Origin of the sequence: Amycolatopsis sp. NPDC005961 (assembly GCF_040629235.1) — a bacterium.
Classification (GTDB): domain Bacteria; phylum Actinomycetota; class Actinomycetes; order Mycobacteriales; family Pseudonocardiaceae; genus Amycolatopsis; species Amycolatopsis camponoti.
Map to the genome: position 1 here is coordinate 54,554 of NZ_JBEXVF010000026.1, position 56,260 is coordinate 110,813.

At 71.3% G+C, this 56,260-nt stretch carries 47 protein-coding genes and 1 tRNA gene (1 of these 48 only partly in view); 16 read left to right on the top strand and 32 right to left on the bottom strand.

Annotation, left to right across the window (positions count from 1 at the left end):
• From selA to nrfD, 5 genes are all read left to right on the top strand, one after another.
• On the top strand, positions 1 to 540 hold the end of the coding sequence (gene selA / locus ABZ342_RS23760; RefSeq protein WP_360476736.1) for an L-seryl-tRNA(Sec) selenium transferase. It extends 744 nt beyond the left edge of the window; only the last 540 of its 1,284 coding nucleotides appear in the window; its start codon lies beyond the left edge, outside the window; it ends in the stop codon at positions 538 to 540.
• Complete coding sequence (selB, locus tag ABZ342_RS23765; RefSeq protein ID WP_360476739.1) at positions 531 to 2,243, top strand: selenocysteine-specific translation elongation factor; 1,713 nt, start codon at positions 531 to 533, stop codon at positions 2,241 to 2,243. The genes selA and selB overlap by 10 nt, the downstream gene beginning before the upstream one ends.
• Before the next feature lie 101 nt (positions 2,244 to 2,344).
• Positions 2,345 to 5,569 carry a formate dehydrogenase gene (fdh, locus tag ABZ342_RS23770; RefSeq protein WP_360476742.1) on the top strand — a complete coding sequence of 1,075 codons (3,225 nt, stop codon included), beginning with the start codon at positions 2,345 to 2,347 and terminating at the stop codon, positions 5,567 to 5,569.
• Positions 5,562 to 6,392, top strand: a complete 831-nt coding sequence (locus tag ABZ342_RS23775; protein WP_360476745.1) for a 4Fe-4S dicluster domain-containing protein — start codon at positions 5,562 to 5,564, stop codon at positions 6,390 to 6,392. The genes fdh and ABZ342_RS23775 overlap by 8 nt, the downstream gene beginning before the upstream one ends.
• Positions 6,389 to 7,315 (top strand): NrfD/PsrC family molybdoenzyme membrane anchor subunit, encoded by a 927-nt coding sequence (gene nrfD, locus ABZ342_RS23780; RefSeq protein WP_360476748.1) that lies wholly within the window; start codon positions 6,389 to 6,391, stop codon positions 7,313 to 7,315. Before ABZ342_RS23775 ends, nrfD begins: the two co-directional genes overlap by 4 nt.
• A gap of 55 nt (positions 7,316 to 7,370) precedes the next feature.
• On the opposite strand, the gene ABZ342_RS23785 is transcribed toward nrfD, so the two are convergent.
• From ABZ342_RS23785 to ABZ342_RS23825, 9 genes are all read right to left on the bottom strand, one after another.
• Positions 7,371 to 7,553, bottom strand: a complete 183-nt coding sequence (locus ABZ342_RS23785; RefSeq protein ID WP_086675473.1) for a CsbD family protein — start codon at positions 7,551 to 7,553, stop codon at positions 7,371 to 7,373.
• 96 nt (positions 7,554 to 7,649) lie between these two features.
• A complete protein-coding gene (locus tag ABZ342_RS23790) occupies positions 7,650 to 9,449 on the bottom strand; it encodes a complex I subunit 5 family protein (RefSeq protein WP_360476751.1) in 1,800 nt (599 codons plus the stop codon).
• A gap of 4 nt (positions 9,450 to 9,453) precedes the next feature.
• On the bottom strand, positions 9,454 to 9,807 hold the full coding sequence (locus tag ABZ342_RS23795; protein ID WP_360476754.1) for a cation:proton antiporter subunit C: 354 nt from the start codon (positions 9,805 to 9,807) through the stop codon (positions 9,454 to 9,456).
• On the bottom strand, positions 9,804 to 10,538 hold the full coding sequence (locus ABZ342_RS23800; protein ID WP_360476757.1) for an MnhB domain-containing protein: 735 nt from the start codon (positions 10,536 to 10,538) through the stop codon (positions 9,804 to 9,806). The genes ABZ342_RS23795 and ABZ342_RS23800 overlap by 4 nt, the downstream gene beginning before the upstream one ends.
• The gene (locus ABZ342_RS23805; protein WP_155549802.1) at positions 10,535 to 10,771 is read right to left on the bottom strand and encodes a hydrogenase subunit MbhD domain-containing protein; all 237 of its coding nucleotides are present in this window, start codon (positions 10,769 to 10,771) and stop codon (positions 10,535 to 10,537) included. The genes ABZ342_RS23800 and ABZ342_RS23805 overlap by 4 nt, the downstream gene beginning before the upstream one ends.
• Positions 10,768 to 11,067, bottom strand: a complete 300-nt coding sequence (locus ABZ342_RS23810) for a monovalent cation/H(+) antiporter subunit G (RefSeq protein WP_360476761.1) — start codon at positions 11,065 to 11,067, stop codon at positions 10,768 to 10,770. The genes ABZ342_RS23805 and ABZ342_RS23810 overlap by 4 nt, the downstream gene beginning before the upstream one ends.
• Positions 11,064 to 11,318 carry a hypothetical protein gene (locus ABZ342_RS23815; protein WP_155549804.1) on the bottom strand — a complete coding sequence of 85 codons (255 nt, stop codon included), beginning with the start codon at positions 11,316 to 11,318 and terminating at the stop codon, positions 11,064 to 11,066. The genes ABZ342_RS23810 and ABZ342_RS23815 overlap by 4 nt, the downstream gene beginning before the upstream one ends.
• Complete coding sequence (locus ABZ342_RS23820) at positions 11,315 to 11,776, bottom strand: Na+/H+ antiporter subunit E (RefSeq protein WP_360476765.1); 462 nt, start codon at positions 11,774 to 11,776, stop codon at positions 11,315 to 11,317. Before ABZ342_RS23820 ends, ABZ342_RS23815 begins: the two co-directional genes overlap by 4 nt.
• Positions 11,777 to 11,815: 39 nt before the next feature.
• Positions 11,816 to 13,075, bottom strand: coding sequence for a cation:proton antiporter (locus ABZ342_RS23825; protein WP_360476768.1), 1,260 nt, complete (start codon positions 13,073 to 13,075; stop codon positions 11,816 to 11,818).
• 183 nt (positions 13,076 to 13,258) lie between these two features.
• Between ABZ342_RS23825 and ABZ342_RS23830 the strand changes: the two genes are divergently transcribed.
• Positions 13,259 to 13,603, top strand: a complete 345-nt coding sequence (locus tag ABZ342_RS23830; RefSeq protein ID WP_360476771.1) for a hypothetical protein — start codon at positions 13,259 to 13,261, stop codon at positions 13,601 to 13,603.
• 54 nt (positions 13,604 to 13,657) lie between these two features.
• Here ABZ342_RS23830 and ABZ342_RS23835 read toward each other — a convergent pair whose 3' ends face one another.
• The gene (locus ABZ342_RS23835; RefSeq protein ID WP_360476774.1) at positions 13,658 to 17,305 is read right to left on the bottom strand and encodes a family 78 glycoside hydrolase catalytic domain; all 3,648 of its coding nucleotides are present in this window, start codon (positions 17,303 to 17,305) and stop codon (positions 13,658 to 13,660) included.
• A 333-nt stretch (positions 17,306 to 17,638) separates the two neighbouring features.
• Here ABZ342_RS23835 and ABZ342_RS23840 point away from each other — a divergent pair, with 333 nt between their 5' ends.
• Complete coding sequence (locus tag ABZ342_RS23840) at positions 17,639 to 19,135, top strand: alpha-L-arabinofuranosidase B (protein ID WP_360476777.1); 1,497 nt, start codon at positions 17,639 to 17,641, stop codon at positions 19,133 to 19,135.
• On the opposite strand, the gene ABZ342_RS23845 is transcribed toward ABZ342_RS23840, so the two are convergent.
• From ABZ342_RS23845 to ABZ342_RS23860, 4 genes are all read right to left on the bottom strand, one after another.
• Positions 19,101 to 20,411 (bottom strand): DJ-1/PfpI family protein, encoded by a 1,311-nt coding sequence (locus tag ABZ342_RS23845; RefSeq protein WP_360476780.1) that lies wholly within the window; start codon positions 20,409 to 20,411, stop codon positions 19,101 to 19,103. The two genes, ABZ342_RS23840 and ABZ342_RS23845, sit on opposite strands and share 35 nt — an antisense overlap.
• Before the next feature lies 1 nt (position 20,412).
• Positions 20,413 to 20,802, bottom strand: coding sequence for a hypothetical protein (locus ABZ342_RS23850; RefSeq protein WP_360476783.1), 390 nt, complete (start codon positions 20,800 to 20,802; stop codon positions 20,413 to 20,415).
• Between the two features lie 93 nt (positions 20,803 to 20,895).
• Positions 20,896 to 21,540, bottom strand: a complete 645-nt coding sequence (locus ABZ342_RS23855; RefSeq protein ID WP_360476786.1) for a response regulator transcription factor — start codon at positions 21,538 to 21,540, stop codon at positions 20,896 to 20,898.
• Positions 21,537 to 22,619 (bottom strand): sensor histidine kinase, encoded by a 1,083-nt coding sequence (locus ABZ342_RS23860; RefSeq protein WP_360476789.1) that lies wholly within the window; start codon positions 22,617 to 22,619, stop codon positions 21,537 to 21,539. Before ABZ342_RS23860 ends, ABZ342_RS23855 begins: the two co-directional genes overlap by 4 nt.
• A gap of 115 nt (positions 22,620 to 22,734) precedes the next feature.
• Here ABZ342_RS23860 and ABZ342_RS23865 point away from each other — a divergent pair, with 115 nt between their 5' ends.
• The 3 genes from ABZ342_RS23865 to ABZ342_RS23875 all read left to right on the top strand — a co-directional run bounded on the left by ABZ342_RS23865 (position 22,735) and on the right by ABZ342_RS23875 (position 27,702).
• Entirely contained in the window at positions 22,735 to 25,314 is a 2,580-nt protein-coding gene (locus ABZ342_RS23865) for a glycosyltransferase (protein ID WP_360476792.1), read from the top strand.
• Positions 25,314 to 26,762 carry a radical SAM protein gene (locus ABZ342_RS23870; RefSeq protein WP_360476795.1) on the top strand — a complete coding sequence of 483 codons (1,449 nt, stop codon included), beginning with the start codon at positions 25,314 to 25,316 and terminating at the stop codon, positions 26,760 to 26,762. The genes ABZ342_RS23865 and ABZ342_RS23870 overlap by 1 nt, the downstream gene beginning before the upstream one ends.
• 91 nt (positions 26,763 to 26,853) lie before the next feature.
• The gene (locus tag ABZ342_RS23875) at positions 26,854 to 27,702 is read left to right on the top strand and encodes a GH25 family lysozyme (RefSeq protein ID WP_360476798.1); all 849 of its coding nucleotides are present in this window, start codon (positions 26,854 to 26,856) and stop codon (positions 27,700 to 27,702) included.
• Here the strand turns inward: ABZ342_RS23875 and ABZ342_RS23880 are convergent.
• The gene (locus ABZ342_RS23880) at positions 27,699 to 27,974 is read right to left on the bottom strand and encodes a hypothetical protein (protein WP_155549816.1); all 276 of its coding nucleotides are present in this window, start codon (positions 27,972 to 27,974) and stop codon (positions 27,699 to 27,701) included. The two genes, ABZ342_RS23875 and ABZ342_RS23880, sit on opposite strands and share 4 nt — an antisense overlap.
• Positions 27,975 to 28,063: 89 nt before the next feature.
• Between ABZ342_RS23880 and ABZ342_RS23885 the strand changes: the two genes are divergently transcribed.
• The 3 genes from ABZ342_RS23885 (at position 28,064) to ABZ342_RS23895 (ending at position 30,176) form a co-directional block, all read left to right on the top strand.
• Positions 28,064 to 29,308 (top strand): GDSL-type esterase/lipase family protein, encoded by a 1,245-nt coding sequence (locus ABZ342_RS23885; protein WP_360476801.1) that lies wholly within the window; start codon positions 28,064 to 28,066, stop codon positions 29,306 to 29,308.
• Between the two features lie 91 nt (positions 29,309 to 29,399).
• The gene (locus tag ABZ342_RS23890; RefSeq protein WP_360476853.1) at positions 29,400 to 29,789 is read left to right on the top strand and encodes a hypothetical protein; all 390 of its coding nucleotides are present in this window, start codon (positions 29,400 to 29,402) and stop codon (positions 29,787 to 29,789) included.
• A gap of 27 nt (positions 29,790 to 29,816) precedes the next feature.
• Complete coding sequence (locus ABZ342_RS23895; protein ID WP_155549819.1) at positions 29,817 to 30,176, top strand: ClpX C4-type zinc finger protein; 360 nt, start codon at positions 29,817 to 29,819, stop codon at positions 30,174 to 30,176.
• Here the strand turns inward: ABZ342_RS23895 and ABZ342_RS23900 are convergent.
• The 8 genes from ABZ342_RS23900 to ABZ342_RS23935 form a co-directional block, all read right to left on the bottom strand.
• Positions 30,166 to 30,969, bottom strand: a complete 804-nt coding sequence (locus tag ABZ342_RS23900; protein WP_360476805.1) for an SAM-dependent methyltransferase — start codon at positions 30,967 to 30,969, stop codon at positions 30,166 to 30,168. The two genes, ABZ342_RS23895 and ABZ342_RS23900, sit on opposite strands and share 11 nt — an antisense overlap.
• Positions 30,970 to 31,017: 48 nt before the next feature.
• Positions 31,018 to 32,136: a pentapeptide repeat-containing protein gene (locus ABZ342_RS23905; protein ID WP_360476856.1), complete on the bottom strand. Its 1,119-nt coding sequence runs from the start codon at positions 32,134 to 32,136 to the stop codon at positions 31,018 to 31,020.
• 73 nt (positions 32,137 to 32,209) lie between these two features.
• Complete coding sequence (locus ABZ342_RS23910) at positions 32,210 to 32,704, bottom strand: hypothetical protein (RefSeq protein ID WP_360476808.1); 495 nt, start codon at positions 32,702 to 32,704, stop codon at positions 32,210 to 32,212.
• A gap of 246 nt (positions 32,705 to 32,950) precedes the next feature.
• Positions 32,951 to 33,024: transfer RNA gene (locus tag ABZ342_RS23915), tRNA-Pro, on the bottom strand.
• A 114-nt stretch (positions 33,025 to 33,138) separates the two neighbouring features.
• The gene (locus tag ABZ342_RS23920) at positions 33,139 to 34,311 is read right to left on the bottom strand and encodes an alginate lyase family protein (RefSeq protein ID WP_360476811.1); all 1,173 of its coding nucleotides are present in this window, start codon (positions 34,309 to 34,311) and stop codon (positions 33,139 to 33,141) included.
• 195 nt (positions 34,312 to 34,506) lie between these two features.
• Positions 34,507 to 36,762, bottom strand: coding sequence for a glycosyl hydrolase family 18 protein (locus tag ABZ342_RS23925; protein WP_360476814.1), 2,256 nt, complete (start codon positions 36,760 to 36,762; stop codon positions 34,507 to 34,509).
• A 145-nt stretch (positions 36,763 to 36,907) separates the two neighbouring features.
• Entirely contained in the window at positions 36,908 to 37,687 is a 780-nt protein-coding gene (locus ABZ342_RS23930; RefSeq protein ID WP_360476817.1) for an enoyl-CoA hydratase/isomerase family protein, read from the bottom strand.
• Positions 37,688 to 37,689: 2 nt separating this feature from the next.
• Positions 37,690 to 38,601, bottom strand: coding sequence for a PaaX family transcriptional regulator C-terminal domain-containing protein (locus ABZ342_RS23935; RefSeq protein WP_155549829.1), 912 nt, complete (start codon positions 38,599 to 38,601; stop codon positions 37,690 to 37,692).
• Positions 38,602 to 38,748: 147 nt separating this feature from the next.
• Between ABZ342_RS23935 and ABZ342_RS23940 the strand changes: the two genes are divergently transcribed.
• Positions 38,749 to 40,386, top strand: coding sequence for an ABC-F family ATP-binding cassette domain-containing protein (locus ABZ342_RS23940; protein ID WP_360476820.1), 1,638 nt, complete (start codon positions 38,749 to 38,751; stop codon positions 40,384 to 40,386).
• 100 nt (positions 40,387 to 40,486) lie between these two features.
• Here the strand turns inward: ABZ342_RS23940 and ABZ342_RS23945 are convergent, their stop codons facing one another.
• The 5 genes from ABZ342_RS23945 to ABZ342_RS23965 all read right to left on the bottom strand — a co-directional run bounded on the left by ABZ342_RS23945 (position 40,487) and on the right by ABZ342_RS23965 (position 46,748).
• Positions 40,487 to 41,308, bottom strand: coding sequence for a carbohydrate ABC transporter permease (locus ABZ342_RS23945; RefSeq protein ID WP_360476822.1), 822 nt, complete (start codon positions 41,306 to 41,308; stop codon positions 40,487 to 40,489).
• Positions 41,305 to 42,255 (bottom strand): sugar ABC transporter permease, encoded by a 951-nt coding sequence (locus ABZ342_RS23950; protein WP_360476824.1) that lies wholly within the window; start codon positions 42,253 to 42,255, stop codon positions 41,305 to 41,307. The genes ABZ342_RS23945 and ABZ342_RS23950 overlap by 4 nt, the downstream gene beginning before the upstream one ends.
• Position 42,256: 1 nt before the next feature.
• Positions 42,257 to 43,528: an extracellular solute-binding protein gene (locus ABZ342_RS23955; RefSeq protein WP_360476827.1), complete on the bottom strand. Its 1,272-nt coding sequence runs from the start codon at positions 43,526 to 43,528 to the stop codon at positions 42,257 to 42,259.
• A 112-nt stretch (positions 43,529 to 43,640) separates the two neighbouring features.
• Positions 43,641 to 45,728 carry an alpha-galactosidase gene (locus ABZ342_RS23960; protein WP_360476830.1) on the bottom strand — a complete coding sequence of 696 codons (2,088 nt, stop codon included), beginning with the start codon at positions 45,726 to 45,728 and terminating at the stop codon, positions 43,641 to 43,643.
• A gap of 75 nt (positions 45,729 to 45,803) precedes the next feature.
• Positions 45,804 to 46,748, bottom strand: a complete 945-nt coding sequence (locus ABZ342_RS23965) for a methionyl-tRNA formyltransferase (protein WP_360476833.1) — start codon at positions 46,746 to 46,748, stop codon at positions 45,804 to 45,806.
• 114 nt (positions 46,749 to 46,862) lie between these two features.
• Between ABZ342_RS23965 and ABZ342_RS23970 the strand changes: the two genes are divergently transcribed.
• Positions 46,863 to 48,161: a lysine N(6)-hydroxylase/L-ornithine N(5)-oxygenase family protein gene (locus tag ABZ342_RS23970; RefSeq protein ID WP_360476836.1), complete on the top strand. Its 1,299-nt coding sequence runs from the start codon at positions 46,863 to 46,865 to the stop codon at positions 48,159 to 48,161.
• Here ABZ342_RS23970 and ABZ342_RS23975 read toward each other — a convergent pair.
• Genes ABZ342_RS23975 through ABZ342_RS23990 form a run of 4 tightly spaced genes read right to left on the bottom strand, consistent with a single transcriptional unit; the run spans position 48,148 to position 51,593 of the window.
• A complete protein-coding gene (locus ABZ342_RS23975) occupies positions 48,148 to 48,633 on the bottom strand; it encodes a DinB family protein (protein WP_360476859.1) in 486 nt (161 codons plus the stop codon). The genes ABZ342_RS23970 and ABZ342_RS23975 overlap by 14 nt on opposite strands.
• Before the next feature lie 60 nt (positions 48,634 to 48,693).
• Entirely contained in the window at positions 48,694 to 49,497 is an 804-nt protein-coding gene (locus ABZ342_RS23980; protein WP_360476839.1) for an ABC transporter ATP-binding protein, read from the bottom strand.
• Between the two features lie 4 nt (positions 49,498 to 49,501).
• Positions 49,502 to 50,554, bottom strand: a complete 1,053-nt coding sequence (locus ABZ342_RS23985) for an iron chelate uptake ABC transporter family permease subunit (RefSeq protein ID WP_360476842.1) — start codon at positions 50,552 to 50,554, stop codon at positions 49,502 to 49,504.
• 1 nt (position 50,555) lies between these two features.
• Positions 50,556 to 51,593: an iron chelate uptake ABC transporter family permease subunit gene (locus ABZ342_RS23990; protein ID WP_360476845.1), complete on the bottom strand. Its 1,038-nt coding sequence runs from the start codon at positions 51,591 to 51,593 to the stop codon at positions 50,556 to 50,558.
• 153 nt (positions 51,594 to 51,746) lie between these two features.
• On the opposite strand from ABZ342_RS23990, the gene ABZ342_RS23995 reads away from it, so the two are divergent.
• A partial coding sequence (locus ABZ342_RS23995; RefSeq protein WP_360476848.1) for an amino acid adenylation domain-containing protein occupies positions 51,747 to 56,260 on the top strand: 4,514 nt, incomplete at its 3' end.

Genomic DNA, 56,260 nt, shown 5'->3' on the forward strand with positions numbered 1-56,260 from the left:
ACCCCGCACCCGCTCCTGCCGGACGAGCCGGACGCCGCGAGCGCGCTGCGGGCGGGTGCCACCGTCGTCACCGCCAGCGGCGACAAGCTGCTCGGCGGTCCGCAGGCCGGCCTCCTGTTCGGTGCCGCCGACGTCGTCGAACGGCTGCGGCGGCACCCCGCCGCGCGGGCGCTGCGCGTCGACAAGCTCACGCTGGCCGCGCTCGAAGCGACCCTCCGCGGGCCCGAACCGCCGGTACGGGCGGCCCTCGGCGCGTCCGTCGAGACCCTCCGGCAGCGGGCCGAAAGCCTGGTCAGGGCCCTGGACGGCGGCGACGCCCGGGTGGTCTCGACGCGTTCGGCGGTCGGTGGCGGGGGAGCACCCGGCGTCGAACTGCCCAGCGTCGCGGTGAGCCTGCCCGCCCGGTACGCGGCCGCGCTGCGGACGGGCGATCCCGCGGTCGTCGGCCGGGTCGAGCGGGACCGGTGCCTGCTCGACCTGCGGACCGTGCGGCCGGAAGAGGACGCGAAGCTCCTGGAAGCCGTCCGCCGATGCGGGTGATCGTCACCGCCGGGCACGTCGACCACGGCAAGTCGACGCTGGTGCGGCGGCTGACCGGGATGGAACCGGACCGGTGGGCCGAGGAACGCCGCCGCGGGCTGACCATCGACCTCGGGTTCGCCTGGACGCGGATCGGCGCCGAGGACGTCGCGTTCGTCGACGTGCCGGGCCACGAACGGTTCGTGCCGAACATGCTGGCGGGCGCCGGGCCCGCGCCGGCGGTGCTGTTCGTCGTCGCGGCCGACGAGGGCTGGATGCCGCAGTCGGCCGAGCACCTCGCCGCGCTGGACGCGTTCGGCGTCCGACGTGGGCTGCTGGTCGTCACGAAGGCCGACCGGGCCGACCCGGCGGTCGCGACCGAAGCCGCGCTCAGCGAGATCGCCGCGACGTCGCTGGGCGCGGTGCCGAGCGTGGCCGTCAGCGGGAAGACCGATGCGGGTTTCGACGAGCTGCGTACGGCGATCGCTGCGCTCGCCGACGGACTGCCCACGCCCGATCCGACCGCCGATGTCCGGCTGTGGATCGACCGGGCGTTCACCGTTTCGGGTGCGGGCACGGTCGTCACGGGCACTCTCGCCGCTGGGACCATCGCCGTCGGCGACGAGCTGCTGCTCGGGGACGCGCGGGTGAAGGTCCGCGGCCTGCAGGCGCTCGGCGAAGCACACGACCGGGTTACGGCCGTGGCCCGGGTGGCGGTGAACCTGCGCGGCACGGCGCGCGCCGACGTCGGCCGCGGCGACGTCCTGCTCACGCCGGGCCGGTGGCACGAGACGGCGGAGTTCGACGTCCGGCTGAACGCGACCGACCTCCACCGGAACCTGGTGCTGCACTTCGGCACGGCGGCGGTGCCGGTGCGCGTCCGTCCACTGGGGACGGACACCGCCCGGCTCACGACGACGTCCGCGCTGCCGCTGCGTGTCGGCGACCGCGGGCTGCTGCGCGACCCCGGCGAGCACCGGATCGCCGCCGGGTTCGACGTCCTCGACGTCCGGCCGCCTTCCCTGGCGCGCCGGGGCGCGGCTCGCGCGCGCGGCGAGGAGCTGGCTTCGTCCGATCTCGCCGCGAGCTACCTGCGCCGGAACGGTTTCGTCCGCACCGCGGACTTCGCGGCGATGGGGTTGCCCGAAACGGGTGACCAGGTCGGTGACTGGCGCGTGGACCCGGTGCGGTTCGCCGGGCTGCGTGCCGAGGCCACGGCGATCGTGCGTGCCTGGGACGCCCTCGCCGCGGGCATGCCGGTGGAGGCCCTGCGGCAGCGTCTCGGCCTGCCCGCGCCGGAGCTGGTCGCCCCGCTGCTGGCCGGAACCGGCCTGGACGTGACGGGTGGGCTCGTGCGCCGGCCGGGTGGCCTCGCACCGGCGGTCGAGAAGGCCCTGGAAACGGTCGTGAAGCGGCTCGCCGAGCACCCGTTCCGCGCGCCGGAGGCGGACGAGCTGCGGGAGCTGGGCCTGGGCCGCCGCGAGCTGGCGGCGGCGGTCCGCCTCGGCCGGCTGACGGCGGTGGCGGAGGGGGTCGTGCTCGGGCCGGACGCCGAGGAGCGCGCGGCCACGGAACTGCGCGCGCTGCCGCAGCCGTTCACGGTTTCGGAGGCCCGGCGGGCCTTGGACAGCACCCGCCGGGTGATGATCCCGCTGCTGGAGCGGCTCGACGCGGCAGGCCGGACGGAGTCCCTCGGCGACGGCACCCGCCGCACGGTGAGCTGAGCCGCGGCATTTCGTGGCGGGTGAAAAATCGGGCGCGGCAAAACCCGCCGGACGGATGATTGAACCTGCGTTCCGCGGGTATCGCTATTACCGTGACCGGTATGAGCGTGCGTCGGTGGATCGAAGGCTGGCCGGTTTACCGGCAGCTGACCGGTTCCGATCCGACAGCGCGCGCGGCGGCGGCCAAATCGGACGGTTCGGAGAAATGGCACGCCCGCACCGAAGACGCCGACAAAGTGGTCAAATCCGTCTGCCCGTTCTGCGCCGTCGGCTGTGGCCAGAAGGTCTACGTCAAGGACGGCCGCGTCACGCAGATCGAGGGTGACCCGGACTCGCCCATCTCCCGCGGCCGGCTGTGCCCGAAGGGGTCGGCCAGCAAGCAGCTCGTGACCAGCCCGAGCCGCGTCACCGAGGTCCTCTACCGGCGCCCGCACGGCACCGACTGGGAGCGCCTGCCCCTCGACACGGCGATGGACATGATCGCCGACCGGGTCCTCAAGACCCGCGCCGAGACGTGGCAGGACGCCGATGACCAGGGTCGCAAGCTCAACCGCACGCTCGGCTTCGCCAGCCTGGGCGGCGCGACGCTGGACAACGAAGAGAACTACCTGATGAAGAAGCTGTACACCGCGCTCGGCGCGATCCAGATCGAAAACCAGGCGCGTATTTGACACTCCGCCACGGTTCCCGGTCTGGGGACCTCCTTCGGTCGTGGAGGCGCCACGACGTTCCAGCAAGACCTCGCCAACGCCGACTGCATCGTCATCCAGGGCTCGAACATGGCCGAGTGTCACCCGGTCGGATTCCAGTGGGTGATGGAGGCGAAGGCCCGCGGCGCGAAGATCATCCACGTCGACCCGCGGTTCACCCGCACCAGCGCGGTTTCGCACGTCCACGCGGCGTTGCGCGCCGGGACGGACATCGCGTTCCTCGGCGGCCTGATCAACCACGTCCTGAGCAACGACAAGGACTTCCGGGAGTACGTGCTCGCCTACACGAACGCGGCCGCCATCCTGCGTGAGGACTTCGCCGACACCGAAGACCTCGACGGCGTCTTCTCGGGCTACGACCCCGAGAAGCGCAAGTACGACATGTCGTCGTGGGAGTACGAGGGCTCGCCGACGCTGCCCGCGACCGGGTCCGCCGACCCCGAGCAGGCGGGGGAGCCGGGTTCCGAGCAGCACGGCGGTGAGGCGCACCAGCAGTCGGCCCGCGCCGACACCTACGGCAGCGGTGGGGCCGCGATCGGCGGCAAGCCGAAGACCGACGAGACGCTGCAGCATCCGCGGTGCGTGTTCCAGGTGCTCAAACGCCACTTCGCGCGCTACACGCCCGAGATGGTCGCCGACGTCTGCGGCCTGCCGGTCGAGCAGTTCCTGGAGATCGCCGAGGCCGTCACCGCGAACTCCGGTCGTGACCGCACGACGGCCTGGGTGTACTCGGTCGGCTGGACGCACCACACGGTCGGCGCGCAGTACATCCGCACGGCGTCGATCCTGCAGACGCTGCTCGGCAACATCGGCCGTCCCGGCGGTGGCATCCTCGCGTTGCGCGGCCACGCCAGCATCCAGGGCTCGACCGACATCCCGACGCTGTTCAACCTCCTGCCCGGCTACATCCCGATGCCGCACGCGCACCAGCACCAGAGTCTCGACGAGTTCGTCGCGGCCGACGCGGGCAAGACCGGCTTCTGGGGCAACATGCGCTCCTACACCGTGAGCCTGCTCAAGTCGTACTGGGGCGATTCGGCGCAGCCGCACAACGACTTCCGCTTCGGCTACCTGCCGCGCCTGACCGGCGACCACGGGACGTACGCGACCGTGCAGAAGCAGATCGAGGGGGAGTGCAAGGGGTACTTCCTGGTCGGGGAGAACCCGGCGGTCGGCTCGGCCAACGGCAAGTTCCAGCGGCTCGGCCTGGCCAACCTCGACTGGCTCGTCGTCCGCGATCTGCAGATGATCGAGAGCGCGACCTTCTGGAAGGACGGCCCGGAGATCGAGACGGGCGAGCTGAAGTCCGACGAGATCGGCACCGAGGTCTTCTTCCTGCCCGCCGCCGCGCACACCGAGAAGGACGGCAGCTTCACCAACACCCAGCGCCTGCTGCAGTGGCACCACAAGGCCGTCGAGCCACCCGGTGACGCCCGCAGCGACCTGTGGTTCTACTACCACCTCGGCCGGATCATCCGGGAACGCATCGGCGACGACCCGCGCGACGCGCCGATCCGCGACCTGACCTGGAGCTACCCGGTCGAGGGACCGACGGACGACCCGAGCGCGGAGTCCGTGCTCGCCGAGATCAACGGGCACGGCCCGGACGGCCCGCTCTCGGCGTACACCGAACTGAAGGACGACGGCTCGACGGCGTGCGGCTGCTGGATCTACTGCGGCGTCCGGGCCGGGGGGAAGAACCAGGCCGCGAACCGGCAGCCGGGCCAGGAACAGGACTGGGTCGCGAAGGGCTGGGCGTGGGCGTGGCCGGCGAACCGGCGGATCCTCTACAACCGCGCGTCGGCCGACCCGGACGGGAAGCCGTGGAGCGAGCGGAAGAAGCTGCTCAGCTGGGACGCCGAGCAGGGCAAGTGGGTCGGCCCGGACGTGCCGGACTTCGAGCCGACGAAGGCGCCGGACCACGTGCCGCCCGAGGGCGCCAAGGCGCAGGACGCGCTCGGCGGGCGTGACCCGTTCATCATGCAGACCGACGGCAAGGCCTGGCTCTACGTCCCGGCCGGCCTGGCCGACGGCCCGCTGCCCGCGCACTACGAGCCGTTCGAGAGCCCGGTGGAAAACGCCCTCTACGGCCAGCAGGAGTCACCGACGCGCCAGACCTTGGACAGCCCGTCGAACCCGTACAACCCGGCGCGCAGCACGGTCTACCCGTACGTGTTCACCACCTACCGGCTCACCGAGCACCACACGGCCGGCGGCATGAGCCGGACGCTGCCCTACCTTTCCGAACTGCAGCCGGAGTTCTTCTGCGAGGTGTCGCCCGCCCTCGCGGCCGAACGCGGCCTCGAGAACGGCGGCTGGGCGACGATCATCTCGGCGCGGACGGCGATCGAGGCCCGCGTGCTCGTCACCGACCGCGTGAAGCCGCTCAAGGTCCGCGGCCGGACGATCCACCAGATCGGCCTGCCGTACCACTGGGGCCCGAACGGGCTCTCGCGCGGGGACGCGGCCAACGACCTGCTCTCCATCGTGATGGACCCGAACGTGCACATCCAGGAATCCAAGGCGGCCACCTGCGACATCCGGCCGGGACGGCGCCCGCGCGGCGCCGCGCTGCCGGAGTTCGTGGCCGAGTACCGGAAGCGAGCGGATGGCTGACTACGGCACCCAGCCCCGGATGGGGTTCTTCACCGACACGTCGGTGTGCATCGGCTGCAAGGCCTGCGAAGTCGCGTGCAAGGAGTGGAACGGCGTGCCCGAATCGGGCGGGCTCGACCTCCTGGGCATGTCCTACGACAACACCGGTGCACTGGGCTCGAACACGTGGCGGCACGTGGCCTTCGTCGAGCAGCCGAAGAAACCCGCCGTGGACCTCGGGATGCCGGACGTCGGCGCGCCGGCGCAGGACGACCCGGGCGTGCGGTGGCTGATGTCGAGCGACGTCTGCAAGCACTGCACGCACGCCGCCTGTCTCGACGTCTGCCCGACCGGGTCGCTGTTCCGCACCGAGTTCGGGACCGTCGTCGTGCAGCAGGACATCTGCAACGGCTGCGGCTACTGCGTCCCGGCGTGCCCGTACGGCGTCATCGAAAAGCGCGAGAGCGACGGCCGCGCGTTCAAGTGCACCCTCTGCTACGACCGGCTCGGCGCGGGCATGGAACCGGCGTGCGCCAAGGCGTGCCCGACCGACTCCATCCAGTTCGGCGAGCTGGAGGAACTGCGCGAACGCGCCGACGAGCGCGTGCGGACGCTGCACGACTCGGGCGTGCCGGAGGCTCGGCTCTACGGCCGGGACCCCGAGGACGGCGTCGGCGGCGACGGCGCGTTCTTCCTGCTGCTGGACGAACCCGAGGTCTACGGCCTGCCGCCGGACCCGGTCGTCACGACGCGGGACCTGCCGGCGATGTGGAAGCGGGCCGCGGTGACGGCGGCCGGTGTCGCCGTGGCCGTCGCGGCGTCGTTCCTGGGAGGCCGGCGATGAGCCCGCGCCGCGAACCGACGATGGTCGAGCCCGCCGAGTTCGAGTCCTACTACGGCCGGCCGATCCTCAAGCAACCGGCCTGGAAGCAGCCGGACGTGCCGCTGTACCTGTTCCTCGGCGGTGCGGCGGGCGCCTCGGCGACGATGGCCGTCCTCGCCGAGGTCACCGGCCGCCCGGCCTTGGCCCGCGTCGGCAAGCTGGTCGCGTCCGGCGGGTCGCTGGCCAGCGTCGTCGCGCTGATCCACGACCTGGGGAAGCCGACGCGGTTCCTGCACATGCTGCGGGTGCTGAAGCCGACGTCGCCGCTTTCGGTGGGGTCGTGGATCCTGTCGCCGTTCTCCGGGCTGGCCGCGGTGTCGGCGGCGTCCGAGGTCACCGGGCGGCTGCCGCGGATCGGCAGGCTGGCGGGCCTCGGTGCCGGGGTGCTCGGCCCGGCGATGTGCACGTACACGGCGGTGCTGCTGGCGGACACCGCGACGCCGTCGTGGCACGAGGCCCACGGCACGCTCCCGGTGCTGTTCGCGGGCAGCGCGCTGACGAGCGGCGCCGGCGCGGCCCTGGTGGCCGCCCCGCCGGGCGAAGCCGGCCCGGCGATCCGGGCCGGTCTGGTGGGCGCGGTCGCGGAACTGGTGGCGGAGCACCACCTGGAGACCGGGCTGGGCCTGATGTCGGAGCCGTACCGGACGGGCCGCGCGGGCAAGCTCCTGAAGGCGGCGAAGGCGCTGACGGCGGCGGGCGCGGGACTTTCCCTGCTGGCGAAGCGGAACCGGGCGGCGGGCGTGCTGGCCGGAGCGGCCTACCTGGCTTCGGGACTGTGCACGCGGTTCGGCGTCTACGCCGCGGGCGTAGAATCCACAAAGGACCCGAAGTACGTCGTGATCCCGCAGCGCGAGCGGCTCGAGCGCCGGTCCGCGGAAGGCTGAACGCAGAACTGCCGCACCCCGGAAGCCGGGGTGCGGCAGCGGAAAGAACTACGGATCAGTCCTTATCCTTGACGCCCTTGACGGCGTCCTTGATCTTCTCGCCGGCCTGCTTGAGGGAGCCCTTGGCCTGGTCGGCCTTGCCTTCGGCCTGCCACTGCTCGTTGCCCGTGGCGTCGCCGACCGCTTCCTTGGCCCGGCCCTTGAGCTCTTCGCCCTTGTTCTCGAACTTGTCGTTCATGGGATGCACCTTCCGTCGCGGCGACATTTCCGGATCGGCCAGTCGCCAAAAGGGCCTTGTCCATCGATTACCCACTCGCCCGGCGCCTACACATCCTCATGCCCAGACGAGCGCCGTGAGGACCGTCACGCCCACGAGGAGCCAGGCGACGTAGTCCCCGACGTGGCCCGAATGGCCGCGGTGCAGCACTTCCAGGGCCGTCCGGACCGGCCGCGGCCACGGCGGGAGCCGGTGGGGCCACAGCGCCACCGCGGTGACACCGAGCGCCAGCAGCACCGTGAGCGCGGCGGACAGCAGGCCGGCCGACGTCCACTCGGCCGACACCGGCGGCAGGGACCCGGGTGACCCGACGGCGGGCAGGACGTCGTGCAGGTAGCCGTCGCGGTCGGCGTCCTGCCGCCCGGCCGTCACGGCGGCGTCGCGCAGCCACGGGACCGTGCCCGCGGCGAGGGCGGCCGCCAGCACCGCGACGATCGCGCCGGTCATCGTCGCCGGGGTGCGCTCGATGCGGCCGCCCGTCTCGGGCTCCTCGTCCGTCCCGGCGGTCCGGTCGCCGTCGTCGCGCCGCGGCGGCCGGCCCAGTCCGAAGTAGACACCCAGGCCGGCGCGCAGCACCGCGGCCGCCGTCACCGCGGTGACGGCCACGGACACCGCCACCAGCCAGCCGTACCCGGTGTGCTCCAGCGCGTGGTCCGCGACGTCGTTGCCGAACGCGACGCCGAACGGCGGCAGCCCGGCCAGCACCAGCGCCGCGAGCACGAACAGCCCGCCCTCGAGCCGGGAATGCCGGCACCTGCCGAACAGCTCGTCCTCGTCGACGCTGCCGTAGCGGTCCTTGAGCACCCCGACGAGCAGGAACAGCGCGGCCTTGGCACCGGCGTGCCCGGCCACCGCCAGCACGAACCCCGTGCTCGCCCCGCCGTCGGCCGCGGACAGTCCACAGAGGAACAACCCGGTGTGCGCGATGGTCGAGTAGGCCAGCAGCCGTTTCAGGTGGCGCTGGGTGAAGCACAGGACGGCGCCGAGCAGCGCACTGGCGATCCCCAGCACCAGCAGCACCCGGGCGAACGCGCCGTCGTCGAGCACGCCGCCGAAGACCGTGCGCCGGACCCGCAGCACGCCGTAGACGCCCAGCTCGACCATGACGCCGGAGAAGAGCACGCACACCGGCGTCGGCGCGACCGCGTGCGCGTCGGCGAGCCAGAAGTGGAACGGCACCGCGGCCGCCTTGACCAGCAGGCCGGTGCAGACGAGGACGAACGCGGCCAGCACGAGCGCGTCCGCGGGTTTCCCGTCGAGGGCGACGCCGAGCTGCGCCAGCCCGAGCTGCCCGCCGCGCGCGTAGAGCAGGCCGATGCCCATCAGCGTGAAGTACGCGCCGAGGGAGTTCACCACGCCGAAGTTGAGCGCGCCCTGGACCGAGTCGGCTTCCTCGACGCGGTACCCGGTCAGCGCGTAGGCGACGCCGCTCATCAGCTCGAAGAAGACGAACAGGGTGAACAGGTCTCCGGTGAGCAGGAAGCCGAGCATGCCGGTCAGGAACAGCAGCATCATCGCGTGGTAGCGGGCCTCGACCGCCTCGAAGTACCGCCAGCTGTAGACGAGCGCGCACGTCGTCAGGAACGACGCCAGCAGGGCCAGGGTGGTGTTGAGGCCGTCGGCGGCCAGCACGATGCCGAGCGAGCGCGCACCGTCCGGCCGGTGCCCGCCGAGCCAGCTCACGACGCGGCCGTGCTGCACGCCCACGAGCAGCACCGCCGTCAGGACGGTGACGGTCAGGGCCGCGACGGTCGCGACGGCGTCGGCCACCACGCGCGGCAGCTTCACGCCCAGGCCGAGCAGCACGCACGCGGCCAGCAGCGGCAGGGCGACGACGAGGATCGGGAGCGCGGTCATCGGCTCAGCCGCGCAGCGCGCGCAGTTCGTCGGGATCCACTGTCCCGTGGCGCTTCGAGATCTGGATGGTCAGGCCGAGCAGCAGCGCGGTGATCGTCGCCGAGACGACGATGTCGGTCAGCGTCATCGCCTGCACCATCGGGTCGACGACGGGCTGGCGCTGGTCCTGGACGACGATCGGCGCGCCGGCCTGATCCTGGTAGCCGATGCCGAGCAGCAGCACGTACGTCCCGGCCTGCGACACCGAGAGCGAGACGACGGTGTGCACGAGGTGCCGGCTGCGCACGATGCCGATCGCGCCGATCAGCAGCAACCACCCGGCCACGCCGAAGCAGGCCAGGCCCACGACGCCGTTCATGACTTCTCCTCGCGGATCAGGCCCTGGCCGAGGAACTGGGCCAGCAGCACGACGAGCCCGGCGGCGACCTCGATCCCGACCAGGACGCTCAGCACCGGCACCGTGCCCGCCGACAGCAGCGAGCCGAACTCGCCCTTCGGCAGCACGTTGGCCAGGAACGCGCCGCCGGCGACCAGCCCGGTCAGCCCGGCGACGACGTACAGGCCCGTCGCCGCCGCCTCGGCGTACTCGCACCAGTCGATCGGGCGCAGCCGCGCGAGCGCCGGGTAGCTGCCGGAGATGTAGAGCAGGTGCCAGCCGGTGGCCAGCACGACCCCGCCCTGGAAGCCGCCGCCCGGGGTGAGGTGGCCGTGCACGACGACGTCGATGCCGAGCAGGAGCGTCACCGGGAGCATGAGGTACCCGGCAAGCTTGACCACCGGCAGGACGTACCCGCGCTGGGGTTCGATCCGCTGTCGTTCCTCCGGGGACGGTTGCAGCAGCGACAACGTGCCCACGACCGCGGCGGCGACGATCGTCTCCTCGCCGAGGGTGTCCAGCGCGCGCAGGTCGAAGTTGACCGACGACACGAGGTTCGGCGTCGCGCGGGCGATCGCGGCGGGCAGGGCGAGGTCGCGGTAGGCGTGCAGGGTGCCGCCGAACTCGGGCATCCGCAGGAAGGCCGTCACGAGCAGGACGGCCACGCCGAGCGCGCCGGCCGCGCACAGCCACGTCCGGGCCCGCAGCGTCATCGTCCGCCGACCTTCCGGATGGTGAGCAGCACGAGCAGCGGCACCACGGCCGCGCCGACGGTCAGTTCCGAGAACGCGACGTCGGGTGCCTGGAGCGCGACGAACAACAGGGCCAGGGAGAGGCTGAACAGCGACAGCGTGATCGCCTGCCGCCGCGGGTCCGGCGTGGCGACCACCGCGAACCCCGCGACGGCGACGAACGCGAGGGCGACGAGCAGCACGACCGTCGTCACGACGGCAGGTCCTCGTCGATCGCGCCCTGCCGCTGCGCTTCGACGCGCCCGGCGGCGGACTGCAGCACCGGGCCGGTCACGGCGAGCAGCACGACGGTGAGCAGGATGGCGCCCGAGCCGAGGGTCCAGCCGTTGGCCAGCGCCAGCCCGAGCCCGACCAGCGGCCCGCCCAGCGTGGTCACCGGGGCGAGCAGGTGCAGCCGGGTGAGCAGGGTCCGGGCCCGCAGCATCGCCAGCGCCGAGACCACGACGACGGCGACCCCGGCGAACACGAGGACCTGCGCGGCGACCGTCATTCCGTCGTCCCCAGCAGCCGGATGAACAGCAGCGTGCCGGCGAAGGCCAGCACGGTCAGCGTGAGCGGCAGGATCACCGCGCTCGACGGGCCGTAGGCCTGCACGAGCAGCAGCAGCGTCAGGACGGTGACCGGGCCGGCGAGCTGGAGCCCGGCGAGGCGCCCGATGGCGTCCCCGCGCGCGGCGAGCCACAGAGCCGGGCCGAGGCCGCCCACCATGAGCAGCACGGCGGCGACCAGCCAGCCGGTCACCGGCGCACCTCGTCGAGCACGCGCGAGCCGCCGTCGAGCAGCCGGTGGACGACCAGTTCGCGGCCGGCTGAGGGGTTTTCGGGCGTGGCGACGACCATCGTCCCCGGCGTGCTGCCGACGACGAGGGCCGCGCAGGCCGCCCGGGCCTCGTGGACCGCGTCGGGTTCACGCGGTAAGCCCACGGTGTCGAACCGGCCCGCACGCGGGTGCCGGACCACCTCGACCAGGACTCGGAAGGACTCGCGCACCGCCGCGCCGGGGACCGCGAGCAGCCAGCGGAACCAGCGTGCCCGGGGCCGCCACGCACCGCCGACGGCCCGGCGCGCCGCACGGGCGGCGAACGCGCACGGCACCGCCGCGACCGCCGCGGCCACGATCTCCGGCAGCGACGGCGTTGGGAGCGTCAGGACCCACAGGGCGGTCAGACCGAGCCACCAGGGCAGCACCTCGCGCGTCACGTCGGCCGGGTACCCCGCGGCCGGGCCCGCCAACCGGGCTCAGTGAGCAGGCAGGTGGCCGCCCATCTTCTCGATCCGCTGGATCGCCGGCTCCGCGAGGATGCCGTGGACCAGCACCGACACGGCGACGGCGAGCGCGCCGACCCGCCACAGCACGTCCTGGTGCGCCACCGGCAGCCGGTCGATCGCGTAGGCGAGGTAGAAGAGCGTGCCGATGCCGCGGACGCCGAAGAACGCGATCGCCAGCGTGGCGGGCCGGCCGGCGGAGGACCCGAGCAGCGACACCCAGCCGACCACGGGCCGCACCACGAGCACCGCGACGACCGCGATCACCACCTCCAGCGGGCGGAGGCCGAGCAGGAGGCCGTCCCCGATGGCCAGCCCCAGCCCGAGCAGGGCGAGCGGGACGAAGAGCCGTTCCAGCTGGTGGCCGAAGGCGTGCAGGACACCGTGGTAGTCGTGCTCCCGTTCCTGCTTCCGCACGCAGACGGCGGCGGTGAACACCGCGACGAACCCGTTGCCGTGGGCGAACTCCGCCAGCGCGTACGGCAGGAAGGCCAGCGCGAGCAGGACCAGGCCGTCGCCGTACTCCGCGAGCCGCAGCCGGTCCGACGAGGTGCGGAAGATCGCCCAGCCGAGCCCGCGGCCGGCGACCAGGCCGACCACCACGCCGGTCGCGACGGGCAGCAGCAGGTCGACGAGCACCCAGGAGACGTCCAGGTTCGGCCTGCTGCCCGCCATCGCCAGCCCGAGCAGGACGAACGGCATGGCCAGCCCGTCGTTGAGCCCGGCCTCCGTGGTCAGGGTGAAGCGGATTTCGTTGTCCCGGGCCAGTTCCGGCTCGACGTCGGGGTGCGGCACGCCGATGTCGCCCGCCAGCACCGGGTCGGTCGGTGCGAGCGCCGCGGCCAGCAGCAGCGCCACGCCCGGCGCCAGCGCGAGCCACCAGTACCCGAGCGCGGCGATCACCAGGATCGACAGCGGCATGGTCAGCGCGAGCAGCCGCCACGTCGAGCCCCAGCGCTTCAGCCCGAACGGCCGGTCGACGGACAGGCCGGCCCCGGCGAGCGCGACGAGAATACCCAGCTGGGTGAAGGACTCGACGCCGTGCAGGTGCTGGGCGGGGTCGCTCCAGCCGTTGCCGTAGGGCGCGGGCAGCGGCAGCAGGCCCAGGGCGATCCCGGCGATCAGCATCACGAGCGGGACCGAGAACGGCCGGTCGGCCACGAGTTTCGGCACGATCGCCGCGGCCAGGGCGAGCAGGCCGGCCACGCCGAACAGCACCGTCAACGACGACAAAACGTCCTCCTGCCCGCTCGAGCCGTGCCACCCGGGCGGGAGGTCCGTGCGCGGGGTCCCGGCCGAGCGTGAGCCGGTTCCGCCGACGCCGCCGCCCGGTGCGGATGCGGGTAGCGTGACCGGGAGGTGGCGTCGCGCCCGGGGTTCCCGGTGTGCGCGCGGCGAAACCGGTGAGGAGGCGCCGTGACGGCGGCGAACGGGGCCGGGCGGCCCTGCCGGTTCTGCGGCACGGTGCGTGGCCCCCGGGTCCCGGGCAGGGCCGGGCCGATCTGCGTGGACTGCGTACGAGCCGGCCTGCGGGTGGTCCACGACGGCGCCGACCGCGAAACCCCGGGCGGCGACGTGCTGGCGGCGGTGACCTCACCGCTGGCCGCGGTCTGCGAGTTCTGCGGCCGCCGAGAGCGCCGCACATTCCTCGGCCTGCGGCGCCCGCTGCTGCGGGTGACCTGCGCCCAGCGCGACGCGGTGATCTGCGTCGACTGTCTCGATCACGCCGGGGACGTGCTGAACCTCGCCCTGCGTCACTGATGGCGTGACAGAGCCGGTATCGCCGCGGCCAAGCGGCGATACCGGCTCGTCAGGTCACGCGGTCGCGGTGAAGACGTACGAACCCGCAGGCACGAAGTACGACCCCGACGACGACGGCACCGCTTCCGGCGGCGCCACCACCGACCCGGGCTGCGACGTCGGCACCTGCACCGTCGCCGACGACCCCGCCGGGACCGTCACCCGCAGCGTCAGCTTCCCGGCCGAGACCGACCAGTCGCTGACCGCGCCGCCGTACGGGGTCTCGTACGCCGACTTCGCCGACGTCACCCCGCCGCCCGGACGCGGTGCCACCAGCAGTGACGCGTAGCCCGGGGACGCCGGCGACAGGCCGCCGACCGAGCGGTACAGGAAGTCGCCGACCGAGCCGAGGCCGTAGTGGTTGAACGAGTTCATCCCCGGGTCGTTGAACGACCCGTCCGGCTTGATCCCGTCCCAGCGCTCCCAGATCGTCGTCGCGCCGTGGCCGATCATGTAGCCCCAGCCGGGGAAGTCCGGCTGCAGCAGCACCTGGTACGCCACGTCCGCGTGACCGTGCGCGGCCAGCACCGGCAGCAGGTTCTCGACGCCGAGGAACCCGACGCTGAGGTGACCACCCGCCGCCGCGACGCGCGCCGCCAGCTTGTCCGCCGCCGGCTGCACCCGGGAGGCCGGCAGCAGTCCGAACGCCAGCGCCAGGACGTACCCGGTCTGCGTGTTCGCGCCCACCGTGCCGTCCGCCTGCACGAACCGGTTGGTGAACGCCGCGCCGATCTGGTCGGCCAGCGTCCCGTACTTCGTCGCCTCCGCGGTGTGCCCGGTGGCCGCGGCCATCCGCGACACCAGCCGCGACGACCACGCGAAGAACGCCGTCGAGATCAGGTCCTGCGCGGTGTTGTCGTTGACGTTGAGCCAGTCGCCGAACGTCTGGTGGTCACGGATCAGGTCGGCACCCGAGGTCGACCGCAGGTACTCCACCCACTTGACCATCGCGGCGAAGTGCTCGTCGATCACGCCGGTGTCGCCGTAGCGCTGCCACAGGGTGTAGGGCACGATGACGCCCGCGTCGCCCCAGCCCGCCGTGCCCGAACCGCTCAGCACGCCCGGCGCGACGTCGGTGAACGACCCGTCGTCGTGCTGCGCGTCGACCAGGTCGTCGCTGAACTTGCCGAGGAAGTTCGCGACGTCGAGGTTGAACGTCGAGGTGCCGGCGAAGATCCCGATGTCGCCGGTCCAGCCGAGCCGCTCGTCGCGCTGCGGGCAGTCGCTCGGCACGGACAGCATGTTCGAGCGCTCACCCCACAGGATGTTGTGCTGCAGCTGGTTCACCAGCGTGTTCGACGACGTGAACGTGCCGGTCTGCGCGCCGGAGGTCCACATCGCCCGGCCGGTCAGCGTCGACGCCGTCGGCGCGGACGGCAGCCCGGTCAGCTCGACGTACCGGTAGCCGTGCACGGTGAACCGCGGCTCGTACGTCTCCGCGCCGCCGGTGCCCGCCAGGGTGAACCGGTCGGTCGCCTGGGCCGCGCGCAGGTTCGTCGTGTAGATCGTCCCGTCCGGGTTGAGCACCTCGGCGTGTCGCATGGTGACCGTGGTGCCGGCCGGGCCGGTCACCGAAAGCCGGTTCCAGCCGCTGAAGTTCTGACCGAGGTCGGCCACCCAGACCCCCGGCTTCGGCTGGGTCCACGCGACGGGCTTGAACTCCTGCTGCACCGTGACGCCGTTGTCCGCCTGCGGCACCAGGTTCGGCTTCGCGCCGGTCTTCACGCGGGGCACGGCCCACGTCCGGTCGTCGAAGCCGGGCCGGTCCCAGCCGGTCGCCAGCCGCGCGTCGTAGGTCTCGCCCTGGTAGAGGTCGTCGGCGCGGATCGCGCCGTCGCCGGACTTCCAGGTGCCGTCGGTCGCGACCGTGGTGGACGTGCCGTCGGTGAACGTCAGCTTCAGCTGCGCCGAGTACCACGGCTCGGTGCCGTACTTCTGGCTGCCGGCGATGCCGATGCTGCCGGAGTACCAGCCGTTGCCGACCAGCGCGCCGAGCACGTTCTCGCCCGACTTGATCTGCTTGGTGACGTCGGAAACGCGGTACTGCAGGCGTTTCGCGTAGTCCGTCCACCCGGGGGCGAGGACCTCGCCGCCGACCTTGACGCCGTTGAGGTGGGTCTCCTGCAGGCCGAGCGCGGTGGTGAGCAGCCGCGCGCTCGCGACCGGCTTCGAGACCGTGAAGCTCTTGCGCAGCAGGGGAGCGGGGGCGCTGACGGCGACGTTCGCACCCCACGGCCCGGTGCCGTACGCGGTCAATGCCCTCGCCGCGGTCCAGGAGCTGTCGTCGAACCCGCGCTGCTGCCAGCCGTCCGGACCGGTCTGGTTCGCCTTCCACGTGCCGTCGGTGCCGACCGTGGGTCCACCTTGGACGGTCAGCTTGGCGATCATCCCGGCCGGGCTCTGCGTGGTGTTCTCCGCGCTGATCGCGATGGTGTTCGTCCCGGCGGTCAGCAGGCTGCCGACGTCGACGACGGCCGCGGTCTTCCACGAGTCGGCGACGCGCGGGGAGTCGCTGACCCGGGTGCCGTTGACCCACACCGTCGCGGTGTCGTCGCCGGTCACGACCAGGGTGGCCTTCGACGGCGCCGCGGTCAGGTCGAAGGACTTGCGGAAGAACCGGGTGGCCGGCGGGACTCCGCCGATCGGGTCGCCTTCGGGGTACCAGACCCAGCTCGCGCCGGCGAGGTCCGGGCCGGCCGTGGCGCGGCCGAGGAAGGCGCCGGTCCATTCGGCCGCCGGGTCGCGCAACGCCGTTTCGAAGCGCTGCACCGCACTCCAGTCGCTCATCCGGCCTTGGCCGTCCCAGACGCGGACCTTCCAGGTGTAGGCGGTCAGCGACGTCAGCGCGGGACCGCCGTAGGCGACGTCGGCCTGCTGCGCGGACGTGACGCGGCCGCTGTCCCAGACGTCCTTGCCCCCGGCGGACACCACGAGCTGGTACGCCGATTGCCGTTGCTGCGCGGCCGAAGACGCCAGCTTCCAGCCGAACCGCGGCTGGTCGACGCCGATCGGGTTCGGGCGCTGCCCGACCGTCGCGCTCGCGACGGACAGCGGCGTCTTGGCCGACGCGCCCGGCGTGCCGACGCGCGTGCCCCACGGGCCGCTGCCGTAGGTGCCGAGATCCCGGGCGGCGGCCCAGGTCCCGTCGGCGAAGCCGGGCTGTTCCCAGCCGTCGGGCGCGGTCGTCGCGCTCTTCCAGCCGGCTCCGGTGGTGAGGTCGGTGGTCCCGGACGCGGTCGTCACGCGCACCCGCCCGAGCAGGCCGGCCGCGCCGCCGGAGTTGCGGACGGCGACGGCGAGCGTGTTGCCGCCGGGGGTCAGCGCGGGCCGCAGGTCCACCGACAACGCGGACTTCCAGGAATCGGTGGTGCGGGCCGACGAAGCCAGGGGCTTGCCGTTGAGCCAGACGTCGACGGTGTCGTCGCCGGTGACGACGAACCGGGCGTCGCCGACCGCGGCGGCGGGGACGGTGAAGGTGGTGCGGAAGTAGCGGGTCGCGGCGGGTGCGGTCACCCGGGCGTCGCCTTCCGGGTACCAGATCCAGTGGGCGCCGGCCAAGTCGACCGGGGGAGCGGCGCCGGCCGGGGGAACCGACGCGGCGGAGAGGACCAGGATCGCGGCGAGCGTGGTGGTGGTCGCGCGCCAGAGCTTCGAGGGCAGCATGCGGGCTCCCTTACGGCGGGGATGGAGCGGCCAGGTTTAAAACGTTTCAATAGAGCCTGATACGTGACTGTAATCACGAACTCACACGTTGGCAATACTCCACCGGGACGTAGGGCAGTGAATCGCTTCGACGATAGCGGGGATTCCCTAAATCGTTTTAGGTCGCGCGGGCGTCCGTTTCGCGGCGAATCGGAGCGTTGACGAAAGCGGGCCGGGAGCTGCATAGTGCTCGCTGGTAACGCTCACATCATTCGGTCCCCTCTGGAGGCTTTTGTGTCTCAACGTCGAGACGACAAGAATGTTAGCGCTAACAATAGGACGCGGATCTGGCGCGTGCTGGTGGGCATCGTCGCGCTGGTGGCCGCGAGCCTGACGACCGCGTCGACGGCGTCGGCCGCCGCGTCCCTGCCGTGCGACATCTACGGCGCCGCGGGCACGGCCTGCGTCGCCGCGCACAGCACCACGCGAGCCCTCTACGGCACCTACAACGGGCCGCTGTACCAGGTCCAGCGCGCGAAGGACGGTGCGAAGACCGACATCGGCCTCCTGGCGGTCGGCGGCTACGCCAACGCGGCGGCCCAGGACTCCTTCTGCGCCGGGACGACGTGTCTCATCACCGAGATCTACGACCAGTCCCCGCGTCACAACGACCTCACGATCGAGGGCCCCGGCGGCGCGGGCGGCCAGGACACCGGCGTCCCCGCGGACGCCCTGCCGGTGGCCGCCGGCGGCCACCAGGTCTACGGCGCCTCGTTCTCCGGCCGGATGGGCTACCGCGACAACACGACGACCGGCGTCGCCAAGAACGGCCGGCCCGAGGGCATGTACATGATCACCTCCGGCACGCACGTCAACGGCGCCTGCTGCTTCGACTACGGCAACGCCGAGACGAACAACCAGGACACCGGCAACGGCCACATGGACGCGCTCAACTTCGGCACCGAATGCTGGTTCCAGCCGTGCCACGGCGCGGGTCCCTGGGTGCAGGCCGACCTGGAGAACGGGCTGTTCCAGTCCAGCGCCGGCGGGAGCCAGAACACCGCGAACACCGGCATCACGGCGCCGTTCGTCACCGCGCTGCTGAAGAACAACGGGCAGAACTTCTTCGCGCTCAAGGACGGCAACGCCCAGTCCGGCGGCCTCCGGACGACCTACTCCGGCCCCGAGCCGACCGCGGCCGGGTACTCGCCGATGCACCAGGAAGGCGCGATCGTCCTGGGCACCGGCGGCGACAACAGCAACGGCTCGATCGGCTCGTTCTTCGAAGGCGTGATGACCGCCGGGCTGCCGACCGACGCGGCGGACAACGCGGTCCAGGCGAACGTCGTCTCCGTCGGTTACGGGGGCCCGACCGGGTCCACCGGCACCCTGAACCCCGGCTCGGAGATCTCCGTGCGCGCGACCACCGCGTGCTGCACGAGCGACTACCTCCGCCACCGGAACGACAACGCGGTGATCTCGCCGGTCAGCTCCACTTTGGACAAGAGTGACGCCACGTGGATCGTCCGGAAGGGACTCGCCGACGCGTCCTGCGTGTCGTTCGAGTCCCGGAACTACCCCGGGGACTTCCTGCGCCACTTCGACTTCCAGGTGTACCGCCAGCCGATGGACGGCAGCGCGGCGTTCCGCGCCGACGCGACGTTCTGCCCGGTGGCCGGGAAGAACGGGCAGGGCTCGTCGTTCCGCTCGTACAACTACTCCGGGAAGTACCTGCGGCACTACAACAACACCGTCTACATCGCCGACACCAGCGGCGCCCACGCCTGGGACGCCGCCGGTGCGTACGACGACGACGTCAGCTGGGTGATCGCGCAGCCCTGGGCGCCCTGAGCCGGCGGACGACGACCACGGCCGCCGCGCCCAGCAGCACCAGGGCGATCGGCAGTGCCGTGGGCAGCCACGGCCAGGCCCGGCCTTCGAAGCCGACGCCGTCGGTGGGCAGCTCCAGGACCTTCGCGGTCCAGCGCGCGGTCGCGACGTCCGTGCGCCGCGAGAGCGCGCTCACCGCGGTGTCGTAGGCGAAGCCGGGCCGGTCGTGGACGTACTCCGGAGCCGGACCGCCGGGCGGGGGCGTGACCCCGCGCGTCGCGCCCGGCACGACCAGCCGGTCGAGGTCCGCCGCGGCGAGGGACGCTCGCGGCACGAAGGTCAGGCCGTGGCGGGACCGGATCGGGGCGCCGTCGGCACTCACGGCGAGCGTCCGCGAAGACAGCGACTGGCCTTCGGTGTCGAACACCGACGCCAGCTCGATCTCGCCGACGCCGTCGGCGAGCAGCACCCCGATCTCGTCCGGGTCCCACCGGAAGGCGGCGTTGACGATCGCGGCCGCGTCCGGCATCGACGCCGGCTCGTGCACCGGAACGGTGGTGCCGTAATGCGTCCAGCCGACCGCCTTCGCGGCGTCGGCCGCCACGTCGCGACCGGCGAGCCGCTCGACCCAGTGCAGTGTCCCGTCGATGCCCGAGAGGATCCCGGCGGTGGTGACGACGTCGCCGTCGTCGACGAACCGCTGTCCGCGCACCCAGCGCACGGCCGGGTAGTCGCCGGCGAAGGCCTCGAGCTTGAGCCAGTGGGCGGTGGCTGGACGGCCGTCGAGCAGCCCGGTCGAGGCGAGGACGCCACCACCGTTGCAGACGCTCAGCAGCTTCGCGCCGTGGGCGGCCTGGGCGCGCAGCCAGTTCTTGACCGGCTCGGTGCTCGGCTCGCCGACGTCCGGGAGCGCGGGCACGACGACAAGGTCCGGTGCCTTCGGGCCGAGCCGGGCGGCGAGGTCGTCGAAGCTCAGGTCGGGGACGAGGTCGAGGCCGCCGGTCAGCGGCTTCGGCTCGCGCTTCGGCGCGGCGGTGTAGACGTTGAACCGGCCGGTCGCGGCGAGGATCTCGTACGGCGCCAGCGTGTCGGAGACGACGGCCCCGCGGTCGCCGACGACGACCACCGCGGTCGGCTTGGCCGGGTCGTGCACCGGTGGCGCGGCGGCGGGCAGGGGCCGGTCCGGGCCGGGGGAGTACAGCGCGTCGAACGCGGACAGCGCGGAGACGGCGGCGCCGATGCCGGGGACCGCCAGCACGGCGACGACCAGGGCGAACCACTTCAGGACGGTCTTCATGTCAGTGCCAGTACTCGGCGCGGCGCCACGCCATGACGGCCAGCATGAGCGGGACCATGATCACGTGCCCGGCGACCATCAGGGTCCCGCCGCCGATCGCCGCGAACCAGAACGGCACCAGCAGCACGACGAACGGCAGGTACATCGCGGCGGCCATCTCGGCGATCCGCGGCCAGGAGTGCCGGCGCAGCAGCATGGCCGCGGTCATGGCGACCGTCATGTTCGTGGCCATGACGAGCGCGGCGGCGTCCGGGCGTTCGAGCCAGGCGACGGGCCAGAGCGGGTGCAGCACGACCATGCCGATGAGCATGGCGGCGACCATCTCGACGTAGTGCGCGGCGAACCGCGCGAGCTTGCGGGTGGTGGTCCGGGGCGGTGCGGCGGTGATCATCTCGGTTCCCTCCAGGTTGGCTCCTGGACGAGAATCCCGGGTGCCGGCCCCGCTGCCAGGTGCCGGAAGTCATGACCCGGGTCATGTGACCGCTCAGAGCAGGCCGAGGTCCCGGGCCCGCAGGGCGGCCTGGGTGCGGTCGCGGGCGCCGAGCTTCCCCAGCAGGTTCGTCACGTGGTTCTTCACCGTGCCCTCGGCGAGGAACAGCGACGCCGCGATCTCGCGGTTGCTGCGGCCGTCCGCGAGCAGGCGCACTACTTCCCGCTCCCGCTCGGACAACGGCACCACCAGCGGCTGGGGCCGCGGCTCGGGCAGCTGCGCGAACCGCGCGACCACCTTCGCCGCCACCGACGGCTGCAGCACCGACTCGCCCCGCGCGGCCGCCAGTACCGCTTCGATCAGCCGCGCCGACGAGACGTCCTTGAGCAGGTACCCGACCGCGCCCGCGCGCAGAGCCGCGAAGACGTCTTCGTCGTCGTCGAACGTCGTCAACGCGATGACCTGGACCGACGGGTGCTCCTGGCGCAGCCGCCGGGTCGCGCCGACGCCGTCGAGGACCGGCATGCGCAGGTCCATCAGGACGACGTCCGGCTCGAGCTCCGACGCGCGCTTCAGCGCCTCCTCGCCGTTGCCCGCCTCGCCGACGACGTCGATGTCGTCGTGGGTCGCGAGCAGGGTGGCGAGGGCTTCGCGGAACAGCGCCTGGTCGTCGACGAGCAGGACGCGGACCGGTGTCATCCCGGGACCTCCATGCTCAGCGCGCTGCCCTCGCCGGGCGCCGAGGTGAAGTCGAGCTTGCCACCCAGCTGCCCGGCGCGTTCCCGCAGCCCCAGAAGGCCGAAGCCGGTCGACGCGCCGCCGTTCGTGCCGGCGCCGTCGTCGCGGACCACGACCCGGACCGAGGCGTCGGCGTAGTCCAGGACCAGCTCGACGCGGCCCGCGCCGGCGTGCTTGCGGACGTTCGTCAGACCTTCCTGCGCCGTCCGGAAGAGGGCCTCCCGGTGTTCCGCCGGCAGCGGCCGCTCGGCACCGGAGACGGTCAGCTCGGCCGGGACACCGGCCTCCGAGACGAGCGCCCGCAACGCGTCCGGCAACGGCGTCGACCGCGGTTCGCGCAGCGCTTTCACCGACCGGCGGACCTCGGCGAGAGCGTTTTCGGCCTGCTCCTGCGCCTTCGCGAGGACCTCGTCGGCCTTGCCCGGGTCGGTCGGCAGCACCGCCCGCGCGGCCTTGACCTGCATCTGGACCACGGTCAGCGAGTGCCCGAGCCCGTCGTGGATGTCGCGCGCGACGCGGTTGCGCTCCTGCGCCGTCGCCAGCCGCTCGGCCTGGGTGGCGTAGTCGCGGAGTTTCGCGTGCGCCTCGGCGAGTTCGCCGCGCGAGCGCTGTTCCCGCACCAGCAGCTCGGTGATGACCGCGGCGAACAGCACCGAGACGAGCGTGCCGAGGCCTTCGCGCAGGCCCGCGCCCAGCGCCATCCCGAGGTGCACAAGCGGCACCACGGCGATGACGAGCGCGATCACCGGCAGCGGCAGCCGCAGCAGCACGCACTGGCTGACCAGCACCACGAGGAACAGCGTCGCCCCGACGCCGGCGCTGATCGTGAAGGTCACGAAGGCCAGTGGCAGCTGGACAGCGACGTAGGCGGCCTTCCACGCCCAGCCGTCGCGGGTGCGCACCCAGCCGAAGCCCGCCGTGGCAACAAGAGCGAACACCGCGCCGAAAACCAGAGCGGGCACGGGCTCCCCGGACCCGAGGACCCCGAGCACGATCGAGAGGAAGGCGCCGCAGGTCAGCACCCCGAGAGCCCGGTTCATGCGGTCACTGTGGGGCGTCCGGCGCGCGCGGTCAACCACTCGCTCACGCGGCCGTCCGGGTCCGCGCCGCTTACGCTGGGAACGACGGCGAAGCCGAGACGGGAGTCCGACATCGATGTCAGTCCTCTGGGGCGTGTCCTTCGACGCCACTCCGCTTTCCGGGGTCGTGGTCGAGTTCCTCAAGACGGCGCGCCGGTTCGCCGGCCACCGGGTCCACCTCGACCTCGGCTACGACATCAAGGCCGACAAGGGCGCGTTCTTCCGGCCCTACCGCGACGAAGCCGGGCTGCTGCCCGGGTGGGTCACGCTCGACCGCGTCGAAGGCGTCGACGGGATTCGCGGCTACGACCGGGAGTTCGTCGATCGGGTACTGCGCGAAGTGGTTCAGCACGGCGACGAGACACTGCGTCCGGAGATCGACCAGATCGCCGGTGAGCTGGCCGGGAAGATCGTGGCGACCTGGGAGCGCCTCGGCGTCACGATGGTGATGGTGGAGAACGGCACCCTGCCCGAGAACCTCACCTACACCGAAGCGCTCTACCGCGCGATCGACCGCTACGGCGCCCGCCACCGCCTCGGCCGGTTCGTGTTCTGGCGCGACCACGACCTCATGTGGCAGAGCGAACCCGGCATCGCGAAGTACGGCCGGTTCCCGTACCCCGGTGTCCCCACGCCGCGGAACTCCCCGCACATCCACTACTTCGCGCTGCACGAGCAGGCTCGGGCGAAGACCCTGGAGTGGGTTCCCGGCCTGCGGAACATCGACGTCCTGCCCAACGCGTTCGCCATCGCCCCCGCGCGGGTCGACGACCGCAACGCGGGTTTCCGCCGTGACCACGGGATTCCCGGCGACGTCCCGCTGCTCGCCCGGATCACGCGGATCATCCCGCAGAAGCGCATCGACCGGGACCTGCACCTCCTGACCCTCCTGCCGGACGCGTGGCTGTTCGTCGCCGGTGACGTCGCCGAGGCGCCTGCGGAACACGACCGGCTCGCCGAGCTGGCGACGCGGCTCGGCGTCCGCGACCGGGTCGTGTTCGGCGGCTGGCTGACGCCGTACGACACGGCCGTGCCCGGCCGGTACTCGGTGCGCGACCTCCTCGCGCACACGACCGTCGTGTCCTTCCTGACCTCCTACGACTACGAGAGCTACGGCAACCCGGTCAGCGAGGCGATCGCTTCCGGGACGCCGTACGTCACCAGCGGCTACGAGCTGTACGACGTCGTCTACGGCCGCAAGGGGTTCCGGGCCCCGGTGCTGGACATCCGGGCCCGCGACCTGCCGGACGCGGCGTTCGCGCGAGAGGTTTCCGAGCTGATCACCGACGAAGGGAAACGGGCGGACGTGGTGCGGGCGAACTCCGAACTCGGGCAGGCGCACTTCGGGACGCGGGTCGTCGACGACCTCGTCGACCGGCTCTACCCGCCACCGATGGGCGCCGGCACGCGGCTTTCCGTCGTGCTGCCGGTCTACAACGAGGCCGCGAACCTGCCGGAGGTCCTGCGCACGCTGCACGACCAGCGCGACGGCGACGCGCCCCTGGACAAGGGCCGGTACGAGGTCGTGCTCGTCGACAACAACTCGACCGACGACACCGTGGCCGTCGCGCGCGCCTTCGCGGCGTCCCATCCCGACCTGGCGCTCCACGTGATCGCCGAAGCCGAGCAGGGCGTCTCGTGCGCGCGGCGGGCGGGCATGGACTTCGCCGCGGCGCGCAGCCGGAACCGGCCGGACACCGATCCGGGGGAGCGGTTCTACCTCGTCTCGGCCGACGCCGACTGCCGCGTCGACCCGCACTGGCTGAGCGAACTGTGCACCGCGATGGAGGAGAGCAAAGCCGCGATCGGCGTCTGCGACTACTATTACGACGCTTCGCACTTCACCGGCCGGCCGCGGTTGTGGGACGCGATCCAGCGGACACTGCGCTGCCGCGCCGTCACGTTCTCGCTGTTCGGCGGTTTCCCCGATGGCAAGGGGTTCGCCGTCGAGCGGGACGCCTACGAGCGCGCCGGCGGCATCGAGATCTTCTACCAGCTGCAGGACGGGAAGTTCGTCAGCCACCTGTCCGACGACTGGGACTTCGGGATCAAGGTCGCCAGCGGCGGCGACGCCATCACGTACGCGCCGCGCTCGCGCGTCGAGATCAACCCGCGCCGCGTCGACCACGCCATCGACGAGGTCATCGCCGGCCGGGCCTACGGATCCGACGGCATCATCGTCATGCGCGACATCCGGCCTTCGGTGCCCGCCGCCGCTTCGGATCTGACCGAAGCCGAAGCGCGGCAGGCGTGGGAGTTCTCGATCAAGGACTTCACGCCGAAGAACACGATCCTGCCGGTGCTGCTCACGCCCACGCTCCTCGAAGACGACGCCGTCACAGCGTTCTTCGGTGCCGACCTGGCCGCCCGGCTCGCGCGGCGGATCGCCGAGATCCGCGACGAGATGCGCGTCGTCGACTTCACGCCGATCCACGCGTACAAGACGCCGTCGTACCGGCTGTACTTCGAGTTCGCCGACGAGCTGTTCGCCTGCCTGCGGCGGCACGTCGGCGAGGACATCGGCTTCCCGCCGCCACTGCCGCCGTGCCTGGCGGAGATCCCGGCGGAGCGCTTCGCGGAGTTCGTCCGCTACTACTGCGAAGACCGGGAATCCGGAGAGGCCCACAACTACTTCGGCAACGGAGGGGTGTTCTGATGACCCTCGCCTACGAAGAGGCGATCGGCTCGCTGCACACGCTCGACCCGGCGTGGCCGCGGCCCGCGGTGCTCGACGTCCTCGAGGCGCCGGAAAACCGGCACCTGCTCGACTTCGTGCAGGAGGACCCGTTTGGGGCGCACGTCTTCCCGGGCAACGTCCCCGGCTCGCCGTCGGACTTCCTGCGTGATCTCGACGCGCAGCTGGCCGCTTCGCGCCCCATCCACCTCTGGTCCTACATCCCGACCTGCGCGTACCGCTGCCGCTTCTGCCAGTACCCGGTGGTGCTGGTCAAGGGGAAACCCGAGGTGCAGTACGAAAAGGCGAAGCACTGGGTCGACCTCAACATCGCCGAAGCCCGGCTGTGGCTCGACGCCGTGCCGCACCTGGCCGGGGCCGAGGTGGGGGAGTTCAACGTCTTCGGCGGCACGCCGTCGCTGCTGCCGGAGCCGGAGATCCGGCGCCTGCTGGAGTTCTACCGCTCGGAGTTCGGGTTCACCGCGGACACGACGATCCGGTTCGAGGGCGACCCCAGCACGTTCACCCCGGCCAAGCTCGAGCTGTTGCGGGAGCTGGGCTGCACCAAGCTGTCCAGCGGCGTCCAGTCGTTCGACGACCACGTGCTGGAGCTGTGCGGCCGCGAGCACAGTGCCGAAATGTGCGTCGACTTCGTCCGCAACGCGGCGTCGATGGGGTTCGAGTGGGTCAGCATCGACCTGATGTACGGGCTGCTCGACCAGACCCTGGACAGCGTCCGCCGCGATCTCGACGTCGTGCTGGAGAACGAAGTCACGGCGGTGGTCTGCACGAAGCTGCACCTGGCGTCCTACAGCGACACGCGCACCGGCGTCACCGGCGAGAAGCCGGCGGCCTGGCAGCTGCCCGCGTACCGGGACAAGCTCGTGCGCGACGGCCACCGCTGGCCCACCCTCGGCGAGCAGTACCAGATGCGGGAGCTGCTCACCGACGGCCTGCGCGCCGAGGGCTACACCGAGCACCCGACGATGTACTTCGCGCGCGCCGGCCTCGGGCCCGAGAAGTGGAAGGCCATCATGGTCGACCAGGACAAGCAGGAAGCCGAGGTCGCGATCGGACTGGGCGGTTCGTCGAGCTGCCGCGCGTCCGAAGCGATCACCGACGTGAATTCGAAGCGGTACATCGAAACCGTGGCGGACGGCCGGATCCCGCTGGGCTCGGCCACGCGTTTCACGACCGAGGCGCAGGAGGCGCGGGCGGTGAAGATGGCGCTGACGACGTTGCAGCCGCTGCGGGATTCCCTGCACGCGTCGCGGTTCCCAGGGCGTTCGCTCTTCGCGGAACCGTGGCTGGGGAAGTTCCGGTCGCTGGCCGCGCGCGGGCTCGTCGAGCTGCGTCCGGACGACGGCGTCGTCGAGCTCACCCGGACGGGGGAGGTGCTGGTCGAGGCGATCATCACCACCGAGCTATAGATCACCACATCGAGTGACCTATCGCTCGCGGGGAGCGACAAGGGCAGGCAGCATGGGCTTCGGACGTGCCCGTACCGAGATCGGAGCCCAGATGAGCCGAACCGTTGCCGGACACGACGAACCGCGGTGGCGGCCTCGGCTCGCCGCAGCGGGTGCCTTGGCCGCGCTCGCTTCGGTGGTCGTCGCCGTCCCCGCTGGAGCCGCCGAAGCCGCGCCGGACTACTCCCTCGCCGGCACGAACTTCGCGGGCACGCAGATCGCGGCGCACGAAGGCGTCGTGCCGGGCTCGGCCCGGGCCGACACGACCGACCAGACGCTCGGCCACGACGTGAGCGGTCACCAGGGCCCGGTCGACTGGGGTGCCGCGGCGGCCGGTGGCGCGAAGTTCACCTACGTCAAGGCGACCGAAGGCACCGGGTTCGTCAACCCCCAGTACGGCCAGCAGTACGACGGCGCGCACGCGGCGGGTCTGATCCGCGGCGCGTACCACTTCGGCCGCCCCGACGTCTCGGGCGGCGCGGAGCAGGCGGAGTACTTCATCGCCCACGGCGGCGGCTGGCGGTCCGACGGCAAGACGCTCCCGGGCGCGCTGGACATCGAATACAACCCGTACGGCGATGTCTGCTACGGCAAGAACCCGGCCGACATGACGGCGTGGATCACCGACTTCACCCGCACCTACCTGGCGAAGGTCAAGCGCAGCGCGCTGATCTACACCAGCACGGCGTGGTGGAAGCAGTGCACCGGCAACGCGTCCGGGTTCGGGAACACGAACCCGCTGTGGCTCGCGCGCTACGGCCCGGAGGTCGGCGAGCTCCCGGCGGGCTGGGACAAGCAGAGCATTTGGCAGTTCGCGCGCGGCGGCGGCCTCCCGGGCGACCAGAACTACTACAACGGCCCGTTCGGCCGGGTGGTGGCGCTGGCCGGCGGCGCGGCCTAGCGCTCCCAGCGGCCCGTCAGGTCGGGCCACGGCGGCCGCCTCAGCACGGCGAGCGTGCCGAGGGTCGCGGCGACCAGCCCGGTACCCACGGCCAGCAGGGCCACGCGCGTCGCGTCGACCGCTGGTTCGAACTTGGCCTGGCCTTCGCGGATGGCGAACACCCCTGGCGGGTTGGTCACGGTGATGACCGTCGTGCCGTCGGGCGTCTCGTACGGTTCACCGAACAGCCGTGGGGTGCTCTCGGCTCGTCGGGGCAGGCCTCGCAGCGTCATGGCACCTCATCGAACCCGGAAACCCGGCGGCTGACAAGATCGGACAAGCTGCTTGCCGCTTCCGTGATCGGCTCCCTACCATCGATCGGATGCGAGCAGCCCATCGGATCGCTGTACTGGCCACGATTTCCGCATTGATCGTCGCTTCGGCGCCGGGCGCGGACGGCGCGGGACACGCCTGGTTTACGTCGTGGGCGCAGTCGCAGGACGGGCACGCGGACGCACCCGTGTCCGGCCGGTCGCTGCGGATGATCACGCACCTGAGCCAAGGCGGCGACGCGGTGCGCGTCCGGCTCCAGAACACGTTCGGCACCGGCCCGCTGACCATCGACCACGCGACCGTCGCGCCGAGCACGAGCGGCGCCGAGGTCGCGGGGGTGCGCGACCTGACCTTCGCCGGCTCGTCCGCCGTCACGATCCCGGTCGGCGGGGACGTCTGGAGCGACGAAACCCGACTCGTGACGCGCCCGGACACGAACCTCGCCGTCAGCATGTTCGTCGCGGGCACGGTCGCCCCCGGCCGCCACGGCGCGGCACTGCGGGACAACTACCTCACCGCACAGGGCTCGGGCGACCACACGGCCGACGCTTCCGGCAGCGCTTTCACGTCCACGGTCGGCTCGACGTACGTCGTGAGCGCGGTCGACGTGCACAATCCCGCCTTGCACGGAACGGTCGTCCCGTTCGGCAGCTCGGTCGTCGACGGAATCGGCAGCACCAACTGCGGCCCGGGGTGCACGCAGCTCGGCGCGGACCGGCGCTGGACGGACGACCTGGCCCGCCGGATCGTCGCGGAGGCGCCCGCTTCGGCCCAGCTGGCGGTGGCCAACGCCGGCGTCTCCGGCACGACGAGCGCGCCGACGTGCCCGGGGATGCCGCCATCGGTGGCGGGCCTGGACGCCGGGAGCCGCCTCGACCGCGACGTCCTGGCGCTGCACGGCGTCACGTCGGTGATCTACTACTACGGCACCAACGATCTCGCCTACGGCTGCGACGGCGCGACGATCCTGGCCAGCTACCGCGCCGTGTTCCAGCGGCTGCGCGCGGCCGGGATCGCCGTCTACGTCACGCCGAGCACGCCGCGGCCCGGCTACGACGACGCCGCGAACCTGGCCCGGCACGACATCGGCCTGTTCGTCTCGCGCTGGTCCTCGTGCGGCGGCACGTGTTCCGGCGTGGTGAACTTCGACGAGGTGCTGAAGGATCCCTTGAAGCCGAACAGCATCCTCCCGGCCTACGACAACGGCGACGGCATCCACGCGAACGCGGCGGGCCAGCAGGCGCTGGCGGACTTCATCTCCCTGCCGACGCTGGCCGGGTCCGCGCGTCGATGACCCGATCCGGGACGGTTCTTCACACGATGGCGTGACCGCGCGAGTCGGAACGGCCGGACTGTGCCCACGGTTCACCACAGTACGTCCGGTGATGAACAACTCGATGGACGACGCCGGGTGCTGCCTGCTGTCCGTGGCCTGGAACGTCGCCCCGCTGACCGAAGGGCGGCCGGACTCCCGGCGCGGCGACCTCCGGCGCAGGGTCGTGGCGGTGTGCCGCACGGCCGGGCACGGCGCGCGCGACTGGGCCACGCGGAACGGGACCGGCACCGAGGCCGAGTACCGGCCGTTCCTGCAGCTCGCCGACATCGCCTACGAGATCGCCACGTTGCTGCAGCTGGTCGAGGACTTCCTGGTGCCGGACCTGGAGCGTGAGCACCGCCGCTGGGCCGAGATCGAGGAATTGGCTTCGCGGATGACGGAGCTCGCCGACTGGACGTCGGGATTCTTGAGCTTGTCAGGGTCCGCCTTACGCGCGTAAGGTCCACCCTGACAAGGGGAGGTTTCGATGGCTGCTGCTGTCATCGCACGGTGTTCGTTCTGCGCGAAGCCGAACACGGAGGTGGACACGCTCGTCGGCGGTCCGGGGGTGTTCATCTGCGACGGCTGTGTCCAGCTGTGCGTCTCGGTGATCGACGGCAAGCCGTCGGACGCGCCGCTGATCGCGCCCTGGGAGCACGACCTGCCGCTCGAGCAGGTGCTGCAGAACCTCGGCCCGGTCGCGGCGGCGACCACGCAGGTGCAGCAGAACCTGGCCGCGTGGGTCGGCAAGGCGCGCGAGCTGGGTGGCACGTGGGCGCAAATCGGCGACGCTCTGGGGATGACCCGTCAGTCGGCCTGGGAGCGCTTCGGTCCGGCTACGGCTTGACGCCGACTCCGGCGTAGAGGCCGTCCTCTTCGGGATCGACGACGGCGGCGAGCCGGTCCGGCCGCCAGTTCGCGGAGGTGGTCAGCCCGGGTTCGACGAGTTCGAAGCCGTCGAAGAGGGCGAGCACCTCGTCACGCGAACGCGGGTAGATGCTGTCCTGCGTCGACCGCATGGTCTCGGCGATCTTGGGGTCGCGCAGGACGGCGAAGTCGTTGGTGAGGTGGGTGAGCGCGAAGTGGCTGCCGGGCGCGAGCGCGTCGCGGTAGGTCCCGAAGACACCCCGGACCTCCGGTAGGTAGTGCCCGAGGGTGATGGCCAGCAACCCGACGGGTTCGCTGAGGTCGAGCAGCTTCCGCACGGACTCGGAGCCGAGCACGGCTTCGGTGTCGGTGGCATCGGCCTCGAAGGCCTCGGCGTGCGGATTGTCCTTGAGCAGCATGAGACTGTGCGCGACGGCGACGGGTTCGTAGTCGACGTAGACGACCTTGGCCGCGGGATCGACGGCCTGGGCGACTTCGTGCACGTTGCCGACGGTCGGGATCCCGGAGCCGAGGTCCAGGAACTGCCGGACACCCTGCTCGAGCATGAACCGCACGACGCGCCGCAGAAAGGCCCGATTCCGCCGGGCGACGGCGGCCACCTGGGGCTGAATGGCCTCGAGCCGCTGGGCAACGGCCCGATCGGCGGCGAGGTTGTGGGCCCCGCCGAGGAGGTAGTCGTAGATCCGGGCGGCACTGGGCCGCGAAAGGTCGGCATCGGGCGGGATCCAGTCCGCGCCCTCCTGATCGGTCATCGCTTCCCCCTCGAATCGGCTCGGCCCACTTTAGCGGGCGCTGCCAGGTCACGCCCGGATGATCAGCCCGTTCCGGATTTCGGTCCCCGCCGGCAAACGGGCATCGGTGAAGTCGGCACGGGTGACGGTCGTGTCCTCGAGATCGGCTCGGTCGAGATTGGCGTGCCTGAGGTCCGCACCGGTGAGATCGGCGCCGGAGAGATCGGCGCCGCTCAGGTTCGCGTGGGAGAGATCAGCGCCGACGAGAGAAGCGTGACTAAGGTCGGCGTCCGCGAAAAGCGCGCGGGACAGCAGGGCCCCGTTCAGCCGGGCCCACCGGAGATCGGTGTCTTCCAGATCGATGCCGGCGATGTTCGCGCCGGTCAGATCGACCACACCCGCCCAGTATCCGTCGGCTTCCGGTCCGTAGAGCAGGTGGTCGCGCAGGATGCGCTGCGCGGTCAGCCGGACCTGGGCTTCCTGCAGGTTCTGCTCGTGCCGGTCGAGCTCGTCCGGCGTCGCGTCGGAGGTGGGAGTTTCGCCCGGGGTGTAAGGCATGCGGAGGTAGGCGCAGACCACGTTCAAGATGGTTTCCTGCTGGCTTTCATGGCTCTTGCCGAGCCGTTCGAGGGCGTAGAGCCCGGCGAGCCGGACCGCGGCGTTCCTGGACCCGAGCTGGTCGGCGGCTTTGGTGTAGAGCTCGGTGACCCGTTTCTCGGCGGCATCGAGATTGACGTCGGCGGCGGTGTGTTCTTGGTGAATCTGCCGGCGAACGGCGAGCAGCAGCGCAAAGATCCCGGCGGTCCCGGCGCCGACTCCCAACCCGGTCTTGATCGCCTCGACGCGAGCGGCTGCGCGATCGTTCGCGTGGTCGGCTTCCGAGAGGAGCCAGTGGGTGGCTCCCACCACGGCGACCAGGACAACTGCGGCGGCGGTGACGACGACCCACCAGCTCAGCCCGGGCGACCGCATGCGTCCGGAGGGTTCCTTGAGCGCCCGCCACGCGCCGACGGCCACGAACAGGAGCGCGACGATGATCAAAGCCAGGCCCGGAGCAAGCGGCCGCGCCCACCGCGCGGCGGCCGGCCAGTCGACCAAGTCGAACCAGCCGGCCAAGAGCCCGGCTCCGAGCAGCCCGGCCAGGCCCGCCGCGAGTCCGAACCACCGGGCGCGCTGCCACCGTGTCATCAAGTCCACGGTCGGATAGTCGTCGACTCGCTGAACGCCGCTACAGCGGTGTACCGGCGTCGTCGAGCTGGACTCAGGTGACGGCGAGCGAGCGTGCGCTGTTGTCGAAGTCGCGGCCGAAGCACCGGGCCATGTCGTCGCAGTTCTGGTTCCAGGTGACTCCGTTGCCGTTGAAGCCCGTCTGGTTCCAGAAGGTGACGAAGCACCCGGAGCCGGCCTTGATGACGTACGAGCTGATCCGGCCGGCCACGGGGAAACCGGTGGAGAACTGGCGTACGCCGAGATTTCCTTCTGACGCCTCGTTCGTATCCTTGGCGGCGTCGCAGTAGGTGCGTCCGTAAGCGCTGGCGAAGTTCAGGTATCCACTCGCGCCGCTCCAGCCGGTGCCGTCGAAGACGGTGAGCAACGGGCTCAGCGACAGTTTCGCCTGGTAGGAATCAAGCGCCCCCTCGGTCGCGAAGCACGCGGCAGGGCCACCGGCGAGGTCTTGAACGCAGTACGCGCCGGAGGCCGCCCTCGCCTCGGCCGTTGTCGGCAGGACGAGGAGCGTGGCCGCGGCGACCGCCACACCGACGATGGTCCTCCATGGCTTCATTTTGCGTGCCTCTCCGAAGTTTCGGTTGCCGCCGGATCCGCCTTCAGTCCCAACACGCATCACTCGGTGAGCGGTTTAGTTCGATAGTCAGGGAGTCGGCCGGCTATGTGCCGGAGAGACAACGGCTCGGGTGGTCGTGGACGGCTCGCTCGGTCCAGGGCAACGCAAAAGGCCCGTGAGCTGCGGTTTCGCTGCTCACGGGCCCTGCAAGTGTGTCCGTCGGGCTGACAGGATTTGAACCTGCGACCCCTTGACCCCCAGTCAAGTGCGCTACCAAACTGCGCCACAGCCCGGACCCGCACTCGCTGAGTGCGTGAGAAGTACTTTAGCGTGTCCGCCGAACCGTCCTGCGCGCGGGGTCCTGATCCGCCTGACCTGCGGAAACAGGTCAGGCGGACTCGGGAGGCTCACGCAGCGTTGCCGGCGTGGGTCAGTGTCTGCCACGCCACGAACAGGTTGTTCGAACCCGCCGGGCGCTGGCGCTCCGTCAGCGTCTGCGTGTTCGCCATCGCGATGCCCAAGCGCGTGTGCAGCGCGTTGAAGCCCACCTCCGTCACCGGGCCGAGGCCCAGCTTCAACGAACCGCCGCAGAGCCAGGACGGCGCCGCCGTGCCCAGCTGGTACTTCGACTGGAACCCCAGCGCCTGGCGCAGGCGCTCGCCCACGTCCGTTCCGTACACGTCCTGGCCCTGGATGCGCAGCGTCTCCGCCACGTCCGCGATCGCCGCTATTCCGTAGCCCGTGTGGGTGAAGTCGCGGCAGGTCTCCTGCGTGAGGCCGTCCACGAACGTTCCCTGGCCCTGCCAATAGCCGACGATCTGGTCCCTGGTCGACAACCCGCTGCCCGGGACCGTCTTGGGCAACGATCCGTCGGAGGACAGGTACACGTAAGCCGCGACGCGGTTGCGGTAGCGGGTCACCGCCTTGTCGAAGTTCGTCTTGTCCTCCAGGAACACCGAGATGCCGACCGCGGCCTCCATCATGGACAGTTCCCAGTTGCCGTTGCTGTTGCTGCCGTTGATGATTTTGTTCAGGTAGACATTGCGCAGCATCGTGCCGAAACGGCCTGAGTTCGGCCAGCTCGTGTACGTGTACTTGATGATCTCCGCCGCGCGCGGCCAGGACGAGCCCGCCCAGCCCGTCTGCAGAGGCGCGTTGCTGTTGGTGTGACTCGTGATCGTCGCCGACCACGCGTCCATCAGCGCGATCGCTTTCTGCGCGTAGCGGGCGTCGCCGGAGATGTACCAGATCAGGGCGTCCGTGTACGCCGCGATCGCGTCTTCGCGCTCGTCCGTGCAGCCGTAGTTCGGGTTCGAGTACGAGCCGCATTCGACGACCGCGCGTGGCTTCGGTGTCCGCGAAAGCGATGCGTACGCACTCGCTTTGGCTTGGTCGTAAGCGGCTTTCCACGGCTGGGCGCCGGCGTTCACCTGCGCCTTCACGAAGTCCAGCTGCGGACGGCTGACCAGCACGCCCGGGTGCGTGAACGTCGCCGGCGCCGCGGGGGCCGGGGTGGCGACGAGGCCCAGGGCCAGCGGGACCGAGAGGGCGAGGGTCAGGACTTTTCTCAAGCGGGACATGGCTCTCCTCGAGACGGCGTTGTCCTTGAAGGGAGGTGGTTCACCAGCGCGCTGTCCCGACAGTCTCATGGTCCAGACCATCGTCAGTCAAGAAGCGGGATGCCCTTTCTTCGTCTCCTGAAGAAAAGAGCCGGAAAATGTTCAGCCCGCTGAACGGAAAACGCCTTCCGTTCAGCGGGCTGAATTACCGTGCCATTAGCCGAGACCCGCGCTGACGGCGTTCATCAGCGCCCCGGTGTCACCCGACATCTCCCACGCCATCACGCCGAGCAGGCCGCGCTGCTTCAGCCACGTCGTCTTCAGCCCGATCGACCAAGCGTCGTCGAACGTCCACCACTGGCCGCCGTTGCCCGTGTAGCACGACGTCGCCACCGCCGCCGTGTCGTGGTGGACCGTGCACCCCGGCACGCTCGCCAGCAGGTTCGCGTACCCGCGGGTCCCCGCTTCCTCGGTGAACTGCCCCGGGGCGGCGCCGGTCGCCGACTGCCACTCGCCGCTCTTGCCGCCGTCCGCCACGCCCTGCCAGCCTCGTCCGTAGAACGCCAACCCCAAGGTCAGCCGCCGTGGGTCGACACCCGCGTTCGTGTACGCGTTGATCGCCGCTTCCGCGCTGAAGTGGAAGTTGTACGGGTCGTCCGCGTCCGCGTACAGGTTGCCCTGGTGCCCGGTGCGGTTCGGCTCCCACGAGTTGTCGCTGCCCGAACCGTGGAAGTCGTACCCCTGCACGTTCGCCACGTCCAGGTAGCTGAACACCTTCGACAGGTCCCAGCCGGAGGCCACCTTGGCCGGGTCCGCCGGCGTGAACGCCTGCAGCTGGTACCGCTTGCCGGTCGTCGCACCGTACGCGTCGAGCTGCGCGCGGAACTCGGCCAGCAACGCCGTCAGGTTGTTCTTGTCGTTCGGGCTCCAGTGGTTGCCCGGGTGGCCGTCGGCGCTCGCCGGCCACTCCCAGTCGAGGTCGATGCCGTCGAAGAGGCCGGCCGCCGTGCCCGGGCCGCCCGCGCCGCCGTAGGTCGCGAGGTTGCCCTTGATCCACGTGTCGAGGCACGACGCCACGAACTTCTTGCGCGACGCGTCCGTGGCCGCGACGTCCGAGAAGTACTTCGAGTACGTCCAGCCGCCCAGTGAGACCAGCACCTTCAGGTTCGGGTGCTTCGCCTTGAGCTTCTTGAGCTGGTTGAAGTTGCCGCGCAACGACTCCCAGCCCGTGTCGGCCACGCCGTCCACCGACTGCGCCGCCGCGAACGGCCGCGAGTAGTCGGCCTCGGCGTCGCCCGCGCCGTCACCCTGGTTGGGATCCTGCGGGTTCGCGGTCGTGCCCTTCGTGACGCCGGAGAGGCACGTCAAGTTCACCGGGTCGATGTTCTCGAACGCGTACAGCAGGTGCGTCAGCTTCGCCGCCGCGCCCGACGTCTCGAGGTTCTTGACGAAGTACTGGCGCCCGTAGATGCCCCACTGCACGAAGTACCCGACCTTCGCGTAGCCCGCGACGATGTCGCCGGTCCGCGCCGTCACCGCGGCACTCGGCGCGGACACGTTGTCGTAGCCGTCCCGGGCGCGCACCGTGAAGGTGTACGAAGTGGACGGTGCCAGCCCCGTCACGACGGCGGACGTCGTGGTCACCGTGGTCGCCAGGGTGGAACCGCGGTAGACGTCGTAGCTGACCACGCCGGTGTTGTCCGTCGACGCTGTCCAGGCGAGGGAGACGCTGCCCGAGTCGGCGGCCGTCGAGCGCAGGCCGCCCGGCGCGGACGGCGGGGAAGTGTCGTCGGCCGGGTTGTTGGTTGTCACGGCCAGGGCCGCGCTCGCCGCGGACGTCGTGCCCTTGGAGTCCTTGGCCTTCACTGTGAACGAGTACCCGGTACCCGGCGTGAGCCCGCTGATCGTGGCGCTCGTGCCGGTCACCGAGGCGGCCAACGCCGTGCCCTGGTAGACGTCGTAGCCGGTCACCGGCAGCGATCCGGCCGTCGAGGCGTTCCAGGCCAGCGCGACCGTCTTGGTCGTCTTCGCGACCAGCCGCAGGTTGGCCGGCGCGCCCGGGGGAGTGTCGGGTGAACCGTCGCAGTTCGCGTTGTCGACCCGGCACTGCGCCGGCGTCGCCGCCGCGCTGAGCCGGAACGTCGGGCTGTACGGGTAGGTGGTGCGGCCCGGAGCCAGTGTCGCGATGTAGTACGCCGGGGTGAGCGTGACCTGGGTGCCGTTCTGCGTCACCGTGCCGTTTTCGCCGGTCGAGGCGGTGACGCCGGCGGGCAGCGTGAAGGTGATCGCCCAGTTGCTCACCGAGGCGGTCCCGGTGTTGGCGACGGTGTATGTGCCGGTGGTGCCGCTCATCGCCAGGGTGGCGGTCAGCGAACCGGCCGCGGCGGCGGGTGGCGCGAGCGCCGCGACGCCGCCGGTGGCGATCAGTACGGCGGCGAGCGCGGAGCGTAGTCGTGCGGGAGTGCGTCTCATGGCGGTTCTCCAAGCGGCACGAGGGACGAGGTGGTCTAGACCACGTCCGAATGTAACCCGCACCGGATAACCGGTCTAGACCACATCGATCAAGACGAAACGGGCCCGCGCCCGAACGGTCGAAGCCGTTGTCCGAACGGAGGTTTCACCGCCCCGTGAAGGTCGCTTTCCCCGGTCCGTCGGCGAGGAACGACTTCACGGCGTTGCGGAGGTCCTCTGTCTCGAACAGCTCGGCGGCGATCGACGTGATCTTCGCGTTCGCCTCCGGGACACCGCCGGTGGAGAAGTGGTCGAGGACGCGCTTGGTCGCCGCGTGAGCGCGCGTCGGCCCCTCGGCGAGCCGGGCGGCGAAGGCACGGGCCGCGTCGTCGAAGCCGTCGTCGGCCAGGACGCGGTTGACGACGTTCCAGCGCTCGAGCGTCGCGGCGTCGTAGGTGTCCCCGGTCATCACGAACTCCTTGGCGCGGCCGACGCCGGCGCGCGCGGCGAGCCGCTGGGTGCCGCCCATGGTCGGCGTCAGCCCGACGACCTTCTCGACCAGCCCGAACTTCGCGCGCGACGCGGCGAGGAGGAGATCGCACGCCACGGCCACCTCGAACGCCCAGGTCAGGCAGAGGCCGTGCGCGGCGAACACCGTCGGGAACGGCAGCGCGGCGATCCGGTCCGGCACCGCGAGCATCTCGTCGAAGAGCACCTTCGCCTCGGCGGGCGAGCCCTGCGCGTCGAACAGCGAGACGTCCACACCGCCGCTGACCACCTTGCCCTCGGCGCGGATCAGCAGCGCCCGCGCGGGCGACGTTTCCAGGGCGCCGATGGCGTCCGACAGGTCCGTTTGCAGCGAAGCCGTGTAGAGGTTCAACGGCGGAGCGTCGATCGTCAGGACGGCGAGCCCGCCGTCACGGTCGAGGCGGACCTGGTCGGTCATGTTCACCCTGCTTCTTCGGCGGCGACGATGTCGTCCCAATACTGCTGGGCCTCCGGGCGCCAGTCGACGTGTTTGTGATGGAACAGTTCCGCCGCTTTCGTCCCGCTCCACTTCGCCGGCAGGAGCTCGGCGGGCAGCTGCGGGTCGAGGAACGGGAACCGCCGCCACTCGTGGACCAGCTCGGTCTGCGCGCGCAGGACGGCCCGGCCGCCGGTCGGGTGCAGGCCGGTGAACCGGTCGATGAAGTCCTCGTAGCGGTCCTTCAGCTCGGTGAGGTCCCAGGACCGCGCGACCATGGTCTCCTGCTCGCCGACCTCGCCGTAGCCGGCGGTGAAGGACATCGCCTGGGCGTCCAGGCCGAGCTCGCTGACGATCTGCTGGGCCTCCCGCTGGCGGCTGAGGTCCGGGCTGACCCACACGCCGGCGACGGGCGAGCCGAAGCCCGCCCAGGTCAGCCGCGTGCGCAGGCGGTGCCGCAGGTCGCGCTTGGCTTCCGGCACGGAGACGATGAGCATCAGCCACTGGCCGTTCCAGGGGCGCTCTTCGCGGCCGAACGCGTAGATCCGCTCGGCGCCCTCGGTCAGGAGACGGCGGCCCGGCGGCGTCAGCGACCAGCGCACCCGGCGCCCGACGCGCTCGGAGACCATCCAGCCCTCGGCGGCGGAGCGGGCCAGCGCCTGCCGCGCCGACTTCTCCTCGATGTCGAGGATGCCGAGCACCTCGACCAGCATCGACGTCCAGACCGGCGTGTCACGGGGCAGCGTGTACTCGCCGAGCACGGTCATCAGCAGCGACCGTGCGCTGGCGTGGCTGACCTCGCGGCGCCGGCTCACCGTGGGGCGGGGCGCGGAGGGGCGGCCTTCCCTCGGTTTCGGCCTGCGGCCGAGGGTGACCGGGGGAGCGGATTCGCCCATCTGTGTTCACCGACCTCACTGCTTGGCTGTTCTGACAACCGAACAGGTTACCCACACTCAGTGATCAAAGCGCCACCGGACACACACAGCCGGTGGGTTTGACCATGATCTGACAGTTCAGCACGTGGCCGTAGACTTGGCCACCTCATGAGCGCAACTCTCGTCGCGAAGGACCTGGCCGCGGGCCACGGTGACCGCATCCTCTTCTCCGGCCTCGATCTCGTGGTCGCGCCCGGCGACGTCGTCGGCCTGGTCGGCGTCAACGGCGCCGGCAAGTCGACGCTTCTGCGGACGCTGGCCGGGCTCGCCCAACCCGATGACGGCGAGATTCGGCTGAACCCGCCGACCGCCACCGTCGGGCACCTGCCGCAGGAACCCGAGCGGCGCGAAGGCGAGTCGGTGCGGGCGTTCCTGGCGCGGCGCACCGGCGTGTCGGCGGCGCAGGCGGACCTCGACTCGGCGACCTCGGCGCTGACCGCGGGCGAGGCCGGCGCGGACGACCGCTACGCCGTGGCGCTGGACCGCTGGCTCGACCTGGGTGGCGCCGACCTCGACGAGCGCGCCGCCGAAGTGGCCGCCGACCTGGGGCTCGCCGTCGACCTGGACCAGCCGATGACGTCGCTCTCGGGCGGGCAGGCCGCCCGAGCCGGGCTCGCGTCGCTGCTGCTGAGCCGCTACGACGTCTTCCTGCTCGACGAGCCCACCAACGACCTCGACCTGGACGGGCTGGCGCGGCTGGAGCGGTTCGTGTCCGGCCTGCGGTCGGCGACCGTCCTGGTCAGCCACGACCGCGAGTTCCTGGCGCGGACCGTCGACCGCGTCGTCGAGCTGGACCTGGCCCAGCAGCAGGTCAACGTCTACGGCGGTGGCTACGAGGCGTACCTCGAAGAGCGCGAGGTCGCGCGCCGGCACGCGCGTGAGGAGTACGACGAGTACGCCGACACGAAGGCGTCCCTCGAAGCGCGCGGGCGGATGCAGCGGGCGTGGATGGAGAAGGGCGTCAAGAACGCCCGCCGGAAGCAGCCCGACAACGACAAGAACGCCCGGAAGTTCCGCGCGGAGGCCACCGAGAAGCAGGCGTCGAAGGCCCGGCAGACCGACCGGATGATCGAGCGGCTGGACGTCGTCGAGGAGCCGCGCAAGGAGTGGGAGCTGCGGATGGAGATCGCCGCGGCCCCGCGGGCGGGCGCAGTGGTCGCGACCCTGCGCGGCGCGGTCGTCCGGCGCGGCGGGTTCACGCTCGGACCGGTCGACCTGCAGATCGACTGGGCGGACAAGGTCGCCATCACCGGCGCGAACGGCTCCGGCAAGTCGACGTTGCTGGCCGCGCTCCTCGGCCGGGTCCCCGTCGACGAGGGCGACGCGGCCCTCGGGCCCGGCGTGGTGGTCGGCGAGGTCGACCAGGCCCGGCAGCTGTTCCTGGGCGACGTGCCGTTGGCCGAGGCTTTCGCGCGCGAGGTGCCTGAGCTGCCCGACGCCGAAGTCCGGACGTTGCTGGCCAAGTTCGGTCTCAAGGCCGCGCATGTGCTGCGTTCCGCGGCGACGCTCTCGCCGGGGGAACGGACGCGGGCCGCTTTGGCTCTGCTGCAGGCGCGCGGGGTGAATCTGCTGGTGCTGGACGAGCCGACCAACCACTTGGACCTGCCGGCGATCGAGCAGCTCGAGGCGGCGCTGGACAAGTACCCGGGCACGCTGCTGCTGGTGACGCATGACCGGCGGATGCTCGACGCCGTGCACGTCGGCCGCCGCCTTGAGGTTGATGGTGGGAAGGTTCGCGAGCTGTGACGCTGGTGCTTCCGGCTGGGCGGCTTTGCAGAGCGGTGCTCTCGACTCTGAGCGGTGCTCGCCAACGCCGGTGAGCAGTGCTCTCGTGGGGAAGCGCCGCTCACCCCTTCGTCGCGCCGCCCGTAAGGCCTTTTACGAACTGCTTCTGCAACGCCAAGTAGAAGATCAACACCGGCAGCGTGGCCAGGAACATCAGCGCGAACACGCTGCCCAGGTCGGCCTGGTACTGGCCGATCGAACGATAGATACCCGTGGTGATCGTCGTCCCCTGGCTGGGGCCCAGGATGATCAGCGGGTCGATGAAGTCGTTCCAGATCCACACGCCGAGGAAGATCAAGACCGACGCCGTCGCCGGCCGCAGCAAAGGGAACACCACGCGCCAGAACACCTGCATGCGGCTCGCGCCGTCGAGGAGGGCCGCCTCCTCCAGTTCCACCGGGACCCCGCGGATGAACCCGCTGAACACGAACACCCCGAACGGCACGTAGTACCCGACGTTGAACAGGACCAGCCCCTGCAGCGTCGCCATCAGGTGCGTGACGCGCAGGACGTCCGTGATCGGGATGAGGATGACCTGCGGCGGAATCATCAACCCGGCCAGCAGCACGAGCGTCAGGACCTTCGTCCACCGCTTGCCCGAGCGCGCCAGGTAGTGGCCGAGCATCGCCGACAGCACCGTCAGCACCAGGATCGACAGCACCGTGACCACGATGCTGTTGGTCAAGCTGACCCAGAACAGCCCGTCCGGCCGGGTCAGCACCGCGTGGATGTTGGCCAGCGTCGGCGGCAGCGGGAGCGACGCCGGCGACGCGGCGATCCGGTCGCCCTGCTTGACCACGTTGACCAGCACCAGGTACAGCGGCACGAAAAACACCGCGCTGACGACGAGCGCGACCGACGGCCGCAGCCAGGCCCGCGTCACAGGTCCACCTCCCGGCGGCGGAGGAAGTTCAGCACGACCGTGGTCACCACCGCGACGATCACCAGCATCAGCACGGCCATCGCCGACGCGTAGCCGACGTGGTTCGAGTCGAACCCCGTCTGCAGCACGTCGAACGCGATCGTCGCCGTGGCTCCGGAACCCGGGCCGCCGTTGGTGATCACCTTGACGTAGTCGTAGGTCTTGAACGCCGAAATGAGCAGCACGACCGTGTTGATCGTCAGCGACGGCGCGAGCAGCGGCCACGTGACGGCGCGGAACCGCCGCAGCGGCCCGGCGCCGTCGATTTCGGCGGCCTCCAGCAGCTCGGTCGGCACGCCCTGCAACCCGGCGAGATAGACGACGACGCAGAACCCGAGCATCTGCCAGCACACGATCGACGCGACCGAGTACAGCGCGACGTCCGGATCGGACAGCCAGCCCGGCGGGTGCTCGACCCCGATCGCCCGCAGCAGCGTGTTCAGCGGGCCCTGGTCGTCGAGCAGCCGCGACCAGACGATCGAGACGACGACCGAGCTGAGGATCACCGGCGTGAAGAAGACGCTGCGCAAAGCGTTGTACAGCCAGCCTTTCCGGTCCAGCAGCAGTGCGACGCCCAGGCCGAGGACGTTCGGCACGACCACCACGATCACCGTCAGGATCGTGGTGACCCTCAGTGCGGTCAAGAACTGCTCGTCGGTGAAGAGCAGCTGGTAGTTCTCGAAGCCGACGAACTTCACCGGCGGGTTGAACGGGTTGTAGTTCGTGAGGCTGTACCCGAAGCTGATCAGGATCGGCGCCATCACGAAGCACAGGTAGACGAGCACCCCCGGAGCGCCGAACGACGCGAAGTGCCACACCCGCGGCAGGATCGGCTTGCGCCGCCGCGTGCGGTGGGCGGGCGTCCGCCGGGACGAAGGGGGAGCCGGAGGACTGACGACGGCGGCCAAGTCAGCCCGCCTTCGCCCACTCGGTGTCCAGGAACGCGCACGCGTCGGCCACGGACTTGCGGCCGGTGATGACGTCCTGGGCGGCCTGGTCGACCTTGTCCTTCATGCCGGGCAGCAGGCCGTCGTCGGCGGTCTCCCAGCGGAAGGCGTGCACCACGGCGTTCTGCTGCACGGCCTGGGTGTAGAGGTCGTAGCCGGCCTTGAAGGTCGGGCCGACGTCCGCGGGCGGGGTGTAGCCCTTGATCGCCGGGAACAGGCCGTCGGCCTTGACCGACGCGTCGAGCTGGTCCTTGTCGAGCTGGAAGCCCAGGGCGAACTTCTTGGCGGCGTCGAGGTTGGCCGCCTTGGCGTTCACGATCATGCCGCCGCCGGTGTAGGCCGGGACGACGAGCTTGCCGTCCTCGGTCGGGAAGTTGAAGACGCCGACTTCGAAGTCGTGCTTCTTGGTGTCGGCGTTGGCGGCGAACCAGTTGCCCATCGGGTACATCGCGCTCTTGCCGTCCAGGAAGGCCTGCTCGGTCGCCGCGTAGTCGCGGGACACGCTCGTCTTGTCCACGTAGCCCCTCGAGGCGAGCTCGGCGAGCTTCGAAAACGCTTTCTGGAACGCCGGGTCGGTGAACTTGACCTTGTCCGCGCGGCGCTGGGTCAGCCAGTCGGGGACGCTGTTGTACACCTCGGTGCTGACCAGTCCGGAGAGGATCATCGAGGAGGGGAAGCCGTCCTTGCCGCCGCCGATGGTGAAGGGCGCGATGCCCTTGTCCTTCAGCTTTCCGGCGTCGGCTTCCAGCTCGGCCCACGTCTTCGGTGTCGAGGTGATGCCCGCGTCGGCGAACATCTTCTTGTTGTAGTAGATCGGCGGGATGGTCTGGGTGTTCGCCGGCAGCTGGAAGTACTTGCCCTGCACCGGGTTGGCCTCGGGGAACTGGAAGTCCTTGAGCTCGCTGGGCGTCCACGCGTAGAGGTTGCCCGCTTCGGCGAAGCCCGCCGAATCGACGGCGATCATCACGTCGGGGAACTGACCCGACTGCAGGAGCTGCTTCGCGTACGACGTCCGCCCGTCGGCGGTCGGGGCGACGAGCTTCTTGACCTTGATCCCCGGGTTCTTGTCGGTGACGCGCTTGATGGCGGCGTCCCAGTAGGCCGGGGTGAGGTTCGGTGTCTCGAACGTCAGGAAGGTGATTTCCTCGCTGCCGCCGCTGCCGGTGTTCGAGCCGACCGAACATCCGCTCACGGCCAGGAGCACTGCCGCTCCGAGCGCCAGGGACCGCCTCATCGTTCCTCCCACGTGCCACCCACCATATGTGATGTATGACGCATTTGATCGGACCTCTGATGCGGTGTCAAGCGTCGAATCACGTCGAATCCGGGGTCGATCCGCCGAGAGATCAGATCTTTCGCCGCAATCGGAGGACTTTGCTCGCGAAGTCGCCGGTCGGCAGGCCGAGGGGCAGCCCGCGGGCGAGCAACACCGCGCCGCTGTGCGTGGTGCCGTCGTCGGAATCGACGTACCGGTGAGCGGGATCGAGGCCCTCGAGCCGCAGCGGACGCTCCGGCGCGTTGAAGTGCGAAGCCTGCCGGTAGGCGAAGACGACCGTCCGGTCTTCGTGGACGTACTGGAGTGCGGTGACGCCGTCGTCGACCGGCGGCCGGAGCCGGTGGAGCGCGCCGTGCTGCACGACGGGCCGGATGTCCTTGTAGAGCGCGACGAGTTCGCGGGCGAGCGCGAGGTCGTCGCCGGGCCAGCGCACGATGTCGCCGCCGATGCCGAGCACGCCGGCCATGGCGACGTGGAACCGGAACCGCAGCGGCACCGAGCGGCCCGTGACGAAGTTCGGGTTGTCGGTGACCCAGGCCGACATCGCGCCGGCCGGGTAGAGCTGGCTGTAGCCGTGCTGGATCCGCAGCCGGTCGAGGGCGTCGGTGTTGTCCGACGTCCAGACCTGGTCGGCGCGGGCGAGCACGCCGAGGTCGATCCGGCCGCCCCCGCCGCTGCACGCCTCGATGCGCAGGCCGGGATGGTCGTCCCGGAGGCGGTCCATGAGCGCGTGGACCGCTCGGGTGTGCTCGACCCACAGGCGGTCCGGGTCGGCCTCGCCCGGCCAGCCCGCTTCGCTGAACGGGCGGTTCATGTCCCACTTGAGGAAGTCGACGCCGTGGTCGCCGACGAGCCGGTCGAGCCAGTCGTGCGCCCACTCCCGGACGTCGGGCCGGGCGAAGTTGAGGACGAGCTGGTTGCGCAGCTCCGACCGGCGCCGGTGCGGGTGGTGCAGGACCCAGTCCGAGTGCGCGCGGTAGAGGTCGCTGTCCGGGTTGACCATTTCGGGCTCGACCCAGATGCCGAACTTCATGCCGAGGCCGTGCACGACGTCGATGAGCGGTCCGAGCCCGTCGGGGAACCGGGCGCGGTCGACGTGCCAGTCGCCGAGGCCGGCGTGGTCGCCGGTGCGTCCGCCGAACCAGCCGTCGTCCAGCACGAACAGTTCGACGCCGAGCGCCGCGGCGCGCTCGGCCAGAGTGCGCTGGCCCTGCTCGGAGACGTCGAAACCCGTTGCCTCCCAGGAGTTGTAGAGCACCGGGCGCAGCTCTCGCGGGTGGGGGAGGACATGCTCGCGGACGTAGGCGTGCCAGGCGCGGCCGGCGGCGCCGAACCCGCCGGCGGTGTACAGCCCGGCCGCCACCGGGGTGACCAGCGGCTTGCCGGGACCGACGCGGTGGGTGACGCCGTCCTGGCCGAACCCGCCGCTGACGGTCAGCCGCCCGGTGGACGACCGGGTGGTGGTGAGGCGCCAGGAACCGCTCCAGGCGAGGGCGACGCCGTAGACCTCGCCGTGGCGTTCGGTCGCGGTGGCGTCGTCGACCATGACCCACGGGTTGGCGTGGTGCCCGGTGATCCCGCGGCGGCTGGCGAAGGTCGTTTCGCCGTGGGGCGCGGGGGTGCGGCGGAGCTGGGTTTCCGCGGCCCAGCGGCCGGTGACGTGGCTGAGCCGGTAGTCCTCGAGGAGGGGCAGCACCCAGGTCGCGGAGTCGGCCCGGACCACTTCGACGTCGGTGTCAGCGGCCAGTTCGGTCCACCGTTCGAGCACGTCGCCGCGATGCCGGTAGTGCAGGGTGATCCGCAGCGGGTAGTGGCGGTCGGCGAAGTGGATCTTCAGGTGATCCCGAGTGATGTCGTGGTCCTGATAGCGCCATTCCAGAGCCCGCGTGCCGTCGGCGAACCGGAGCTGGAGGGCGGGGGTCCAGTACTTGGTCCCGCCGTCCGCGGCCAGTTCGTCCCGGCCTTCGCCGGGGTCGTTGAAGCCGTCCCACCAAGGGAGCGTTTTACCGATGAGGTCCGGGATGTCTTCGGCGGGCAGCCTCGGGCCCCAGTAGACGTGGGTGGGCACGTCGTCCTCGTCGAGCCGCAGCGCGTAGGTGCTCGACGCGGCGGTGAGCACCCACGCGCGATGGTCTTCGAGGAAGCGGATCCCGGCCATGCGGGCCATCCTGGCGCCGGGACCGCCGTCGGCCAAGAGATGTCCCGCTGACCGGATGTGTCAGCCGAGGAGGGGTCAGGGCCGGTCGGTGAGGTAGCCGCCCATGGTCTTGAAGTACTCGGTCGCGGGCAGGTCCGTGCCGTCGGCGGTGCGAACCTGCTCCACCAGCAGACCCGGTGCCCGGCCGCGACGCGCGTCCGGCCCCGCCACGATCACCACGCCCTCGCCCTCCCGGATGAAGATGCGGCCCGGCGTGCCCCCGTAGTGCCCGCGGGACACCGAGGCGCGGAGGACGCGCAGCTGCTCACCGCGGTGGAAGGTGAACGCGTTCGGGTACGGGTCGGACAGCGCGCGCACGAAACGCTCGATGTCCGACGGCGGTGACGTCCAGTCGATGAGGCTGTCGCGCGCCGCCCGCTTGTGGAAGAAGCTGGCCTTCGTGCGGTCCTGGGGCACCGGGGTGTAGCCGGTCTCGATCATCGAGATCGCTTCGGCCGTGATCGGGGCGATCAGGTCGACCGTGCGGTGGAACAGGTCCGTCGTCGTGTCCGCCGGGCCGACCGGGATCGCGCGCTGCAGGACGATGTCGCCCGCGTCGAGCTCGCCGTCCATCATGTGGGCGGTGACGCCGACCTCCGGCTCGCCGTTGATCATCGCCCAGATCAGCGGGGAGAAGCCGGCGTAGGACGGCAGCAGCGAGTCGTGGATGTTGAGGGTGCCGTGGCGCGGGAGCTCGAAGATCTCCGGCGGCAGCCACGTGCGCCAGTTGTTCGCCACGATCAGGTCGAGGTCCGCCGCCTTCAGCTCGGCCAGGAGCTCGGCGTCGTCCGGGCGGTTGCGCAGCAGGACGCGGATGCCGTTCGCCTCGGCGAGGTCGGCGACCGAGTCGGCCCAGATCCGCTCGTAGGCGTGGTCGCTCTTCGGGTGCGTGACCACGAGGGCGACCTCGTGGCCGGCGTCGATGAGCGCCTGGAGGGTCCGGTGCCCCCAGGTCTGGTAGCCGAACATCGCCACGCGCATTCGAGAGTGCCCTTTCGTGATCGGGGACGAACATCACCACGAACGTACTAGGCGAGGCTCGCCTAAGTTAGGTTAGGGTTCCCTGAACCGTACCGGAGCGCGCGAGGGAGCAACATGGCTGCAGAGGTCCCGATCTACGACATCGTCGGCGTGGGCTTCGGACCGTCGAACCTGGCCCTCGCGATCGCTCTGGCCGAGCACAACGCGGGCCCGGGCGAGCCGGTGACCGCGCACTTCCTCGAACGGCAGCCGCGCTTCGGCTGGCACCGCGGGATGCTGATCGACACCGCGACCATGCAGGTGTCGTTCCTCAAGGACCTGGTCACCATGCGGAACCCGACCAGCGAGTTCAGCTTCCTCAACTACCTGCACGCGGCCGGCAGGCTGGTCGACTTCATCAACCACAAGAACCTGTTCCCGTTGCGCGTCGAGTTCCACGACTACTTCGAGTGGGCGGCCGCGAAGGTCGACGACGTCGTCTCCTACGGCACCGAGGTCGTCGCCGTGAAGCCGGTGTACGACGGTGCGGAGGTCGCCTACTTCGACGTCGAAGCCTCGGACGGGTCGTCGCTGCGCGCCCGGAACCTGGTGGTGGGGACGGGCTTGCGGCCCCAGCTGCCCGAAGGCGTCACCGCCGGCGACCGGATCTGGCACAACAGCGAGCTGCTGTTCCGCGTGGACGCCCTGCGCGACCGCGATCCGAAGCGGTTCGTCGTGGTCGGCGCCGGGCAGAGCGCCGCGGAGGTCGCCGCGCTGCTGCACGACGAGTTCCCGCGCGCCGAGGTGTGCGCGGTGTTCGCGCGCTACGGCTACAGCCCGGCCGACGACAGCTCGTTCGCCAACCGGATCTTCGACCCGGACGCCGTCGACCAGTTCTACGGCGCGGGCGAGCCGGTCAAGGACCGCCTGATGCGCTACCACGGCGCGACGAACTACTCGGCCGTCGACGTCGACCTGATCGACGAGCTGTACCGCCGGACGTACCGCGAGAAGGTCGTGGGCGTGGAACGGTTGCGGCTGTTCAACGTCTCGCGCCCGGTCGAGGTGACGGCCGCGGGAACCGTGACCGTCGAGTCCTTGACGACCGGCGAGCGAACGACGCTGGAGGCCGACGCGGTCGTCTACGCGACCGGCTACCGGCCCGCCGACCCGACCCCGCTGCTCGGCGAGCTCGGCCCGCGCTGCCTGCGCGACGACGAAGGACGCCTGCGCGTCGAGCGCGACTACCGGCTCACGACGGAGCCGCCCCTGCGCGGCGGGATCTACCTGCAGGGCGGCACCGAGCACACGCACGGCATCACGTCGTCGCTGCTGTCGAACACCGCGGTGCGGGTGGGGGAGATCCTGCAGTCCGTTGTGGACCGACGGCTGGTCGAGGCGCCCGAAGGGGAGTACGCCGTCAGCGCGCGGTGATCTGCTCCCGGAGGATGTCGCCGTGGCCGGTGTGGCGGGCGTACTCCTCGATGAGGAACAGGTAGATGAACCGCAGGCTGACCTCGCCGACGACCGGGTGCGTCCACCGGTCGTCGAGCGAGCGGCCCGCCGCGATCTCGCGGGAGCGCGCGCTCGTCCGCTCGTACTCGGCGATCACGTCGGCCACGGTCTCGTCTTCGGCGACGGCGAAACTGGCGTCCCCGGGAGTCGAAGGGCCGTCGCACTCGGACTCGTCCAAGCCGGCCACCAACCACTGGAACCAGCGGCGCTCGGCGACGGCGGCGTGCTTGACCAGGCTGATCGGCGTGGTCAGGGACGGCACCAGCCGCCGCCGGGCGTCGCTTTCCGACAGGCCACGCGCGTTCTCGACGAGGGCGAGCCGGTTGCGGTCGAGCATGGCTTCGAGCAGGTCACGCTCGGGGCCGAGGGTCTTTTCGGGCAGCACGTACACGGGCATCAGCTTCCTGGAACGGGGAGAGTGCCGGAATCGGCGAGAGAGCCCAGGATAGCGCTAGTCGACCGGTGCCGGGTGGTGCCGGCTGATCGGGATCACCATCGGCGTCCCGCTCACGGGATCGGGCGTCACCTGGCAACGAACGTCGAAGACCTCGTCCACCAGTTCCTCGGTGATGACCTCGACCGGCTTGCCCGAGGCCACGATCCGCCCGGACTTCATCGCGATCACGTGGTCGGCGTAGCGGCAGGCCTGCGGCAGGTCGTGCAGCACCATCACGACCGTCCGGCCCTCGCCGCGGTTGAGGTCGACGACGAGGTCGAGCACGTCGATCTGGTGGGCCAGGTCGAGGTAGGTCGTGGGCTCGTCCAGCAGCAGCACCGGCGTGCCCTGCGCGACCGCCATCGCGATCCACGCGCGTTGCCGCTGGCCGCCGGAAAGCTCGTCCACCGGACGGTCGGCCAGGTCGGTCATCGACGTCGCCTCCAGCGCGTCCCGCACCGCGCCTTCGTCCGATGTGGACCATTGCCGCCACCAGCTCTGGTGCGGGGCACGGCCGCGGCCGACGAGGTCGGCCACCGTCATGCCTTCCGGGGCCACCGGGGACTGCGGCAGGATCCCGAGCCGCTGGGCGACCTGGCGCGTCGGCAGGTCGTGGATCGAGCGGCCGTCGAGGTACACCCCGCCCGACTTCGGCGTGAGCAGCCGGGCGAGCGTGCGCAGCAGCGTCGACTTCCCGCACGCGTTCGGCCCGACGATCGCCGTGACCTGGCCGTCCGGGATGTCGAGGTCGAGGCCGTCGATGACGACGCGGTCGTCGTAGGCGACGCGCAGGTCCCGCACCCAAAGCGACGGTGTCATCTTCTCAGCCTCCGGAGCCGGATCGGTTGGCCCTGGCCAGCAGCCAGAGCAGCAGCGGGGCGCCGAGCACGCCGGTCACGATGCCGACCGGGAGCGCCGACGCCGTCAGCGAGCGGGCGATGATGTCGCTGCCCAGCACCACGACCGCGCCGGTGAGCGCGGACGCCGTGATCGGCGGCGAGGACAGCTTGGCGAGCCGTTGCGCGATCTGCGGCGAGGTCAGCGCGACGAACGAGATCGGGCCCGCCGACGCCGTCGCGAACGCGACCAGGCCGGCGCCGGCCAGCAGCAGGCCCAGCCGGACCGGCTGCACCGGCGTGCCGAGCCCGGCGGCCACGTCGTCGCCGAGCAGCAGTGTCTGCATCCACCGGGACAGCGCCAGCACCAGCGGGAACAGCACGACCAGTGCGAAGAACAGCGGGACGACGTGCTCCCAGCCGCGGTTGGCGAGGTTGCCGACCAGCCAGCCGATCGACGCCTGCGCGTCGGTGATCTGCGCTTTGCTCAGCAGGTAGTCGGTCAGGCTGGTGCACATCGCGAAGACCCCGATGCCCACCAGCAGGATCCGGTAGCCGGTGGTGCCGCGCCGCCACGCCAGCGCGTAGACCAGCAGCGCCGTGCACAGGCCGCCGAGGAGGCCGAGCGTGGTGGTGCCGAGCCCGCCGCCGAAGCCGAACGCGATCCCGGCGACCACGGCCGTCGCCGCGCCCGCGTTGATGCCGATCATGTCCGGGCTGGCCAGCGGGTTGCGGGTGATGGTCTGGAACACCGCACCGGACGCGCCGAACGCGAGCCCGGCCAGCAGCCCGGTGAGCGCCCGGGGCAGCCGCAGTTCCTGCACGATGTAGCCGTTTCCGCTGTCGCCGCCGCCGAAGAGGCCGGACAGGACGTCGGACACGGTCATCGGGACGTCGCCGATCGTCATGCCCACGCAGAAGAGCACGAACGCGAGCACGGCGAGGATCACGGAGACGAGCAGCAGCCGGGGCCGGACCCGGCCGGACACCGAACCGGCGCGAAAGGTGACGCGGTCGCTCCGGACCTGCAGCAGGCTCATGTCAGGACTCCACGAGCTTGCGGCGGCGGACCAGGTAGATGAAGAACGGCGCGCCGAGGAACGCGACGATCACGCCCGCGCGGATCTCGCTCGGCCGCGCCACGATCCGGCCCAGGATGTCCGCGGCGAGCAGCAGGCACGGCGCGAGGATCGCGGTGTAGGGCAGCAGCCACCGGTGGTCGGGCCCGATCACGAACCGCACCGCGTGCGGGACGATCAGGCCGAGGAACACGATCGGCCCGGCGACGGCGACGGCGGCGCCGGTCAGCAGGGTGATCGCCAGCGCGCCCCGCAGCCGCAGCGGGCCGAGCTTCCGGCCGAGCGCGATCGCGACGTCGTCACCGAGCGCGAGGCTGTTCAACGCGGGGCCGCTCGCGATCGCCAGCACCACGCCGACGACGAGGAACGGCAGTACCTGCAGCAACGCGGTCGCGTCGACGCCGGAAAGCGAGCCGGCCGACCAGAAGCGGTAGCGGTTGAGCGCCACCGGGTCCGACAGCACCATCGCGCTGGTGAACGAGGAGAGCAGCGCCGTGACGGCGGCCCCGGCGAGCGCGAGCTTGACCGGGCTCGACCCGGCCCGCCCGCGCGTGCCGAGGTAGTAGACGACGGCCGTGGCGAGGAGCGCGCCGGCGAAGGCGAACCAGATGTAGCCGTAGAGCGAGCTGATCCCCAGCACGGTGATCGAGAACACGATGGCGAACGCGGCCCCGGCGCTGACGCCCAGCAGGCCCGGGTCGGCGAGGGGGTTGCGGGTGAGCGCCTGCATCACCGTGCCGGCCAGCCCGAGACCCGCGCCGACGAGGACCGCGAGGAGCGTCCGCGGCATCCGGACACTGTGGATGATCACCGCGTCCGCGGAGCCGTCGTCGTGCCACAGCACCTGCCAGACGGCACCGAACGAGATCTCCTTGGAGCCCAGCCAGACGCTCAGCAGGCACAGGAGAACGAGGACACCGAGGGCGGCCAGGAGGCCGAGCGCGCGGCCCGTGTGTGGCGGGCGTCGCGTGAGAGCGATCCCTCCGGGGTCTGTTCGCACCGCACCTCCGACTGGTACCCATTTAGGTAAGGCTAACCGATGGTACAGCAGTGCATTCTCACCCTCGGTTTGTTAGGTTGCCCTAAGTCCAAGCCCGGATCCGGGCATCTTGAGCAGCGGGAGGCTGGTCTACCGGTGAGTAACGGTGACGCTGTGCAGCAGGTGGCGGAGCTCGGATTCTGGCGTGACCGCCTCGCCTCGGCGCCGAAGGAGCTCCCGCTGCCGATCGACCGGCCGTACCCGGCTCGGGCGGTCCCGGCGCGGCTGACCCGGCCGCGGCCCGCGACCGACGAGCTGACGCTCCTCGCGGGTTTCGTCGTGCTGCTTTCCCGGTACGCGGGAACCGTCGACGTCGTCCTCGGCATCGGCTCGCTGGTGCCGCTGCGGGTCGATCTCGGTGGCTCGCCCGGGTTCGCGGACGTCGTCACGCGGGTGCGCGACGCGCGTGAAGAGGCATTGGCCCACCGAGTCCCGTTCGACGACCTGGTCGCTGAAGTCGAGCCCGAGCCGGGTCGCGGGGGATCGGTGGTCGTCAACGTCGGCTTCGGCGCCGAGACCGACCTGCCCCTGGACGTGAACCTGGGTGTCGACGGCGAAGCGCTGGTCGTCGACTACCGCGCCGACGTCCTCGACGAGTCCACAGTGGACCGCATGCTCGGGCACCTCGGCCACCTCCTGGCCGACGCCCTGAAGCGTCCACAGTGGCCGGTCGAACGCCTGGACCTGCTGCCGGAGCCGGAACTGCGGCAGCTCCTGCGCGAGTGGAACGACACCGACTTCGACGCGCCGCCGTCGACGCTGCCCGAGCTGTTCGCCGCCCGCGTCGCGGAAGCCCCGGACGCCGTGGCGCTCGTCTTCGAGGACGAGGAACTGACCTACGCCGAGCTGGACGCGCGCGCGAACCGGCTCGCCCACGTCCTGATCGGGCGCGGCGCCGGGCCGGAACGGGTGGTCGCGCTGGCCGTGCCGCGCTCCCTGGACATGGTCGTGGCCGAGCTGGCCGTGCTCAAGGCCGGCGCCGCCTACGTGCCGCTGGACCCGGCCTACCCGGCCGAGCGGATCGTGTTCATGGTCGGTGACGCCCGCCCGGTGTGCGTGCTGACCACCGGTGAACTGGCAGACCACTTCGAGAGTGCGGTCGTTCTCGAAGAACTCGACCTCGACGCGGCGCCGGACACGGACCCCGCCGCGGCGATCGTCCCGGCGAACGCGGCCTACGTCATCTACACGTCCGGCTCCACCGGCCGGCCCAAGGGCGTCGTCGTCTCCCACGCCGGAGTCGCGAAGCTCGTCGCGACGCAGTCCGAGCGGTTCGGGGTGGGCCCGCACAGCCGGGTGCTGCAGTTCGCGTCGCCGAGCTTCGACGTCGCGTTCTGGGACCTGTGCCTCGGCCTGCTTTCCGGCGGACGCCTGGTGATCGTCCCCGCCGAGCGGCGCGTGCCCGGCCCCGAGCTGGCGGACTACGCGCACGCCAAGGGCGTCGACTTCATGATCCTGCCGCCCGCGCTCCTGGCCGAGTTCCCCGACGACTGCGACCTGCCGCGCGACAGCGTCCTGCTGGCCGGGACCGAGCGGGTGTCGCCGGAGCTGGTGCGCCGATGGGCGCCGGGACGGCGGATGTTCAACGCCTACGGCCCGACCGAAGCCACCACCAACTCGACGCTCGGGCTGTGCGACCCGGAGATCGCGCCCGGCTCGGCCGTGCCGATCGGCGTCCCGGACCCGGGCACCCGCGCGTACGTCCTCGACGCGTCGCTCGCACCGGTCCCGGTCGGCGTCGTCGGCGAGCTGTACCTCGCCGGATCCGGCCTGGCCCGGGGATACCTGGGACGGCCGGGGCTGACGGCGGAACGGTTCGTGGCCGACCCCTTCGGCTCCGGGGGTCGCCTTTACCGCACCGGTGACCTGGTGAAGTGGCTGCCGGACGGCCGGCTCGTCTTCCTGGGCCGGGCCGACGACCAGGTGAAGATCCGCGGCTACCGCATCGAACTCGGCGAGATCGAATCGGTGCTCGCCGAGCACCCGCGCGTCGGCCAGTCGGTCGTCGTCGCGCAGGACGGTCAGCTCGTCGCCTACGCCGTGCCGGTCCCCGACCGGTCGTCCGAGCAGGGCCACGTCGCCGAGTGGCACGCCGTCCACGAGGAGATGCTCGCCGGGTCCACCGGCATCGAGGAGAACTTCGCCGGCTGGAACTCCAGCTACGACGGCTCCGACATCCCGCTCGCCGAGATGCGCGAGTGGCACGCGGCGACGATCGACCGGATCCGCTCGCTCAAGCCGAAGCGGGTCCTCGAAATCGGGGTCGGCAGCGGGCTCATCCTCTCCCGGATCGCGCCGGACGCCGAGACGTACTGGGGCGTCGATCTGTCCGAGAGCGCGATCGAGAACGTCCGGCGCGAGGTCGCCGCGACGCCGTTCGCCGACCGCGTGCACCTCGCCGCCCGCCCCGCCCACGACCTCGGCGAGCTGCCGGCCGAGCCGTTCGACACGGTGATCATCAACTCCGTCGCGCAGTACTTCCCGAGCGCGGACTACCTCGCCGAAGTCGTCCGGACCGCAGCCGCTCTCGTGCGACCCGGCGGCACGATCTTCCTCGGCGACATCCGCAACCTCCGCTCGCTGCGGGCATTCCGCACCGCCGTCGAGCTGCGGCACGGCCGGGCCGACGTCGCGGCGGTCGACCAGGCCATCGCGCGCGAGGGCGAGCTGGTCCTGGACCCGGACTTCTTCCCGGCCCTGGCCCGCGGCCTGGACGGGTTCGACGACGTCGACCTGTGGGTGAAGCGCGGCGAGGCGCACAACGAACTGACCCGGCACCGCTACGACGTCGTCCTCCGCAAGGCGCCGACGCCGGCCGCGGCTGCCGAACAGGTCGTGGCGTACGGCGATCTCGCCGCGGTGGAACGGTTCCTGGCCGCCGAGACGCCGGAACGGCTGCGCGTCACCGGGGTGCCGGACGCGCGCCTGTCCGGCGAGCTGGCGGCCGTGCGTGCGCTGGACGAAGGGGACGCCGAGGCGGCACTGGCCGCCCTGGGCCGCCGCGACGGCGTCGACCCGGAAGCCCTGCACCGGCTCGGTGCGCGGGCCGGCTACCGGGTGGCGGTGACGTGGGCTCCCGAGGGCGGTGCGCTGGAAGCCGTCTTCTCGACGGGGGATGACGGTCCCGCTTACCGCCCCGGACGGCAGACCGGCACGCCGGCGTCGTACGCGAACAACCCGGCGGCCCGGCGGGAGACCGGCGCGCTGGTGGCCTCGCTGCGCGCGCACGTGCGGGACCGGCTGCCGTTGTACATGGTGCCGTCGGCGTTCGTCGTGCTGGACAAGCTGCCCGTGCTCGCTTCGGGCAAGCTCGACCGCAAGGCCCTGCCCAGTCCGGAACGGTTCGCCGCCGGACCGGGCCGCGCGCCGCGCAACCCCGTCGAGCAGCTGCTGTGCGAGATGTTCGCCGACGTCCTCGGCGTGTCGCAGGCCGGCCCGGACGACGACTTCTTCGCCCTCGGCGGGCATTCGCTGCTGGCGACGCGGCTGATCCAGCGCATCCGCGCGGCGGTCGGCGCCGAGGTGCCGGTGCGGGCGGTGTTCGACGCGCCGACCCCGGCCGCGCTGGCGGACCTGCTGGCCGGGGCGGTGACCGGCACCGAGCGGCGTCCGCTCACCCGCGTCACCGAGCGGCCGGAGCGGTTGCCGCTGTCGTTCGCGCAGCAGCGGCTCTGGTTCCTGCACGGCCTCGAAGGCGGGTCGGCGACCTACAACGTCCCGCTCGTCATGCGGCTCGCGGGCGAGCTGGACGTCGAGGCGCTGCGGGCGGCCCTGCACGACGTCCTCGACCGGCACGAGGCGCTGCGGACGGTGTTCCCGACCGCCGACGGCGTGCCGTACCAGCAGGTTCTCGCTGAAGCTGCGATCGAGCTGACCGTTCGCACGGTGTCCGATGGGGAATCCGAAGTGGACACGCTCGTCCGCGAGGTGTTCGACCTCGGCGCCGGCGTGCCGGTGCGGGCCACGCTGCTGACCGCCGACGCGCGCCGCCACGTGCTGGTCCTCGTCGTGCACCACATCGCCGCCGACGGCTGGTCGCTGGCCCCGCTCTGGCGCGACATCGCCACGGCCTACCGCGCCCGGCTGCGCGGGGAAGCTCCCGAGTGGACGCCGTTGCCGGTGCAGTACGCGGACTACACGCTCTGGCAGCGCGATCTCCTGGAGGCGGAAGAGGCCGTCCAGCTCGACTACTGGCGTACCGCGCTCGACGGCTTGCCCGAGCGCATCCCGCTCCCGCTCGACCGGCCGCACCCCGCGGTGTCGGCCTACCGCGGCGAGTTCTTCACCTTCACCTGGGACGCGGGTCTGCACGCCGGGCTGACCGACCTGGCGCGCGCCTGCGGCGCCAGCCCGTTCATGGTCGTGCACGCGGGCCTGACCGCGCTGCTGTCGCGGCTCGGCGGCGGCACCGACATCCCGATCGGCACCCCGATCGCCGGCCGGACCGACCCGGCGCTCGACGACCTCGTCGGCTTCTTCGTCAACACCCTGGTCCTGCGCGTGGACGCCGGCGGCGATCCGTCGTTCCGCGACCTCGTGGCGCGGGTGCGGGACCGCAGCCTCGACGCCTACGCCCACCAGGACGTCCCGTTCGAGCGGCTCGTCGAAGCGCTGAACCCGGGGCAAGG

What these genes read in the sequence shown, in the direction of transcription:
- ABZ342_RS23930 (WP_360476817.1), bottom strand. Translation starts at nt 37,687, where the DNA reads ATGACCGACCAGGTCCGCCTCGACCGTGACGGCGGGCTCGCCGTCCTG.
- ABZ342_RS23885 (WP_360476801.1), top strand. Translation starts at nt 28,064, where the DNA reads ATGCGAGCAGCCCATCGGATCGCTGTACTGGCCACGATTTCCGCATTG.
- ABZ342_RS23890 (WP_360476853.1), top strand. Translation starts at nt 29,400, where the DNA reads ATGAACAACTCGATGGACGACGCCGGGTGCTGCCTGCTGTCCGTGGCC.
- ABZ342_RS23810 (WP_360476761.1), bottom strand. Translation starts at nt 11,067, where the DNA reads ATGACGGTCGCCGCGCAGGTCCTCGTGTTCGCCGGGGTCGCCGTCGTC.
- ABZ342_RS23920 (WP_360476811.1), bottom strand. Translation starts at nt 34,311, where the DNA reads ATGTCCCGCTTGAGAAAAGTCCTGACCCTCGCCCTCTCGGTCCCGCTG.
- ABZ342_RS23925 (WP_360476814.1), bottom strand. Translation starts at nt 36,762, where the DNA reads ATGAGACGCACTCCCGCACGACTACGCTCCGCGCTCGCCGCCGTACTG.
- ABZ342_RS23855 (WP_360476786.1), bottom strand. Translation starts at nt 21,540, where the DNA reads ATGACACCGGTCCGCGTCCTGCTCGTCGACGACCAGGCGCTGTTCCGC.
- ABZ342_RS23775 (WP_360476745.1), top strand. Translation starts at nt 5,562, where the DNA reads ATGGCTGACTACGGCACCCAGCCCCGGATGGGGTTCTTCACCGACACG.
- ABZ342_RS23795 (WP_360476754.1), bottom strand. Translation starts at nt 9,807, where the DNA reads ATGAACGGCGTCGTGGGCCTGGCCTGCTTCGGCGTGGCCGGGTGGTTG.
- selB (WP_360476739.1), top strand. Translation starts at nt 531, where the DNA reads ATGCGGGTGATCGTCACCGCCGGGCACGTCGACCACGGCAAGTCGACG.
- ABZ342_RS23905 (WP_360476856.1), bottom strand. Translation starts at nt 32,136, where the DNA reads ATGACACGGTGGCAGCGCGCCCGGTGGTTCGGACTCGCGGCGGGCCTG.
- ABZ342_RS23880 (WP_155549816.1), bottom strand. Translation starts at nt 27,974, where the DNA reads ATGACGCTGCGAGGCCTGCCCCGACGAGCCGAGAGCACCCCACGGCTG.
- ABZ342_RS23790 (WP_360476751.1), bottom strand. Translation starts at nt 9,449, where the DNA reads ATGACCGCGCTCCCGATCCTCGTCGTCGCCCTGCCGCTGCTGGCCGCG.
- ABZ342_RS23875 (WP_360476798.1), top strand. Translation starts at nt 26,854, where the DNA reads ATGAGCCGAACCGTTGCCGGACACGACGAACCGCGGTGGCGGCCTCGG.
- ABZ342_RS23865 (WP_360476792.1), top strand. Translation starts at nt 22,735, where the DNA reads ATGTCAGTCCTCTGGGGCGTGTCCTTCGACGCCACTCCGCTTTCCGGG.
- ABZ342_RS23955 (WP_360476827.1), bottom strand. Translation starts at nt 43,528, where the DNA reads ATGAGGCGGTCCCTGGCGCTCGGAGCGGCAGTGCTCCTGGCCGTGAGC.
- ABZ342_RS23935 (WP_155549829.1), bottom strand. Translation starts at nt 38,601, where the DNA reads ATGGGCGAATCCGCTCCCCCGGTCACCCTCGGCCGCAGGCCGAAACCG.
- ABZ342_RS23970 (WP_360476836.1), top strand. Translation starts at nt 46,863, where the DNA reads ATGGCTGCAGAGGTCCCGATCTACGACATCGTCGGCGTGGGCTTCGGA.
- ABZ342_RS23900 (WP_360476805.1), bottom strand. Translation starts at nt 30,969, where the DNA reads ATGACCGATCAGGAGGGCGCGGACTGGATCCCGCCCGATGCCGACCTT.
- ABZ342_RS23895 (WP_155549819.1), top strand. Translation starts at nt 29,817, where the DNA reads ATGGCTGCTGCTGTCATCGCACGGTGTTCGTTCTGCGCGAAGCCGAAC.
- ABZ342_RS23850 (WP_360476783.1), bottom strand. Translation starts at nt 20,802, where the DNA reads ATGATCACCGCCGCACCGCCCCGGACCACCACCCGCAAGCTCGCGCGG.
- ABZ342_RS23965 (WP_360476833.1), bottom strand. Translation starts at nt 46,748, where the DNA reads ATGCGCGTGGCGATGTTCGGCTACCAGACCTGGGGGCACCGGACCCTC.
- ABZ342_RS23785 (WP_086675473.1), bottom strand. Translation starts at nt 7,553, where the DNA reads ATGAACGACAAGTTCGAGAACAAGGGCGAAGAGCTCAAGGGCCGGGCC.
- nrfD (WP_360476748.1), top strand. Translation starts at nt 6,389, where the DNA reads ATGAGCCCGCGCCGCGAACCGACGATGGTCGAGCCCGCCGAGTTCGAG.
- ABZ342_RS23860 (WP_360476789.1), bottom strand. Translation starts at nt 22,619, where the DNA reads ATGAACCGGGCTCTCGGGGTGCTGACCTGCGGCGCCTTCCTCTCGATC.
- ABZ342_RS23940 (WP_360476820.1), top strand. Translation starts at nt 38,749, where the DNA reads ATGAGCGCAACTCTCGTCGCGAAGGACCTGGCCGCGGGCCACGGTGAC.
- ABZ342_RS23870 (WP_360476795.1), top strand. Translation starts at nt 25,314, where the DNA reads ATGACCCTCGCCTACGAAGAGGCGATCGGCTCGCTGCACACGCTCGAC.
- ABZ342_RS23985 (WP_360476842.1), bottom strand. Translation starts at nt 50,554, where the DNA reads ATGAGCCTGCTGCAGGTCCGGAGCGACCGCGTCACCTTTCGCGCCGGT.
- ABZ342_RS23835 (WP_360476774.1), bottom strand. Translation starts at nt 17,305, where the DNA reads ATGCTGCCCTCGAAGCTCTGGCGCGCGACCACCACCACGCTCGCCGCG.
- ABZ342_RS23845 (WP_360476780.1), bottom strand. Translation starts at nt 20,411, where the DNA reads ATGAAGACCGTCCTGAAGTGGTTCGCCCTGGTCGTCGCCGTGCTGGCG.
- ABZ342_RS23960 (WP_360476830.1), bottom strand. Translation starts at nt 45,728, where the DNA reads ATGGCCGGGATCCGCTTCCTCGAAGACCATCGCGCGTGGGTGCTCACC.
- ABZ342_RS23800 (WP_360476757.1), bottom strand. Translation starts at nt 10,538, where the DNA reads ATGACGCTGCGGGCCCGGACGTGGCTGTGCGCGGCCGGCGCGCTCGGC.
- ABZ342_RS23980 (WP_360476839.1), bottom strand. Translation starts at nt 49,497, where the DNA reads ATGACACCGTCGCTTTGGGTGCGGGACCTGCGCGTCGCCTACGACGAC.